This window comes from Ralstonia psammae, from assembly GCF_958405935.1.
Taxonomy (GTDB): Bacteria; Pseudomonadota; Gammaproteobacteria; order Burkholderiales; family Burkholderiaceae; genus Ralstonia; species Ralstonia psammae.
Window position 1 is genome coordinate 1 of the sequence record NZ_CATZBU010000002.1, and the last position, 56334, is coordinate 56334.

Genomic DNA, 56334 nt, shown 5'->3' on the forward strand with positions numbered 1-56334 from the left:
TGTCGGCGGCCCGCCAGAGGCTGCCGCCCGGCGAGGTCGCGGTGGGGGCGACATTGTTCTGGTAGTCGATGCCGCTGGCGACGCGGCCGTATAGCGTGACGTTGGTTTGTGCATGCGCGGCGCCAGCGGCCGCGCAAAGGATGGCCGCACACAGCGGCCAGGTTGCTCGTTTCTTCATTGTCATCTCCTCTCTGGTGTCATGCCGGCCACAGCCGGAATTGCTTCTACTGCGGTTGCTGTTGCAAATCGAAGATCCGAGTCATCGGTGTCCACTTCTGCCCCGCGAGCGTCCAGGGGGTGGGCGCCTGAAACTGCCACATCAGCGCTTCCCATTCGCGGATCTTCGGGTCGGTGTCGGTAGCAAGCGCCATGCGCTCGGCGTCGTAGATGGCGTCGTCGGTGTCCATGAGCATCACCATGCGGGTGCCCAGACGATAGATCTCCATACCGATCACGCCGTGCTCGCGCAGGTGCCGCGCGACTTCCGGCCAGATGCGCCGATGGTGGTCTTCGTACGTGGCGATGAGCGCCGCGTCGTCCTTCAAATCCAGAGCGAGGCAATAGCGCATGGCAACCTCAGGTCAGGGCACGGTCGAGGTGCGTGTAGCCACCGTCGACAAACACCCACTGCCCCGTCGTGTGCGAGGCCTGTGCAGAGAGCAGGAAGACAGTGGTGCTGGCAATCTCGTCGGCGGTGGTCATGCGTTGGCCGAGCGGAATCTTCGATGTAATCGCCGCGAGCTTGGCATCGGGGTTCTCGAACGTGGCGATCCAGCGTTCATACAGCGGCGTCAGCACCTCCGCCGGAATGACCGCATTGACACGCACGCCGTCCGGCGCCAGCGATGCCGCCCATTCCCGTGTGAGCGACAGCTGTGCACCCTTCGCGGCGGTGTACCCGCTCGTATTGCCTTGCCCCGTCAGCGCCGTCTTCGACGAGATATTGACGATGGCCCCTCGGCTCGCTTTCAGGTGCGGCAGGCACAGATGTGCCATGACGTAGTAGTGGATCAGGTTCTTTTCCAGGGAGCGCACGAAGGCGTCCCGGCCCGCGTCCAGCCCCACGCTGTCGTTGATGCCCGCATTGTTGACAAGGCCATCGATACGCCCGAACTCGCGCACGGTTTCCTCCACCATGCCGCGGCAATCGACCTCCTGTTCCAGGTCGAACTCGAAGAAGCGCGCTCTCGGCTGCCGACGCATCAGCTCGGCTTCAAACGCTGGCGCAATCGGGCTCTTGCCGCAGATAACAGGAATGGCCCCTTCGGCCGCCAGTTGCAGCGAGATAGCCGCACCAATGCCGGCCGCGCCGCCCGTGACGATGACGACTTTGTCTTGCAGATGCAAATCCATGGTTCAAGCCTTGAGTTGCAGGTTGTAGCAGCGGGCGGCGGTGCCACCCCAGAGGTTGGCGCGTTCGAGGGTGCTCAGCCGCTCTTCGGCCCAGACGTGCAGCACGTCATACACCGTGCCGTACGACGCGGCCAACTGGCACACAGGCCAATCCGACCCGAACATCACCCGGTTGGGGCCGAAGACGTCGAGCGCCACGTCCAGGCATTGGCGTGCGTGCTGAACGTCGCGCACGGTCAGGCCCTTTCGCCAATCGGCTTCGGTCAACAAGCCGGAAAGCTTGCAGGCGACATGCGGCATGTCCTTGAGCGGTGCCAGCGCGGCCCGCCAGCGCGCCAGCGCCTGCGCATCACGCTCGAACGCTGCAAGCGGTGGCTTGCCGAGGTGATCCAACACCAGCCAGTGATGATCGTGCCGGCCGCAGAAATCCACGGCGGGCGCCAGTTGATGACCGAACACCAGCACGTCGTACGTGTAGCCCCAGAGCTGCAGTAGCGCGACGCCGTGCTCGAATGCCGGGTCCGACAGAAATGCCGCGACATCCGGTTCGTCCTGCACGGTGTGCCGGAAGCCGACCAGCTTGTGCTCACCGCTCCTGGCTTCCAGGCGGGCTTCAAGATCGGCAGCATGCAGGTCTTCCCAACCCACTACGCCGACAATCCAGTCGTGTGCGGCAGCAAGGTCGAGCAGGAAATCCGTCTCTTCACGCACGCCGCGCGCCTGCACGGCAATCGCAGCGTCCAGGCGTTGCGCGCGCAGCTCGGGCAGCAGGTCGGCGGGCAGGCGGTCTTCGGCCAGGGCTTCCATGCCGGGGCCGATCCATGAATAGGCCTCGGGGCGATAGCGCCAGAAATGCTGGTGCGCGTCTATTCGTTGCACGGGCAGCACAGGTGCCGTCATCGCATCAGCCCCGGAAGCGGTACTGCTCGAGCGATGCGGGCTTCATCGTGATCGAGAACCCCGGTGCCTGCGGCGGCAGATAGGCGGCGTTGCGCACCACGCAGGGGTCGACAAAGTGCTCGTGCAGATGGTCGACGTACTCGACCACGCGCCCTTCGCGCGTGCCCGACACGCAGATGTAGTCGATCATCGACAGGTGCTGGACGTACTCGCACAGGCCCACGCCGCCCGCATGCGGGCACACCGGCAAACCGTACTTGGCAGCCATCAGCAGCACAGCCAGGATTTCATTCACGCCGCCCAGGCGGCACGCGTCGATCTGCACCACGTCAATCGCACCGCGCATGATGAACTGCTTGAAGAGGATGCGGTTCTGGCACATCTCGCCGGTGGCCACCTTGACGGGGGCGATCGCTTCGCGCACCGCGCGGTGCCCTTCCACATCGTCCGGACTGGTCGGCTCTTCAATGAACCACGGCTTGGCGAAACCGAGTTCGCGGACCCAGTCGATCGCCTCCTTCACCTCCCAGACTTGGTTGGCGTCGATCATCAGCTCGCGGTCCGGCCCGAGCACTTCGCGCGCGATGGAGACGCGGCGAATGTCGTCCTTCAAATCGCGTCCGACTTTGAGCTTGATGTGGCGGAAGCCGCTGTCGACAGCCTCGCGGCAGAGGCGGCGCAGTTTGTCATCGTCATAGCCGAGCCAGCCGGCGGACGTGGTGTAGCACGGGTAGCCTTCCTGCTCCAGCGTGCGGATACGCTCGGCCTTGCCGGGCGCCTGCTTGCGCAGCAGGTCCAGCGCTTCGTCGGCGGTGATGCCGTCGGTGATGTAGCGGAAGTCGATGCAGCGCACGAACGCTTCCGGCGTGAGATCGGCCACCAGGCGCCACAGCGGCTTGCCTTCGGCCTTGGCCCACAAATCCCATGCAGCATTGACGACCGCGCCGGTGGCGAGGTGGATGGCGCCCTTGTCCGGGCCGATCCAGCGCAACTGGCTGTCGGATGTGACATGGCGCCAGAAGCGGCCCATGTCTTCACGAATCCAGTCAAGATCCAGCCCCTCCACCAGATGACGCATCGCCTCGATGGCGGCGCAGCACACCTCGTTGCCGCGCCCGATGGTGAAGGTCAGGCCGTGGCCTTCCAGGCCCGGCTGGTCAGTCTCCAGGATCACGTAGGCCGCGGAGTAGTCCGGGTCCGGATTCATCGCGTCGGAGCCGTCGAGATGCTGGGAAGTCGGAAAGCGCACGTCCAGCACGCGCAAGGATCGGATGATGGTCATGAGTATCGTGTTTGGGATTGCGGAATGCGTGCCCTTCAGCCTTGCGCGTTCACCGTGCGCTGGCGCTGCTCGCCCAGGCCTTGGATGCCCAGGCGCATGGTCTGGCCGGCACGCAGATAGACCGGCGGCTTCTGCCCCAGCCCCACGCCGGGCGGCGTGCCGGTGGAGATCACATCGCCCGGCTGCAGGCTCATGAAGCGGCTCAGATAGCTCACGAGATGCGCCACGCCAAACACCATGGTCGACGTCGATCCGTTCTGATAGCGATGCCCATCCACCTCCAGCCACAGATGCAGCGCCTGCGGGTTGGGCACCTCGTCGGCGGTGACGAGCCATGGGCCGATGGGGCCGAAGGTGTCGCAGCCCTTGCCCTTGTCCCATGTGCCGCCGCGCTCGAGCTGGTATTCACGCTCCGACACATCGTTGATGACACAGTAGCCCGCGACGTGCGCGAGCGCGTCGGCCTCGCTGATGTACCGGCCGCCCTTGCCGATCACCACGCCAAGCTCGACTTCCCAATCGGTCTTCACCGAGCCGCGCGGAATTTCAACGTCATCGTCCGGGCCGCAGATGGCGCTGGTCCATTTGCCGAAGACGACCGGCTCGGCCGGCACTTCGGCACCGGTTTCGGCGGCGTGGTCGGAGTAGTTCAAGCCGATGCAGATGAACTTGCCGACCTTGCCCACGCAGGCGCCCAGGCGCAGGCCGGCTTGCGGCGTGCCCTCGACGATGGGCAGGCGGCCGATGTCCAGCGTGCGCAGGTGAGCGAGGCTCTCGGGCAGCAGTGCTGTACCGCCAATGTCATCAATCACGGCCGACAGGTCGCGTACCTGCCCTTGCGCATCGAGCAGGCCGGGCTTTTCCTGGCCCTTGGGGCCGTAACGGAGGAGTTTCATCGTGTTGTCGTTGTGGACTGCAATCAATCAAACCAATCAGTTGGACCAGCCGCCGTCGATCACGCAGCAGGTGCCGGTCGTGAAGCGGGACTCATCCGAAGCGAGGTAGGTGGCCAGCGCGGCAATCTCGTCTGGCGTGCCGACGCGGCCCATCGGCTGGCGCGCAACGAAGGCCGCGCGGACGCTGTCGATGGACACGTTCTGTTCCTGCGCCTGCGTGGCAATGCGCTGCTCGAGCGAAGGAGACTCCACCGTGCCCGGGCAGATGGCGTTGCAGCGGATGCCGCGCGCCACAAAGTCGGCGGCAATCGCCTTGGTCATACCAATGACCGCGGCCTTGGTAGCGCCATACACGAAGCGGTTCGGCACGCCTTTCACGCTGGAAGCGGCGGAGGCCATGTTGATGATCGATGCACCGCCGTGGTCCAGCATCTTCGGCAACAGCGCACGCGTGAGCCTGTACATCGACGTCACGTTGAGCTGCCATGAGAACGCCCAGTCGTCTTCCGAGCATTCGAGGATGCTGCCGTGGTGCACGAAGCCCGCGCAGTTGAACAGCGCATCGAAGGCGGCTTCTTCGCGTGCCAGGACGGCAACAGCGTTGGCGTCGGTCACATCCAGGCGCAGGGTGCGAATGCCGGCCGTCTCTGCCAGTGTGGCCAGCGCCTGTGCATTGATATCGGTGGCGAGCACCTGCGCGCCCTCTTTTGCAAACATCACCGCACTTGCCCGGCCAATACCTTGCCCGGCCGCCGTCACGAGGATGCGTTTTCCTTGAAGTCTCATTGCGTCTGCGTACCGGGGTGGCCACGTTTGGCGATGGCCCATTCCGGCAATGGAGTTAAAACACTGCGCCGCTCAGGAAAGGGATCCAGCCGGCATGGCGGCGAACGACGCTCCGCCACGCCCCTCATTGCGATGATTCGTCAGTACAGAACGTTCTTGGCCTCAGGCGAATCCAGGTTCTGCTTGTTAACCACCATCACGCCCGTGTCGACCTGCTTCTGTACGGGCTTCTTCTCGATCACGCTGACGACCGTCTCGATGCCCTTGTAGCCCATCTGGTACGAGCTTTGGACTGCGATTGCACGGATCGTGCCGTCCCGCACGAAGCCCTGCAGATCCTGGTTGCCATCAAAGCCGATGGCCGCCACCTTGCCGCTCTTGCCCGACTGCTGCAGGGCGCGCCCCATCCCGACTGCCGTCGGCTCGTTCGCCCCGAAGATGCCCTTGAGATCGGGATTGGCGGCCAGCACGTCCGTCGTCTGGTTCAGCGCCGTTGCCATTTGCGATTGCGAATAGAACGGCCCCACGATCTGCAGCTTCGAATGCGCCTCGATGTATTTTTTGAAGCCGCCCACACGGCCGATTTCAGACCCGGCGCCTGGCACATAAGACATGATTGCGATCTTGCCGGTCTGGCCGACGGCCTCGATCATCGCCTTCGCACACAACTCACCTGCCTTCGCGTTGTCCGTCGACAGGAACGACTGGTAATACTGCTTGCCGGAATCGGAGACCATCGAGTCGATCAGCACCACGGGGATGTGCGCTTCCCACGCTTTCTTCATCGCCGGCACCAGCGCATCCGGGTCGGACGGAGCGAGGACAATGCCCGCGACATGCCGGTTGACCGCGTTCTCGACCATATTCACTTCGTCGGCAATGGCGGATTCAGCAGCCGGCCCCTGAAAGGTCATCGTGTAGCCCTTCGCGTTGCCCATGGCGGCCGTCGCGCCCTTCTGAACGTTCTGCCAGTAGTTGGAATTTGCCGATTTCACGATCACGGCAATTTCACCGCCCGCAGCCTGCGCATAGGCAGAAAACAATGCACACGTTGCAGCAACCACCGCCAGCACGGAACACTTCTTCATGTCTCACTCCTTGGTTTTGGTTTGAACTTCTCGACTCACAACTTGCGATTTCTGAGCTGATCGATCCAGACGGTGCCAAGGATGACCACGCCGATGATGATCTGCTGAATGAAACTCGATACGCCGTTCATGTTGAGCCCGTTGCGCAACACGCCGATCACGAACGCGCCGATGGCTGTGCCCGAAACCGTTCCGACACCGCCCATCAGCGACGTCCCACCGATGACGGCACTGGCAATCGCATCGAGTTCGTACATCACGCCCTCGTTCGGTTGTGCTGTCACCAGGCGAGACATCAGCACGCACCCGGTCATGCCTGCCAGCAAGCCCGACAGCACATACGTGAACAGCTTCACGCCCTGCACGTTCACGCCGGACAAGCGCGCGGCCTCGGCATTCGAGCCGACCGCGTAGATGTGGCGACCGAGTGACGTGCGTGAGAGCAGCACGGAGACAGCGATGAACAGCGCAAGCATGATCACCACCGGGTAAGGAATGCCGGGGAAGACCGTGTCCGGAAAGCCGTCTGCCCCGATGTGCGAGATGCGGAACAGTGCGCCATTGCCGAGTTCGCCAAAGGCGTCACCCAGGCCCGAGACCGGACGGGCGCCCGTGATCTGCAGGGCCAGGCCGCGCGCGACCAGCATCATGCCCAGCGTGGCAATGAATGGCGGCAGGCCCATCCGGGTGATGCAGATGCCGTTGACCCATCCGCACATGGCACCGACCACCACGCCGGCCAGCATGGCAATCGGAACCGGTACGCCCATCTTCACGAGCAACGCGGCCACGACGCCTGAGAGCGCCAGCACCGAGCCCACCGACAAGTCGATGCCGCCGGTGATGATGACGCACGTGGCCGCCACCCCCAGGTAGGCAATCGACGTGACCTGCAGTGCGACGGTCATGAAGTTGCCGACCGAAAAGAACGCTGCGCTGGTTGCGGAAAACGCAATCACGAGCGCCACCAGGCTACCGAGCGCTGCAAACTTTTGGATCAAGTCCCGATGGTGTTGCTTGCGCTGCGTTTTCACGGCCTGCGGCTGATCTGATGTCATTTCAAGCATGTGTTCGTCCTGATGCGTAATGCAGAATTTCTTCCTGGTTTGTCTTCCGTGTTTCCAGGACTGCCGTAATCCGGCCCTCATGAAAGACGGCAATTCGATCTGTCATGCCCAGCAGTTCCGGCAGTTCCGAACTGATCAGCACGACACCGACACCGTCCGCAGCAAGTTCGTCCATCAGCCCGTAAATCGCATACTTGGCGCCAACGTCGATGCCCCGCGTCGGCTCATCAAAAAACAGGATGCGCGAACCGCGATACAGCCACTTGCCGATCACGATCTTCTGTTGATTGCCACCCGAGAGGTTGCGCACCGTCTGCCCAACCGTGGGCGTGCGGATGTTCAGCTCGCGCACGTAGCGTTGCGCCACAGCAGTCTCTTCGGAAAAGCGCAGGAAGCCACGCGATGAAATCGCCCGCACATTGGCCAGGGTGATGTTGACGGCCACCGGCATCGACAACGCCAGGCCGTCCTTCTTTCTGTCTTCCGACAAGTAGGCAATGCCTTGCCGGATGGCCTCGCGCGGCGAACGGATCGTGACCGGCGTGTCGCCCAGCATGATCGAACCGGAGTCGATCCGTTCCGCACCGAAAATGGCCCGCGCCACCTCTGTACGGCCGGCGCCCATCAAGCCGGAAAAACCGAGAATCTCGCCCTTGCGCAGCTCGAACGACACCGGGCCGAAGACCCCTGCCCGGCTCAGCGCGTTGACGCGCAACAGCACCTCGTTGGTGGGCACCGATCGGCGCGCGGGGAACACATCGTCCAGGGAGCGGCCGACCATCCGCGCGACGATCTCGTTGACACTGGTTGAAGCAAAATCGCTCGTGGCGATGTGGCGGCCGTCGCGCAGCACCGTCACGCGATCAACGATCTCGGCCATCTCGTCAAGCCGATGCGAGATGTACAGAATCGCCACGCCATCGGCGCGCAGCTCCTTGATGATGCGAAATAACTGAACGGTTTCGGATTCCGTGAGCGAAGACGTGGGCTCGTCCATGATCAGCACACGCGCGTTGAGCGACAGCGCCTTGGCGATCTCCACCATCTGTTGCTGTGCGATCGACAGCGCGCTGACCAGCGTGGTCGGTTCGACAGCCAGGCCGATCCGCTGTAGATAGCTCCGTGCGTTGGTGTTGAGCTTGCGGTAATCAATGAACGGGCCGCGCTTGGGCTCGCGCGCCAGGAAGATGTTCTCCGCCACAGACAAATGCGGCACGAGATTCAGCTCCTGATGGATGATCGCGATGCCGGCGGCCTGCGCTTCGGATGTCGACGCAAACCGCACCACTTCGCCGCGGTAGGAGATGGCGCCGTCGTCCGCCGTGTACTGGCCGCTGATGATCTTCATCAGGGTGGATTTGCCGGCACCGTTTTCGCCGCAGACGGCATGGACTTCGCCCACGCGCAGATCCAGATCCACGCCATCCAGCGCAACCACGCCGGGGAAGCGTTTGCCGATGCGCCGCAGGCAAAGGATCTCTTGCGGCGTCGACGATCTGGAGCTGCTTACGTGCGTAGGCACGGCATCAGCACTGCTCATCGTGGTCTCCGTTGTGTTGCGAGGCTCTGATCTTCCGCTCGACGCACTGGTAAGTCCAGTTCGGAGCGATTCGACCGAGCCCAAGCATTTTTTGGTCAAACCAATATCACTTACAACACACCTGCCTGACCACTAGTGCAAACCCTGAAGTGTCGCAAACGCCAGTGTCGACAACGGCTAGCGGTGCCCATGCTAGACTCGAAACACACCCGTACGCGGCAACACCCGCGCAAAAATGCACACCACAATGAAGCAGACAGAGCCAAAGCGGCTTTACCAATCTGTAGCTGCGCAGATTCTCGCCCTGATCCGGCAGGAAAAACTCGCACCCGGCACACGCTTGCCACCCGAGCGCGAACTGGCGCAGACACTAGGGGTATCGCGCCCGTCGTTGCGCGAGGCACTGATCGCCCTGGAGATTGGCGGCCAGGTCGAGATCCGCATGGGTTCCGGCGTGTATGTGCAAGACGCCAGTGCGGCGAGCGAGAGCGCGGCCATTCCGTCGCTGGGCGAGAGCCCCTCCGAACTGATGCAGGCCCGAGCCGTTCTTGAAGGCGACGTGATCACGCTCGCCACGGGGCGCCTGACGGCGGCCACGCTGGATAAACTCCAGCGCACCATCGAGCGCATGAAGAAACTCGCATCGGGGGGAAAGTCGCCCACCGATGCCGACCGCCAGTTCCACATGCTGATCGCGGAGACCGCCGGCAATTCAGTCCTGAGCCGCTTCGTGGCCGAGCTGTTCGATAGCCGCCACGACCCACTCGCCGTGGCCATCCGCGACCACGCGGAGGGCGAATCAAGCTGGCATGCGGCCGTGCATGAACACGAAGAGATTCTCAAGGCGCTGCAAGCGGGCGACCCCATCGCGGCGCAAACCGCCATGCGGGCGCACTTGAAAGCATCCGAAGAGCGCTGGATTGCGGGCGCCATTCAGCAAGACAGCGCACAGTAGCCGCCCTCGCCTGATGCGCGGCCCGCCCGCGGCCGCGCAACCCCTCCTCCGGCACACCCCGCCCCAGCCACCGCCAAGGTGGTCTGACCAAATTTTAGGTCGCCACGACTTTATTGCTTGAAAACAAGGGATTTTCTGCATCAGGGTTTCCCCCATCAAGAAATTTCTCCCAAGATGTTAAATTGGCCTGACCAATAGGTGAGGCCTGTGTGGCATGACCAATTGCCCGAGATGCGGAGAGTGACTCCCTCAACTTGGCGCAATGCAAGCGCGCAACCAGACCCCACCTCATCACGCAAGGAGACCGGAAGGTGACCCACCGTTTGCAATTACCACGCGCGCATATTCAGCCTCTTCAACGGCTCCGTCGAACGGAGCCGGGCGGCGCATCTTCGGCCGGAGCCACATCATGCTGACGGTCGTTTGCGAGACACCAGGCACCCTGCTTGCGCTGGACCGCCCTGTCCCCAGTCCTGCCGAGGGCGAGGTCCTGTTGAGCGTCAAACGCGTGGGCGTGTGCGGTACCGACATGCACATCTTCACGGGCAATCAGCCCTATCTCAACTATCCGCGCGTGATGGGGCATGAACTGTCGGGCATCGTCGAACAGGCACCGCCCGGCAGCGCGCTGGCCAAGGGCGACGTGGTGTACGTGATGCCCTACCTGTCCTGCGGGCACTGCGTAGCGTGCCGCCAGGGTCGGACAAACTGCTGCGTCAACATCCAGGTGCTGGGGGTGCATCGCGATGGGGCGTTCACGGAATACCTGAGCGTGCCGCAAGCCTTCGTGCACAAGGCGGACGGTGTGAGCCTGGATCAAGCCGCAATGGTCGAATTTCTGGCCATTGGCGCGCACGCGGTGCGTCGTGCGCAGGTGCGTGCCGGGCAGCGCGTGCTGGTGGTAGGCGCTGGCCCGATCGGCATGGCGGCCATGATCTTTGCCAAACTGCGCGGCGCGGTGGTCACGGCGCTGGACTCACGTGGGGATCGCCTCGCCTTTGCGAAGGAGCAACTTGGCGTGGATGCCTGCGTTGTGCTGGGCGATACCGATGAAGCGCAACTCGGCACCCTCACGGGCAATGAGTTTTATGACGTCGTGTTCGATGCCACGGGCAATCCGAAAGCCATGGAGCGTGGCTTGCGCTTCGTGGCGCATGCCGGCACGTACGTGCTGATCTCCCTGGTAGCGGCCAACATCTCGTTCTCGGACCCCGAGTTCCACAAACGCGAGACCACACTGCTCGCCAGTCGCAACGCCACCACGGAAGATTTTGAGACCGTGCTCGAAGCCATGCGCGCGGGTCAGATTCCAGCCGCGCTGAACACGCACCGCATGGCGCTGGCGGACGTGCCCGCGCACTTCAAGACGCTGCTCGACCCCGCCGCTGGCGTAGTGAAAGCCATCGTGGAGTGCTGAGCGCATGACCCAGCCGATCCTCCAGTTCGGCACGAGCCGCTTCCTGCAGGCGCACGTCGACTTGTTTGTGTCGGAGGCGCTCGATGCAGGACAGGCGCTGGGCGGCATCACGGTCGTGCAGACCACCGCCAACCCGGCGAGCGCCTCACGCGTGGCGGCGCTGGCCGGCGGCGCGGGTTATCCGGTACGCATTCGCGGCTTGCAAGACGGTGTACCGATTGACCACACCGTTACCTGCCACGCTGTCCGGCGCGCCTTTCAGGCAGAGGCCGACTGGGTACAACTATGCGAACTCACGGCAACACACGTGCAGGTCGTGGTTTCCAACACGGCCGATCAGGGCTACCAACTCGACCCGCGCGATGACGCCCGCTTGCTGCAAGAGCCATCGCGCGTGCCACGCAGCTTCCCAGCCAAGCTGATGGTGTTGCTGCACGGCCGCTGGCTGCGGCAGCCTCAGGCGCCGTTGTCGCTGTTTCCGTGCGAGCTGATCGAGCGCAATGGCGACACGCTTTGCGCGACGGTCTGCGCGCTAGCGCAGCAGTGGGCGCTGCCCCCCGCGTTCGTCGATTGGCTGCGCACGCATTGCGTGTGGGCCAACTCGCTCGTGGACCGCATCGTCTCCGAGGCACTGCACCCTGTGGGCGCCGTGGCAGAACCGTACGCGCTATGGGCCATCGAGCGGCGTCCCGGGCTGGTGCTGCCGTGCACGCACCCGGGCATCGTGCTGACAGATGAACTGGATCACCACGAGCGGCTCAAGCTCTTTCTGCTCAACGCGGGCCACACCTTTCTGGCCGAGCGTTGGCGCGAAGATGCGCACCCCGCCGATCTGACCGTCGCGCAAGCCATGGGCGACCCGCGCCTGCGGCCGGAGCTGGAAGCGCTGTGGCGCGACGAGATCGTTCCCGTATTCGCTGCCCTGCACAAGCGCGAGGCCGCCGAGGCCTATCTCGTGTTGCTGCGGGAACGGTTGTTGAACCCCTACCTTGCCCACCGCCTGGCAGACATCGCGCAGAACCACGCGCAGAAGAAGCTGCGGCGCTTGGCTCCCATCGTCGCGCTGACGCGGCAGTTGGGCTTGCATCTCGCCCAGCCGCGCCTGAACGCCGCGCTGGCCAATCTGAATTGAACCCGCAAAAGCACCATGTCCGACGCCTCCCTCATCCTTCTTGCCGCCGATGACGACGTGGCCGTCGCGCGTGTTGCGCTGCCGCCCGGCACGGCACTCGACACCGCGTTGACCACTCGCGATGCGATTCCCGCCGGCCACAAGGTCGCACTGCGCGACATCGCGGTGGGACAGCCGGTGCACAAGTATGGGCAGGTCATCGGCGTGGCCACGGCGCCCATGCGTGCGGGTGAGCACGTGCACGTGCACAACATCGGCATGGCTCACTCTGCCGCCGAGCACACTGTGGGCCACGCATACCGCGCCACGGTGCCCGTCGACACGCCTGCCACGTTCGAAGGGTACGTGCGGGAAGACGGCCGCGTCGGCACACGCAATTTCATCGGCGTCATCGCCAGCGTGAACTGCTCAGCCACCGTGTGCCGGCATATCGTGCAAGCAGCCCAGGCAGAGGCGGCCGCTTTCCCCAACGTGGATGGCGTTGTCGCCATCACGCACGGCAGCGGCTGCGGCATGGCCGGTAACGGCGAGGGGCTGGTACTGCTGCAGCGCACCCTGCGCGGCTATGCCGATCACCCCAACTTTGCTGGCGTGCTGGTCGTTGGCCTCGGTTGCGAAGTCAACCAGGTCGCACCGCTCGTGCAGATGTTGGGGGCGCGAACACCGGGCCTGTTTGCGTCGCTGACGATCCAGGAAGAAGGCGGAACACGTGAGGCCATTGCCGCCGGCTTGGCGATGCTGCGCGACATGCTGCCCATCGCGAACCAGGCACAACGCCGCACCGTCCCGGCCAGCCACCTGACGGTGGGCCTGCAATGCGGCGGGTCGGACGGGTACTCCGGCATCAGCGCCAACCCTGCGCTGGGCGCGGCGGTAGATTTGCTCGTGCGGCACGGGGGCACCGCAGTCCTGTCTGAAACGCCAGAGATCTATGGCGCGGAGCACCTGTTGACGGCACGCGCCGTCACGCCTGCCGTTGCCGATGCGTTGATGGACCGACTCGCCTGGTGGGAGCATTACACCCGCACGTTGGGCGCAGACATGAACAACAACCCATCGCCCGGCAACAAGGCCGGCGGTGTCACAACCATCCTGGAAAAATCCCTCGGCGCGGTCGCCAAGGGCGGCAGCAGCGGGCTGATGGCCGTGTATGAATACGCCCAACCGGTCCAGGCGCACGGTCTCGTCTTCATGGACACCCCCGGCTACGACCCCGTGTCTGCCACGGGCCAGGTCGCCGGCGGCGCCAACCTGATCTGCTTTACAACAGGCCGGGGGTCCACCTACGGCTGCAAGCCGGTGCCCTCCTTGAAGCTGGCCACCAACAGCGCGCTCTTCCAGCACATGGAACTGGACATGGACTACGACTGCGGCGGCATCGTCGACGGCCGCCTCAGCATTGCACAAGCCGGCCAGGCGCTGTTCCAGCTGATGCTGGCCACCGCCTCCGGCACCCGCACCAAGAGTGAACTCAACGGCCTGGGCGACAACGAGTTCGTACCGTGGCAGCTTGGCGCTGTCATGTAAGGCCGGTGTTTGATGCGCCTCACCCAGCATGCGCGATACGGCTGGGATACGGCCGGTCAGGGCAACGCGGCGCACAGCGTCAAGAACAACCCCGCGCCGATGGCAACGGTGCCAATGCAGCGGGCCACGCGCTCTCCGGCGGGCGCCAGGCGCTCCAGCGTGATCGCCGCTGACACGGTCGCCATCGCGCGCAGATCCATGACGCCGGTCACCAGCAGGATTGCCGTCAGGCCCGCGCACGACGCAGCGCAGCGCAGGCCGAGGCGCAAGCCAAATCGCCACGCTGCGCCGCCAAGCGCTGGCACTGCGCGGCAACGTGCCAGCTGCCGCGCCTTCCATGCGCTGAACTGCAGTGCGCCCGCCGCAAGAACGACGACACCGCTGGCAACCGGCACCACGCGCGCCAGCACGGGCCATGTCATCTCAAGCTGGGCCAACGCAGCACCCAGCGTAAAGACCATCGCGCCGATCAGCGCCCACACCGCGAAGTACCCAGCACCCGCCAACGCGGTCGGCGCACCAACGTCCGGCTTGCCCGCCAGGTGAAGCGCAACGCGGTACCGCCGCAGCACCGGCAGCAATGACGGCAGCATCATCGCCACCATCATCACCGTCCACATGCAGGCAAACGATGCGGCAAAGTTCCACCACGTCTGCCCGCACATCGGCATCCAGGCCATCGGCATCTCGGTCATGGCCGGCATGGCGTTGTGCCACGCCACCGTCGCTGCGGTGCTGGCAATGAACAGCAATGCCGAGACGGCCAGGAAGCCGCGCTCGGACACTGCGTGCTCGCGTGGCAGATCAACGCTGATGGGCGTACTCGTCATGGCGACGCCACCAGACACCGGTTTCGTTGCGGCCCAGCGGCGCGCGGTCGAGCCACTGGTATGCGCCCCACAAGCCATCAAGCCCGCGCGCGTAGGTGGAATACGTGTGGTACACGACGCCATCTTCGAGCACGAATGCGCTCATGCCAGGCCGGTCGCGCACGTAAGTGGGTGCATCGGTGCCGCACATGGTTGCGAACTGCTGCACGGGTTCTGGCAGGTCGGATGCATCCATCACGTGGCTGCCGCGCACGTAGTTGTAGTCGGCGCTGCCGGCGCGCTGCTGCTCCTCCGAGATCGAGACGTTGAAATCGTAGTTGAAGTCGCTACCCACCGACGACACCCACGGAAAAGTCCAGCCCATCCGCTCGCGATACTCGAGCAGCTTGGCCAGTGACCCGCGCGACACCGCAAGCAGCGTGACGTCGTGGTTCGCCAGATGCGTGACGAAGCCATCAAAGCCATCGGCAATCATCGAGCACGATGGGCAGCCCGCCTTGTAGTCCGGCCCGAACATGAAGTGATAGACCAGCAGTTGCGAACGGCCGCCGAACAGATCGGCCAGCGATGCGCTGCCGTCCTCCGTTTCAAAGCGGTAGCTTTTGTCGATGCGGACCCATGGCAGCGCCTGCCGGCGGCGCGCGAGTTCATCGCTGCGGCGGGTGAGTTCCTTCTCCGCCTTGAGCAGTTCAATGCGTTCTGCCAGCCAAGTTGCGCGGGTTGCAGTGGGGTGTGTTGCACTCATGCTTGCCTCCGTTTTGGGTGAGTGGTCGTGTGCTAGATTAGGCGCCGACCTCAAACGGCGGGAGTGACAAGTGTGGCGGGATTCGAATGGATTCATTGATCACAGCCGCAGCGCGCGCGCTCGCTGCCGGTGACCCGTTCGGAGCGCTGAACCGCGTCGCCTTGCGCGACGATGCAGCCGCACTCGCCCTGCGCGGCATCGCCATGGCACAGCTCGGTGATCTGGCGCGCGCCAAGCTCTTGCTGCGTCGCGCGGCCCGCGCATTCGGTTCTCGGGAGGCACTGGCACGCGCACGCTGCATCGTCGCGGAAGCCGAAGTCGCCCTCGCCTCGCGCGATCTTGGCTGGCCCGCCAAAACCCTCGACACGGCACGCGCCACGCTGGAAGCCCATGACGATCACATCAACGCTGCTCACGCGCGGTATCTCACCATCCGCCGCCTGCTGCTGATCGGCCGCCTGGACGACGCGGAGGCCGCACTTGCCGCGCTCAACCCCACGCGTCTTCCGCCGGTATTGCGCGCGGCTCACGCGCTTGTCGTTGCGGGCATTGCCATCCGACGCCTACGGACGACTGCCGCGCGGGCAGCCCTGGCCGACGCTGACCTCGCTGCGCGCCAGGCCGGTATTCCGACGCTCACTGCCGAAGTGGAACGTGCCGCCCTGGCCCTCAGCGCGCCGGCCGCGCGCCTGATCTCGCGCGGCGAGGAGCACGTCCTGCGCCTTGAAGCTGTCGAAGCCCTCTTCGCGTCGGACGCGCTCGTGGTGGACGCGTGCCGGCTTGCCATGCGGCAGACCGATACGGTCGTCCCCCTTGCCACGCGGCCCGTGCTCTTCACGCTGGCGCGTGCACTGGCCGAAGCGTGGCCCGAAGACGTGCCCAGAGACGCCCTCATCGCCCGCGCATTCCGCACCCGGCATCCCGACGAATCGCACCGCGTGCGCCTGCGCGTCGAGATCGGGCGCTTGCGCACTGCGCTTGGTGCACTGGGCACGATCAAGGCGACCCGACACGGATTCGCACTGCAACCGCACGCAGCGCCGAACGTCGTCGTACTCGCGCAGCCCGTCGATGAGCAATACGCCGCCGTGCTGGCCTGCCTGGCCGATGGGGAATCGTGGTCCAGCTCCGCATTGGCATTGGCGCTTGGGGCCAGCCAGCGCACCGTCCAGCGCGCGCTCGACGCATTGGCAGCGGCCGGCAAGGTGCAGTTTTTCGGACGCGGGCGCGCGCGCCGCTGGGTGACGCCGCCGGTACCCGGATTCGCGACCACGTTGTTACTCCCTGCCCCGCTGCCAAGTGAGTAGGATGAAGACTCCACAACCGAATCCAGCGAGCCCAACATGAAACGATCCACCGCCGAAGTCGTGCGCGAATACGGCCCCTTCCCCGGTGTCGAAAACGTGGGTGGCGTCACCTACAACGGCGAGCGCATCTGGTTTGCCGCCGGCGGCCAATTGAAAGAACTCGACCCCGACAGCGGCAAGACGCAGCGCTCCATCGACGTACCGGCCCACGCCGGGACTGCGTTCGACGGGCGGCATCTGTTCCAGATCGCCGAGGACCGCATCCAGAAGATCGACCCGCAAACGGGCAACGTACTCGCCACGATTCCGGCGCCGGGTGCAGGTGGAGACTCGGGCCTCGCCTGGGCCGAAGGCACGCTGTGGGTCGGTCACTACCGTGAGCGCAAGATCCGCCAGATCGATCCGGACACCGGCAAGGTGTTGCGCACCATTGAATCCAACCGCTTCGTGACCGGCGTCACGTGGGTCGACGGTGAACTCTGGCACGCCACGTGGGAAGGCGATACGAGCGAGCTACGGCATATCGATCCGCAAACCGGCGAAGTGCTGGAGCAGCTTGACATGCCGGCCGGCATGACGGTGTCGGGGCTGGAGTCTGATGGCGCCGATCAGTTCTTCTGCGGTGGCGGGACCACCGGGAAGATTCGTGCGGTACGGCGCCCGCGCAAGCAGGTGGCATAAGCCTAAACCGCTCTGCAGAAGGAACGAAGCCCGCTGAAATGCGGGCTTTCCTGCTTGGGCGGCGCCAGCACAACATTACAGCTTAACTGCACAGTTAAACTGTGATAATGCTATGCTTTCGGCATGGCTAAATCACGATCTCCCAACGATCCCGCGCCGCCTGCCGCGCTGGCCGGCGATTTGCGCATTGCGCTCGGCAAGCTGTCCCGGCGCCTGCGCGAGCAAGCCCACCCGAACGATCTCACCCACGCGCAAAAGTCGGTACTGCTGCGCCTGGACCGCGATGGCCCGGCCACGGTGTCCGCACTTGCGCGGGCCGGCAGCGTGAAACCGCAGTCGATGCGGGTCACCGTTGCGGCGTTGGAAGCGATGGGCGCGGTTGCAGGCAAGCCCGATCCGACGGATGGACGGCAAACGCTCATCGAGCTGACGCCGGGCTTCCGGAAAGCGCTCAAGGAAAGCCGCGCCGCGAAGGACGATTGGCTATTCCGCGCGCTGCAGGCGCAACTCTCCGCCGCCGAGCAAGCCGAACTAGCGAAGGCCGTGACGTTGCTGCAACGACTCGCAGAGTTTTGAGCCCCCTCTTACTGTTCCTGAGCAGGAGTGCCGACATGGCATGGCCGCATCTCATCTCTTGGTTTTTCGGCGGCGCATTCCTCGCCAACGCGGTGCCGCATTTCGTCTTCGGCATCGCGGGCAAGCCGTTTCAGAGCCCATTCGCAACGCCGCGCGGTGAAGGTCTTTCGTCTTCTACGTTGAATGTGCTGTGGGGTGTGTTCAACCTGACCGTCGGTTACGTGCTCGTCTTGCGGGTTGGCGATTTCAACCTTCGCAACACAACCGATGCTGTTGCACTCGGGCTGGGCATCCTGGCGCTCAGCGTGCCGCTCGCACGACGCTTTGGCCGCTTCAACGGTGGCAATCTCGGTAGCGATCTGCCGCAACGCCCATGAGCACATCGGCAAGTACGCCAGCAACGGGCGTCTTCCGCTCGCTGCGGGTTCTCAACTACCGCTTGTGGGCCGTGGGGTCGCTGGTGTCCAACGTGGGCACATGGATGCAGCGCACCGCGCAAGACTGGCTGGTGTTGACGCAACTTACGAACCACAACGCTTCTGCGGTGGGCACGCTGATGGCGCTGCAGTTCGGGCCACAGCTCCTGCTGTTGCCGTGGACGGGCGTTGCCGCAGACCGCTACAACCAGCGCAAGCTGCTGATGGCAACCCAGGCAACATCTGGCGTGCTGGCGCTGATTCTCGGGGTGCTGACCGTCACGGGCATCGTTCAGCTTTGGCACGTCTACCTGCTGGCGTTTCTGTCCGGTTGCGCATCGGCGTTCGATGCCCCGGTGCGCCAGACGTTCGTGGCAGAACTGGTGGGCGATGGCGATCTGCCCAACGCGGTTGCGCTCAACTCGACGTCGTTCAACGCGGGGCGCATGGTTGGACCGGCGGCGGCGGGCATTGCCATCGCCACCATCGGCACAGGCTGGGCATTTTTGGCCAACGGGCTTTCGTTCATCGCGGTGCTGGCTTCGCTCGCCTTCCTGCGCAAGTCCGAACTGCGCCCGAATGCGCGTGCACGGCGCTCGCAAGGCGGCTTTGCCGAGGCCATCCGTTACGTGTGGGCCCGCCCCGACCTCAAGGCCATGCTGGTCATGTTGTTCCTGATCGGCACGTTCGGGCTGAACTTCCCCATCTTCATCTCGACGATGGCCGCGAGCGTTTTCCACTCGGATGCGCGTGGCTACGGCGTGTTGTCGTCGATGATGGCGATCGGCACGATGTCTGGCGCGCTGTTCGCCGCCGGGCGCAAGCGGCCAGAATTCAAGTCGCTGCTGATTGGCGCTGCCATGTTCGGCCTGGGTTGCACGCTGGCAGCCATCGCACCGAACTATTGGCTGTTTGCGGCAACACTGGTCATCACCGGCATGGCGGCGCTCACGTTCACCAACACGAGCAACAGCCTGATGCAGCTCTCGACCGAGCCTGCCATGCGCGGGCGGGTGATGGCACTGCGCGTGGCCATCGCGTTGGGCGGCACACCCATCGGCGCGCCGATTGCGGGCTGGGTGGCGGACCACCTCGGGCCGCGGTGGTCACTGGGGGTGGGCGCACTGTCGGGCTTGCTTTCGGCAGCCGTTGCCGCCTATGTGATGCGGCGGCAGATTCATCTGCCGCGACAAGAGCCGCCGACACTGGGGCAAAGCGCGCCGTGAATGCATTGAAGACTCAAAAAAAAACCCCGCAGTGCGGGGTTTTTTTGGCAGATGAGAGCGATCAGATCGCTTCGATCTTGGTAGCAGCCGGGCCCTTTTGGCCAACGCCCGCGACGTAGCGCACTTTCTGACCCTCTTGGAGGGACTTGAACCCGCCACCCTGAATTTCAGAGAAGTGAGCGAAGAGATCGTTGCCGCCTGCGTCCGGGGTAATGAAGCCGAAGCCCTTGGAGTCGTTAAACCACTTTACTGTGCCGGTTTCCATGTTGGATATCCTAAAAAGTTCTGTATGAGCCCTGTGCTCAACAGGCACGACAATCAAGGAAGAAACATGGAGCAAAGGAAGTACCGCGTGGCGTGACAACCCAGAACATCGGAGTAACTGCTTGAAGATCCTGCGGAGATTGGTTCTACAGACATTCCGGGCGCATGTCAACACATAATTAGGTAACCTGTCACCCTTACCCCAACCCAGCACCCCACCGCTGAGCCGGCGCGCCACAGTGGGCCGGCGTCTTTGAGAGAACCCCTTGGCATGACACTCTGCTCGGCTTGCGCCGCAATCGAACTCCATAAACGCGGCGCGCCAGGCCATGCTTTGCTGAGAATCACCGACACGCAGCGCATCAAGTCGCCCTCGGCGCGTGCGATCACGGTCAGCACATTCTCGTGCCCCACATGCGGCGCGCGATGGGTCTACCGCGACGAAAAGAACGTGGACAACCAGGGCTGGTCGCTGGAGGCGTAGACGAAGATCGCCGCGACACCCTCGTCCGCACCTCGCGTGACGTCCAGCGCTTTCGGGCGAATCATGACAGCCGCCGGACCGAGAAAACGTGAGGATAAAAAAAGCCCGCATAGCGCGGGCTTCTTCGGACTCGGGAGGTTAGCCTCACTCCCACTCGATCGTCGCAGGCGGCTTGCCCGACACGTCATACACGACCCGGCTCAACCCACGCACTTCATTGATGATGCGGTTCGACGCGCGGCCCAGCAGGGTGTACGGCAGGTGCGCCCAATGTGCGGTCATGAAGTCGGTGGTCTGCACTGCCCGCAGTGCCGTCACGTAGTCGTACGTACGGCCATCGCCCATCACGCCGACGGACTTGATCGGCAGGAACACCGCAAACGCCTGGCTGGTCAGGTCGTACCAGCTCTTGCCGATATCGCCTTCGCCGCACAGGCCCGCAGCCGCGTCCTGCGCCGAGGCCTTGGTGCCGCGCAGCTCTTCGATGAAGATGGCGTCGGCACGGCGCAGCAGGTCTGCATATTCACGCTTGACCTCGCCCAGAATACGCACGCCCAGGCCCGGGCCCGGGAACGGGTGGCGATACACCATCTCGTGCGGCAGGCCCAGGGCCACGCCTAGCTCGCGCACCTCATCCTTGAACAGATCGCGCAGCGGTTCGAGCAACTTCAGACCCAGCGTTTCCGGCAGGCCGCCCACGTTGTGGTGGCTCTTGATCGTCGTCGCCTTCTTGGTCTTGGTGCCGCCCGACTCCACCACGTCCGGATAGATCGTGCCCTGCGCCAACCACTTGGCGTTGCCGAGCTTCTTGGCTTCGGCCTGGAACACTTCAACAAACTCGCGGCCAATGATCTTGCGCTTGGCTTCCGGGTCCGTCACTCCGGCCAGGTGGCCGAGGAATTGCTCGGACGCATCCACGTGCACGACCTTGGCGTGCAGGCGGCCTGCGAACATGTCCATCACCATCTTGCCTTCGTCCAGGCGCAGCAGGCCGTGATCGACAAACACGCAGGTGAGCTGGTCGCCAATGGCGCGGTGGATCAGCGCCGCCGCCACCGACGAATCGACACCGCCCGACAGGCCGAGGATCACCTCCTCATCGCCCACCTGTTCGCGGATCAGCTTGACGGCTTCCTCGATGTGGTCGCGCATGATCCAGTCGGGCTTGGCGCCGGCGATCTCCAGCACGAAGCGCTCAAGCAGCGCGCGCCCCTGCACGGTGTGCGTGACTTCCGGATGGAACTGCACGGCATAGTAGCCACGCGCCTCGTCGGCCATGCCCGCGACCGGGCAGCTCGGCGTCGAGGCCATCAGCTTGAAGCCCGGCGGCAGTTCGGTGACCTTGTCGCCATGGCTCATCCAGACCTTGAGCATGCCGTGGCCTTCCGGCGTGGCGAAGTCCTGGATGTCCTTGAGCAGGCGGGTGTGGCCATGCGCACGCACCTCGGCGTAGCCGAATTCGCGGTGGTCGCTCCACTCGACCTTGCCGCCCAGTTGCACGGCCATGGTCTGCATGCCGTAGCAGATGCCCAGTACCGGCACGCCGAGGTCCCAAACGGCCTGCGGCGCGCGCAGCTGATGGTCTTCGTAGGTGCTGGCGTGGCTGCCGGACAAAATGATCGCTTTGGGCGCGAACTCGCGCACAAAGGCGTCGGACACGTCGTTCGGGTGGATCTCGCAGTAGACGTGTGCTTCACGCACGCGCCGCGCAATCAGTTGCGTGACCTGCGAGCCGAAATCAAGGATGAGGACTTTGTCGTGCATGTTGTGGAGGAATGGAATCGGCAATCGTGTCGACTTCAGTGCCAGGGCCGTAGCCCGGGGGCGGCATGTAGCCAGGTTCTTTGCGCTGCGCCTTTTCTGCGCGTTCGCGTTCGCGAACAGCCGCGGCGTCTTCGCGGGCCTTCTGCGCGCGCGCGCGCTCGCTGGTGCGCACGCGGCGCGAGGCGGGAATCTGCACGGCAGAGAACGCCGCCAGCACCGCAGCAAACGTCGGCAGCCAGATGCGGCCTGCACCGTCCACCGGCAGGTGGAAGAACAGCAGCCAGGCGATCACCAGCACGGCGACCGCCAGGTTCACATGACCGACCACCTGCGCCACGGCGGTGGTCAGTTGTCCGTTGACAGTGGCGTGCCACAGCAGCCAGGCCACGCCAATCAGCGTGACGCCGAGCAGCTGGCCGTACATCGCCGGCTCCGGCTGCGGCAATTGCAGCGCCCCGAAGATCGACGCCATCGGTGAAGCCAGCAGGACGAGACCGACGCACAGCGCGACAGCCGCATCCAGAAACAGAACGAGTCGCAAAAGCGCTTTCATCATCGTCTCCAGTTGCGGGCGGCCGCCCGTGCCTCGGCCACCGGTTGAATCGGCCGGAGCGCCCGCGCGCCCCGGCGGCAGTACTGCTTGCCTTCTATCTTGTATGCGGTGATCGGCAACCGATCAGTCGCGGTGATAGTTCGGCGCTTCCTTCGTGATCTGCACGTCGTGCACATGCGATTCGTGCATGCCGGCGGCGGTGATCTCGACAAATTGGCTCTTCTCGTGCCATTCGGCAATCGAGGCGCAGCCGCAGTAGCCCATCGACGAGCGAACGCCGCCCGTGAGTTGATGCACGATCGGCAACGCGGAGCCCTTGTACGGCACGCGCCCTTCGATACCTTCGGGCACCAGCTTGTCGACGTTGGCGGTGTTGTCTTCCTGGAAGTAACGGTCGGCGGCGCCGTCCTTCATCGCGCCCACCGAGCCCATGCCACGGTAGCTCTTGTACGAGCGGCCCTGGAACAGGAACACCTCACCCGGCGATTCGTCCGTACCGGCAAACATGCCGCCCATCATCACGGTGTGCGCACCGGCCGCCAGTGCCTTGGCCACATCACCGGAGTAGCGGATACCGCCGTCGGCGACCAGCGGAACGCCGGTGCCCTTGAGCGCCTCGGCCACATTGGACACGGCAAAGATTTGCGGCACGCCTACGCCAGCGACAATCCGCGTCGTGCAGATCGAGCCGGGGCCAATGCCAACCTTGACGCCATCTGCGCCGTGGTCGACCAGCGCCTTGGCCGCGTCGCCCGTGGCGATGTTGCCGCCAATCACCTGCACTTGCGGGTAGTTGTCCTTGATCCAGCGCACGCGGTTCAGCACGCCCTGGCTGTGGCCGTGCGCGGTATCGACCACGATCACGTCGACGCCGGCCTTGACCAGCAGATCGATACGCAGATCGTTGTCCGGGCCCACGCCCACCGCAGCACCCACGCGCAGCGAACCGCGTTCGTCCTTCGACGCCAGCGGATATTCGGTGGCCTTCTGGATATCCTTGACCGTGATCAGGCCGCGCAGCTCAAAGGCCTCGCCCACCACCAGCACACGCTCCAGGCGGTGCTTGTTCATCAGGCGCTTGGCCTCTTCCAGCGAGGCGCCTTCCTTGACGGTGACGAGCTTTTCGCTCGGCGTCATCTTGGCGCGCACCGGGGCGTCCAGCTCTTCTTCGAAACGCAGGTCGCGGTTGGTGATGATGCCCACCACCTTCTTGCCTTCCAGCACCGGGAAACCCGAGATGCCGTGCTGCGCCGACAGCGCCATCACATCGCGGATCTTCATGTCCGGACCGATGGTGATCGGGTCGCGCAGGACGCCCGATTCAAAGCGCTTGACCTTGGCGACTTCGCGCGCCTGTTCTTCCGGCTTCAGGTTCTTGTGGACGATACCGATGCCACCTTGCTGCGCCATGGCGATGGCGAGCCGCGCTTCCGTAACCGTATCCATGGCAGCGGAGACGAGCGGAATGGCGAGTTCGATCGAACGAGTGAGCTTGGTGCGAAGGGACGTATCGCGGGGCAGGACGGCCGAGTAGGCCGGGACGAGCAGCACATCATCGAATGTGAGTGCTTTCTGGACAAGACGCATAGCAATTTCCTCTAGGCGCAAAATCGGATTATACGGGAATTCGCCACACGGTTGTAGAGACCCGTGCTATGCTCGATAAATTTTTCTTCGCGGACGTGCCTGTTGCGCCCCGCGCCGCCAGCGGCCGCGCAGAATCAGCCTCGCGAGTGTTCGAATGGGAATCGGCGTATTGTGCGCCCTGCTGGCCGGGGCCATGTGGGGCATGGTTTTTATTGCGCCCCGCGCGCTGCCCGCGTTTTCACCGTGGGAACTGACCCTCGGCCGCTACCTCGCCTACGGCGCCATCGCAGCCATTGCCGCTGCCCCGATCCTTCCCCGCATTGCCCGCAAGATCACCCGCGCCGACTGCCTGGCGCTGATCAAGCAATCCTGCAGTGGCAATCTTGTCTATTACGTACTCCTGGCTTTCGGCGTGCAACTGGCCGGGGTTGCGCCCACCTCGCTCATCATCGGCATCCTGCCTGTCACCGTCACGGTTCTGGGGCGGCGCGACCACGGCGCGGTGCCGCTCTCCCGGCTGATCTGGCCTCTATTGGTGGTGGCTGCTGGCATTGTCTGCATCAACGTCGACCTGTTTGCCCATCAGGGCACGGCCACAACGGTCAACGTCCGGCCGACCTGGCAGCGCATCGTCGGCATCGCATGCGCGGCGGGCGCGCTGTGCAGCTGGACGTGGTATGCGGTGGAGAACGCCCGCTACCTGCAGCACAATCCGCATTTCTCCAGCAACGAGTGGTCGGCACTGTATGGCATCTCGACGGGCGCTCTGTCGACCGTGCTCTCGATCATGGGGCTGCTGGTGATCGGCACCCGCTGGGCCGACAGCGGCGGACGCGTCTGGGGCACGTTCTGGGCGGTGAACGCTGCCGTGGCACTCGGCGCGTCGCTGATCGGCAACAACCTGTGGAACATCGCCTCCCGACGGCTGCCGCTCACGCTGTCCGGCCAGATGATCGTGTTCGAGACGCTGTTTGCGCTGACATATGGGTTTGTGTACGACGGCCGCTGGCCGCGCCCGCTTGAGATCACCTCGATCGCCTTGCTGATCGCGGGTGTCGGCTGGTCGGTCCGCTTGCACGCCAACGACAAGTCTGCATAAACTGGGCGCCTTGCCGGGGGGGCGAGTCGACAGGCCAAGCTAGGCCGTCGGCCAAGATTGGCGAGTGGCGATCACGCCACCGGGCTCCCGTGCGCGTCGAGGGGCCGTCGTCGGGTCGGCCAGCGCGCCGTCGGCAGTCCACCAACGAGAACTCCATGAAACGACTGCACGTCCTGTTGCCTGCCACCGCCGCCCTCATCGCCCTCGCCTGTCCGCTTGCCCAGGCGCAATGGGCTTGGCAATGGCGTGATGACAAGGGCCACATGGTCTACAGCGACGCCGCACCGCCGCCGTCGGTGCCGCCCGGCCGCATCATCCGCAACCCGAACAGCCGCACCGCCACGCCCTATGAAGCGCTTTCCGCGCCGGCTTCGGGCGTCAAAGCCGCGGACCCGAGTGCGGCGGCCAAACCCGGCCAACCAGCCTCGGGGGTCGCCGCGTCCAACCCCGATGAAGAACTGCGCAAGCGCCTGGCCGATCGCGCCAAGAAAGAACAGGGCGAAGCCAGGCAGGCAGACGCTGCCCAGCGCAAGCAAGCCGAATGCGCACGCCTGCGTAACGAAACCACGTATATGCAAGACGGCCGCCGCGTCGGCTCGGTGCAGCCCGACGGCTCGATCGCCTATATGGATGACAACCAGCGCGCCGCAGCCGTTCAGCGCAACCAGGCTGCCCTGAGCGCCAACTGCAGCTGATCGGGGTCGGTCGTTACTCGAGGACGTCGTCTTTGGGCGGCGCCTCGTTGCGGAGCCACTTGAGGCCTTCGCGCGTGCCGGTAGCCCGCACCTTCTGCACGCGCCGCCGGCGTGCAGTTTTCGGATCGGCGATCAGCGGACCCAGGATTTCCACCCGATCACGTGCATGCAACGGAGCATCGGGCGTCTTGCGCTTGCCGTAGACACCCAGCCGGCAGGTATCGACCGTCAGACCAGATCCGCTGAGGACTCCGGAAGCACGCACGGCATCGGCCACCGTCGCCTGCGCCGGCACTTGCACGTTAATGAGCCGCGGCGGCGTGACCGTCGCCAGGCAGACCATCACGTCAATCACGGCAGTGGGTTCAGGACTCGCCATACACCGTCTCAGCGCGCTTGACGAACGAATCGACGAAGGTATTGGCGATCATGCTGAACACCGGGCCGATCAGCTTTTCCAGAATCACGCTGGAAAACTCGTAATGCAGGTGGAAATTGATCTTGCAGGCATCCGCGCGCAGCGGCGTGAAGATCCAGAAACCGGTGAACGACTTGAAAGGCCCGTCGGCGAACGTCATATCGATGCGGGTGGGCCGCGTTTGCACGTTACGCGTGCGAAAGAACTGGTGGATGCCCTTGAAGGCGATATCCACGCGCGCGTCGAGTGACGTTTCCGTCTGCTCGTAGATTTCCACGCCGCCGCACCACGGCAGGAAGTTCGGATAGTCCTTGACATCGGTGACCAAGTCGAACATCTGTTCAGCCGAGTAGCCAATCAACACGGTTTTTTCAACGTCTGCCATGCGTCATCCGAAAGCTTTGCGCGCCGCGCCCCGGTTGGTTGCGGCGGATTTGTTAAACTCGCCATTTTATCGCAGCGCATGCAGGGATCATCACCCCACTGCGCACACCGCACATTCCAACGTATGACCATCGCCGACAACAAGAAAGCCTTTTTCGATTACTTCATCGAAGAGCGCTACGAAGCAGGCATGGCTCTCGAGGGCTGGGAGGTGAAAGCCATCCGGGCCAACCGTGCGCAGATCAAGGAAGGCTACGTCGTCATCCGTAATGCCGAACTGTTCCTGATCGGGGCCCATATCAGCCCGCTGCAATCGGCCTCCACGCATGTCAATCCGGACCCCGTGCGCACCCGCAAACTGCTGCTGCACGCCGAAGAGATCAAGAAGCTCATCGGCAAGGTGGAGCAGCGCGGTTATACGCTCGTACCGCTGAACCTGCATTACACGCGCGGCCGTGTGAAATGCGAAATCGGTCTCGCCAAGGGCAAGAAGCTCTTCGACAAGCGCGAGACCGAGAAGGACCGCGACTGGCAGCGCGAAAAAGCCCGCCTCATGCGCGAGAAGGCTTGAGCCCTCTCGCTCGCCAGCCTTTATGCGCTCGGCCGCTGTTGCTTCACAATCGTCAACGCTGACGCAATCATCGTGCTCAGGTCGCCCATGTTGCCCGGCACGATGAGCGTGTTGCCCTGCTTGGCCAGGTTGCCGAACGCGCTGACATACTCTTCCGCCACCTTCAGGTTGACCGCATCGACACCGCCCTCGGTGCGAATGGCCTGACCGATCTTCTGGATCGCCTGGGCGTTGGCTTCGGCCACTGCCAGAATCGCCGCCGCCTCCCCCTGTGCCTTGTTGATGGCGGCCTGCCTCTCCCCTTCTGATTTCTGGATGGCCGCCTCGCGCGCACCGGATGCCAGGTTGATCTGCTCCTGGCGCTTACCTTCGGATGCGGCGATCAGCGCACGCTTTTCGCGTTCGGCCGTGATCTGGGCCTGCATGGCATGCAGGATTTCCTTGGGCGGCGTCAGATCCTTGATCTCGTAGCGCAACACCTTCACGCCCCAGTTCGATGCCGCTTCATCGAGCGCATTGACCACGCTGTGGTTGATGAAATCACGCTCCTCAAACGTCTTGTCCAATTCCAGCTTGCCGACAACCGAGCGCAGCGTCGTCTGCGCCAGCTGCGTGATGGCAATCACGAAATTGCTCGAGCCATAGGATGCCCGCATCGGGTCAGTCACCTGGAAGTACAGGATGCCGTCCACCTGTAGCTGCGTGTTGTCCTTGGTGATACAGATCTGGCTCGGCACGTCGAGCGGGATTTCCTTGAGCACATGCTTGTAAGCCACGCGGTCGACAAAGGGCAGCACGATATTGAGCCCCGGTGAGAGCGTCGCGTGATACTTGCCCAGCCGCTCCAGAATCCAGGCGTGCTGTTGCGGCACGATCTTGATGCCTTGCGCGATGAGCACGATGGCGGCAAACAGGACGATGATCGCGAGAGTCCCCAGCTCGAACATAGAACCTCCGTGGTTGGGCTTATTGGTTGTGGTTGGTTGCTATCTGGGCGAGACGACAAGCACGTTGCCGCGCACTTCGACGATACGGAATTCGCCACCGGCGGCCGGTGCGTTCGGCGCCAATTCGACATCCCACGCGGCGCCGCGATATTGCACGCGCGCGCGGCGCTCTGGCGACCAGGCATCGACGCGCAGCGTCTCGCCGATGTCCAGATTGACGTTGCGATTGCGGGCGGCATTCTCGCGCGGGACACGCCCATAGCGCGTACGCCGCAGCCCGACGATGCCGAACACCGCCACGATGGCGGCCACGATGGCCTGAGCCGGAAACGCAAGGCTGATCAGCGCGGCAAGGCCGCCGGCGATCAAGCCGATTGCCACCATCAGCAGATAGAAGGTCCCCGTCATCAGCTCGCCGATGACGAGCAGCACGGCCAGCGAAAACCAGACGGTCTGAGCCGACATACTCCCTCTCCCTGAATCCCAGAAAAAAACCCCCGCGACGCGGCTCGTCTGCGGGGGGCATGTCGCTCGGCCCCGCCAGCGTTGGACGCCACCGGGCACTTTGCGTTCTTGTTAGCGCGTACCCGTCAGGATACGCGCCTTGTCTTACAACACTCCAGTTCGGGCTCAGGCCGAACCGAGCTTCTGCCACGTATCGACCACCGAATCGGGGTTCAGCGAGATCGACGAGATGCCTTCCTTGGCCAGCCACTCGGCAAAATCCGGGTGGTCGGACGGGCCCTGGCCGCAGATGCCGACGTACTTGTTCATCGACAGCGCCGTGGAAATGGCACGCTGCAGCATGAACTTGACCGCCGGGTCGCGCTCGTCGAAGTCCTTCGCCAGCAGCTCCATGCCGGAGTCGCGGTCCAGACCCAGCGTGAGCTGCGTCAGGTCGTTCGAACCGATCGAGAAGCCATCGAAATGCTGCAGGAACTGCTCAGCCAGGATCGCGTTGGACGGCACTTCGCACATCATGATCAGACGCAGGCCGTTCTCGCCGCGCTTCAGGCCGTACTTGGCCAGCAGCTCGACAACCTTCTCAGCCTGGCCGAGCGTACGCACAAACGGCACCATCACTTCGACGTTGGTCAGCCCCATCTCGTCGCGCACGCGCTTCATGGCACGGCACTCCATCTCGAAGGCTTCTGCGAAGTCTTCGGCGATGTAGCGCGAGGCGCCGCGGAAGCCCAGCATGGGGTTTTCTTCGTCCGGCTCGTAGCGCGAACCGCCGATCAGCTTCTTGTACTCATTGGACTTGAAGTCCGACAGGCGCACGATCACGGGCTTCGGATAAAACGCCGCTGCGATGGTGGCGATGCCCTCGGCCAGCTTGTCAACGTAGAAAGCACGCGGGCTGGCATGGCCACGGGCCACGCTTTCCACGGCCTTCTTCAGGTCGCTGTCGACCTGCGGGTAGTCGAGAATCGCCTTGGGGTGAACGCCGATGTTGTTGTTGATAATGAATTCCAGACGGGCCAGGCCCACGCCGCCGTTCGGGATCTGGCAGAAGTCGAACGCCAGTTGCGGGTTGCCGACGTTCATCATGATCTTGGTGCTGATCGTCGGCATTTCGCCGCGCTGGACTTCCGTGATTTCGGTTTCCAGCAGGCCGTCATAGATCTTGCCTTCGTCGCCTTCGGCGCACGAGACCGTTACCAGCGTGCCGTCCTTCAGCAGATCGGTGGCATCACCGCAGCCGACCACCGCCGGCACACCCAGCTCGCGCGCGATGATGGCTGCGTGGCAGGTACGGCCGCCGCGGTTGGTGACGATGGCCGAGGCGCGCTTCATCACCGGCTCCCAGTTCGGGTCGGTCATGTCGGCCACCAGCACGTCGCCCGGCTGCACCCGCTCCATTTCAGCCGGATCGTTGATCACGCGCACCGGGCCCGTGCCGATCTTCTGGCCGATGGCGCGGCCGGTGGTCAGCACCGGTGCCGAACCCTTCAGGCGGAAACGCTGCTCGACCTTGCCGTTCGCCTGGCTCTTCACCGTCTCGGGGCGAGCCTGCAGGATGTAGATCTTGCCGTCCTTGCCGTCACGGCCCCACTCGATATCCATCGGGCGGCCGTAGTGCTTCTCGATGATGACGGCGTATTTGGCCAGCTCCGTCACGTCCGCATCGCTGATGGAGTAGCGGTTGCGGAGTTCGCCCGGCACGTCGACGGTCTTCACGCGGCCTTCTTCGCCCGGCGCGGTGAACTCCATCTTGATCAGCTTGGAACCGATCGAGCGGCGGATGATCGGGTAGTTGCCGGCGGCCAGCGTCGGCTTGAAGACGTAGAACTCGTCCGGGTTCACGGCGCCCTGCACCACCGTTTCGCCCAGGCCGTAGCTGGAGGTGATGAAGACGACATCCTGGAACCCCGATTCGGTGTCGATCGTGAACATCACGCCCGAGGCGCCGCAGTCCGAGCGCACCATGCGCTGGATGCCGGCCGACAGGGCCACCACGTCATGGGCGAAACCCTTGTGCACGCGGTACGAAATCGCACGGTCGTTGTAGAGCGAGGCAAACACGTGCTTGATCTTGTCGAGCACGTCATCGATGCCGAGGACGTTGAGGTAGCTCTCTTGCTGGCCGGCGAACGAAGCGTCCGGCAAGTCTTCGGCCGTGGCCGACGAACGCACCGCGAACGATGCCTCAGCGCCTTCGCGGGCGGACACGCGAGCATACGACTCGCGAATCTCCTGCTCCAGACGCGGCTGGAACGGTGCGGTGGCGACCCACTCGCGGATTTCCTTGCCGGCGGCAGCCAGCGCCTTGACGTCGTCGACGTCGAGGCTCGCCAGGCGTTGCGAGATGCGCTCGGTCAGGTTGTTGTGTGCAAGGAAATCGCGGAACGCCAGTGCGGTGGTGGCAAAACCGCCCGGAACGCGCACGCCGGCGCCATCCAACTGGGAGATCATCTCGCCCAGCGAAGCGTTTTTACCGCCGACGACCTCGACATCGGTCATCCGCAATTGCTCGAACGGCAGCACATAGGCGCCGTCTTGCGACAGGTTAGTCATACAAGCCCCTAAACTAAGTGAAAAACCGGTCGGATGCGCACGGGGCTTTCTTCTTGTTGTCTGGCCGTACGAATCGCTTGGCTAAACCATCCGGAAGCCATGCCAGGCCCGCCGCTGTGGCATTGCCTGGCAGGCGATCGGCCCGAATTGCTTAGCTAAACGATCGCCGCTATTCTACCGTGCCGCAGCACGAATTCCTGCCGGCGTGCTGGAAAAACCCCTCGTTTTCGATGACCGACCTCGCCACCGCATCTCCCAACCGCACACCTTTCCGCACTGTTTTCATCGTGTCGGATGGCACCGGGATCACCGCAGAAACCTTCAGCCACTCGATCCTGGCGCAGTTTGAGATGAAATTCCGCCAAGTGCGGATTCCGTTTGTCGACACTATCGACAAGGCGCATGTTGCCGTCGCGAAGATCAACGAAGCGTTTCACGCCGAAGGGGTGAGGCCGATCGTCTTCACCACATTGGTGGATGCCGAGGCAAACGAGATCGTCCATCGGGCCAAAGCCACCATCCTGGACATGTTCCAGACGTTCATCGAGCCGCTCGAGAAGGAACTGAATCTCAAGTCCACCCACGCCATCGGCCGGTTTCACCAGAACGCCGACACCGAGGCGTACAAGAACCGCATCGAAGCGATCAACTTTTCACTTGCACACGATGACGGTCAGTCACACAAGAACCTGGCCGAGGCGGATGTGATCCTGGTGGGGGTATCGCGCAGTGGCAAAACGCCGACAAGCCTGTACCTGGCGATGCAATATGGCGTGAAATCGGCCAACTACCCGCTCATTCCCGACGATTTCGAGCGCGGCAAGTTGCCCACGGTGCTGTACGACTACAAGAGCAAGATTTTCGGGCTGTCGATCGACCCTCAGCGCTTGTCGGAAATCCGCAATGAACGTCGCCCAGGCAGCAAATATGCCGCGCTGGAAAATTGCCGCTACGAGATCAATGAAGCCGAATCGATGATGCGGCGCGAGGGCATCAAGTGGCTGTCGTCAACGCATAAGTCGATCGAGGAAATTGCCACGACGATCCTTCAGGACGTCAAGATGGAGCACGGCAACTACTGAGCGAGGTGCGCCTCACCGCAAACACAACGGCCGGCATTGCACCGGCCGTTTTGCTTTTCTGTTGCCCCGTCAAGCGCGATCACGCACCCAGTTGCCGCCGTGCGCCGCGGCTTGCGCTGCTGGCGATGTTTCCAGGTAGGCCAGCGCCTGCTCGGTCGACCCCTCATGATGCGGCGTATAACTGGGCCGGAAATAGCGCAGCGCGGCCCCCAGCATTTTCCAGAACGATGGCAGGCAGTGACGCCGCGAGCCATGCCACCAGCCGCGGATAAAACCAGGAAACCTGCCCGCGCCCGGATCGCGCTTGTACATGAAGCGGAAGCCTGTCACCAGGAAGTACAGCAGCAACAGGATCGTGGTCAGCATGTGGAAGCAGCGTTCGAGATACGTGCCGCCCATGTGTCGGAAAATGTCGAACGCTACGGTGCGGTGCTCGACCTCCTCCGCACCGTGCCAGCGCAGCAGGTCCAGCATGACGGGATCGGCGCGGGCGGCATCCAGCCCCTTTGCATTGAGCACCCAGTTGCCCAGATAGCCGAAAAAGTGCTCCAGCGCCGCGATGATGCCGAGTTGCTGCCGCAGCCAGAAGCGCGTGTGGCCGATCTTCAGACCCAGCGGCTGTTCGCCCAGCACCTTGGAGAACAGCCAGTCGAGCCGCTTGGTGAAGGGTGCGGTATCGATGCCGTGGTCCTTGTAGTAATGCGTGAGTACGCCGCCGTGCGAGCGCGAGTGGACGGCCTCCTGGCGCAGGAAGCCCTCGGCGTCGGCGCGCAGCTTCGTGTCGGTAACCAGCGGCAGCGCCTTGTTGTAGACGCGGCAGAACCACAGCTCGCCGGCAGGGAACAGCAGGTTCAGGATGTTGATGATGTGCGTGCTGGACGGGTCCCCGGGAATCCATTGGATGGGCGTGCCCTTCCAGTCGAAACGGACGTGTCTGGCCTTGATGAAGTAATCGGGCGCGGTCATGGTGGTCTCCTGATGTTCTTGTCAGCGTGGGCTCAATGCCCCGCCATGCTTATGCGCGCGATCAGCCGGCTGAGCCACTGTGCATAGCGCGAGATGAAGCGCGACGAGTGCGCCTCGATGCCGATCGTAACAACGGGCTTGTTGCGCTGAACCGCTCTGAACATGGCCTTTGCCACGGTCTCGGGCTTGAGGCCGCGCAGCTGGTAGAGCTTGGTCGCGCGGGCGCGCAGTTGAGCCTGCTGCGCCTCGGTCGTGCCGGCGTAGACGGTGGAGGCCATGATTCCGGTCTCTGCAAAGCCCGGGCAGATGGCCGACACGCCGATGCCTTGCCCGGCCAGTTCACCTCGCATGCATTCGGACAGCATCAGCACCGCAGCCTTCGTCGTCGCATAGGCAGCAAGATCGCGCGACGGCGCAAAGGCGGCCGCCGATGCGGTGTTCAAGATGTGCCCACCCTGCCCGCGCGCCACCATTTGCTTGGCGAACAACCGGGCGCCGTGGATCACACCCCACACGTTCACGTGCAGAATGCGTTGCCAATCGTGCTCGGACGTGTCGACAATGCCACCCGCCATGCCGATGCCCGCGTTGTTGACGACGATGTCAGCGCCGCCCAGCTCGTTGCCGACCCAATTGACCAGCGCTTCCATTTGCTCGGCGTTGCCGACATCGACGGTGCGCGCCCACGCTTTGCCGCCGGTGAGGCGGATGAGCGTGGCAGTGCGCTCTGCGTCTTCGGCGCGGATGTCGACGGCGACGATGGCCGCGCCCTGCTCCGCGAATTCCAGCGCCGCACAACGGCCAATGCCGCTGCCTGCCCCCGTGATGACGGCCAGTTTGCCGGACAGCGGCTTACGCTCGCCATGCTGACGGGCGCGTTGCAGCGCTTCGGATTCCGGCTTGCCGCCGACGTGCTCGATCAGCTCGCGCGCCATCTCGGCCATACGCCCGGCATGCGTGACTGGCAGCCAGTGCCGCGCCACCACCTCGCGACGCCAATACTGCGGCACCCAGCGCGAGAGATCTTCGGACAACGCGGGGCTGACGTACTTGTCCAGCGTCGGCACGATCACCTGCACCGGCACGTGTGCGACACGCTGGCGGGGCGTGAACAGGCTGCGGATGAAGTTGGCGCGATACAGCGAGACACCGCGCACGCCATCAGCAGTTTGCGTGGCGCGCGGCACGATGGTGGTCTTCTCGACACGGCGCAGCACACGCGGCCACGCGCGCCCGAGCCACAGGCGCCAACTCAGTTCCGGCACGATCGGCAAATGGAACAGCAGCACGTACCACGAGCGCACGAGCTGCCCCAGCATCTTGCCCAGCGACGACGGCGTCGGCCGCAGCAGCCGCGCGCGCATCCAGTAACCCACGTGGTCCAGGCAGGGCCCCGAGCACGACGTGTATGACGCAATGCGTCCGCGCAGGCGGTCCTCCGTGACGAATTCCCACGACTGGATCGAACCCCAATCATGCGCGATCAGGTGCACGGGCCTGCCTGGGCTCAGCGCATCGATCACGGCGATGAAGTCGTCGGTCAATCGCGCGAAGGTGTAATGGCGCATCCCCTTGGGCGAACTTGACTGCCCCGCCCCACGCACGTCGTAGGCGATGACGTAGTAATCGCGGGCAAGCAGCGGTGCCATCTCGTGCCAGACCTCGCTGTTGTCGGGATAGCCGTGCACGAGTACGACGGTCGGGTGCGCCGGGTCGCCCCACGTCTTGACGGCGAGCGAGACGCCGGCGGATTGCACCGTGCGCGCCGAATGTTCTTTAGCCGCGAAGGTACCGGCCGGCTCGAACAACGCCAGCGGGGCCTCTTCAAGAAGCGTTTTCATGTGAGCCTCCGTGCGCGTCAGGCAGCGCGCTGCTGCGCAAGCTGGCGTTGCTGCCAGCGCCGCACGTGCGGCAGATCGTCGTCGAGCCAGTACGCGTCATCCTCCGTGATGACGAGCAGCTCTTCGAACTTGGCACCGACGCCGTGGAAACCCAGGTGCGGCTCAACGGCCCATAGGCCCGGCACCGGCGCGTGCTCGGATCGACGATCAATCGACCACAGCGGCGACCACCCCTCCTGCTTGCCGCTGCGCACCTGGTCGAGAATCAGATTGCGCGTGGCATTCAACCCGAAGCGCGCAACGAAACGCGGCTTGGATGGACGGTCCAGCTTGGCCACGCGATGGGCCAGCACTTTGAACGGATACGCCTTGTGGCGCGGCTCCACCCCCTGCTTCATGCAGAGCTGGTCCACCGCGCGCGCCACATCGGCCATCGATCGACGCTCGCGGATCAGGCGCACGATCAGCTCGCGATGCGCCATCAGATCGTCCTGCAGTTGCTCGAGGATCGCGTTCTCGCCGAGGCACATGGCATAGCCAACATCGGCGATCACGCCATTGCGCACGGGCGCCACGTCGAGGATGACCGGCATGTTCTCCTCCAGCCGCCGCGACGACGGAAAGAACGCCAGGTTGAAACCGGCCATGTGCGTCAGGCCCGAAAAGCCCTGGAACGCCGTGCGATCGCCAAACCAGGCGAACGGCTTGTGCAGCCAGTCATGGACACCACGATCGCCCAGCCATTCAGTGAGCAGCCTGGCCGCGTCCTTCTCAGTCATGCCTGGACGCAGCATGCCGCCGACAGCCTCGACGCACGCGTAGGCGAGTTGCTGGATTTCGCGAAACTGGGCGAGTTCGTCGACATGGACGCGCGCCAGGGTGGGGTTCGGCATGCCGGCCTCCTTGAGTGTAGGTATCGGGGGTGCTCAACGGAACCGCGTCCAATGTTCCATTACTCAATGGCAAAGTCAATGCGGGACTTTTCTGGCGTTTGAAAACGCCGTGTGACCGGTAATCGACAGAAAAAAGAGAGGTTTAGCCTGCGCGGCGTTGTCGCACGGCTTCGAACAGGCAGATCGCTGCTGCGGCAGCGACATTGAGCGATTCCATACCGCCCGGTTGCGGAATCGTCACAGGTGTCGTCACGGCAGAGAGCCACGCGTCCGACACACCGGCCCCCTCGTTTCCGAATACCCAGCCAACGGGTGCCGTGAGCGACACATCGAACACAGCCTGCTTGGCGTGCGACGACGTTGCCAACAGGGGCACCTGCAAGCGCGAATGCACGCTCTCAAACGTGCAGTGCTCGACAATGTTCAGATGGAAATGCGCACCCATGGCCGCGCGCAATGTCTTGGCCGACCACGCGAACGCGCAGCCCGGCGTCATGAACACATCGCGCACTCCGGCAGCGGCCGCGCAGCGCAGGATGGAACCGACGTTGCCGGCATCCTGAATGCCATCGAGGATCACGCAGTCCGCATCGATGGTTTTCGGCAGCTTGCCTTCCGGCGTCTCGACCAGGGCCATCAGATCAACGCCGTTGACGACCGTGGTGAGTTGGGCAAACAGGTTGTCCGCCAGCACGACGACGGTTTCCGGATCGACGCGATCGAGCACCGCGGCCACTTCCGGATGCCGGATATGGCGCTCCGAAACCAGGCATTGCGCCGGCATGTGGCCCGCATCCAGATAGGCCACGACCAGATGCACGCCATCGAGCACGGATTGCCCCGCGCGCCGACGATGCTGCGTCGAGCCCGAGAGCGCCTTGAGATGCTTGAACACCGCGTTGTCGCGGGAGGTGATGTGCTTCACGAGTAGGCCCAGCGAAAAAAGGTCAGTCGTCCCAGGCGCTGCCTGCTGCGGTGGTTTCGATGCCGATCGCGCTCGCGCCCTCCAGCGCACGGCGCACGGGCGCGAACGAGCGACGATGATGCGGCGTCACGCCGTGCAGGTCGATCGCCGCCAGATGCTGCGGCGTGCCATAGCCGGCATGGACATCAAAACCGTAGAGCGGAAACTCGATATGCAGCGCGGCCAATTGGCGATCACGCGTCACCTTCGCGAGGATGGACGCGGCCGAAATGGCCGGCACCAGCGCATCGCCCTTGACGATGGCCTCCACTGCAAACGCCACCTGTGGGCACCGATTGCCGTCCACCTGCACGAGATCGGGCAGCGTGCCCAATGCAGCCACGCCCTGCACCGCACGCTGCATGGCGAGCATGGTGGCGTGCAGGATGTTGATGCGATCGATTTCCTCCACGGTGGCTTCCGCCACGTGCCAAGCCAGCGCCTTTTCGACGATCTCGTCGTACAGCGCCTCACGCTTCTTGGCGGTCAGGATCTTGGAGTCAGCCAAGCCCTTGATCGGCTTGCGCGGATTGAGAACGACCGCCGCAGCCGTCACCGGCCCGGCCAAAGGCCCGCGTCCAGCCTCATCCACGCCGCAGAGGATGCGACGCGCGCGCTTGGCCGCCGGCTCTTGCGAGAGCAGCAGGCCAAGCTGATCCGGATTGGGTTTGCGGGCAGCCATGGACTCAAAGCTTACCGCGACTGCGCAGCAGATCGACCACGACTTTCGCGCCGATCTCCGCCATGTTCTGCTTGAGCGTGAGGTGCATCTGCGTGAAGTGCTCGCGCAGGAACGTGGCGTTGCCATGATCGCTCAGTTGCAGCAGCGTTTCGCGCGCGAGCGCCTCAGGCGTCGCGTCGTCCTGCAGCAATTCCGGTACGACAAAGCGGCCGGACAGGATGTTCGGCAGCCCCACGTACGGCAGATAGCCTTTGCGCTTCATGATCTGCGCTGTCAGCCAGGGCACCTTGTAGGTGATGACCATCGGCTTCTTGTACAGCGCCGCTTCCAGCGTGGCCGTACCGCTGGCCAGCAGGATCACGTCAGCCGCTTCCATGGCTGCGTGCGACTGACCATCAACGACCCACAGATGCAGCCCCGGGTGCTCCGCGCGCATCGCATCGATGCGCTCGCGCAGCGTCGCATTGGCCGCCGGCAGCACGAACGCCAGATCCGGCTCGACCGCCTGCATGCGCGACATCGCCGCAAACAGCGTCGGCCCGAGATGCTTCACTTCGGAATTGCGGCTGCCCGGCAGCACCGCGACGACCTTGCGGCCCAACGGCAGCCCGAGGCGCGTGCGTGCGCCTTCCACATCTGGCACCAGCGGAATCTCGTCTGCGAGCGGATGCCCGACGTACGTGGCCGGAATGCCGGCCTTAGCGTAAATCTCGGGCTCGAACGGGAACAGGCAGAGGATGTGATCGACGGCGCGGGCTATCGTCTTGATACGGCCGGCACGCCACGCCCAGATCGACGGACTCACGAAATGCACCACCGGCACACCCGCCTGCCGCATGGCAATCTCGACGTTGAAATTGAAGTCCGGCGCATCGACACCGATGAAGGCCAGCGGCGGCTTGGCCAGCAGGTCCTCCTTGAGTTCCTTGCGGATAGCAAGGATCTCGCGCAACTGACCGAGCACTTCCACGTAGCCGTTGACCGAGAGCTTGTGCATCGGCCAGTTCGACTGGAAACCCTGCTCCGTCATGCGTGCACCACCGATGCCGTTGTAGGCAATGTCGGCAGGCAGTTGGGCGTGCAATCCCTTCAGGAGGAGCGAGGCCAGCAAATCCCCGGAGGCCTCGCCGGCCGCCATGCCGATGCGACGCACCGGCGTGACATTCTGAGGCTGCTCGCTCAACGCACGATGCCGCGCTTGGTGGCGGCAATGAAATCGGCAAACGCGGTCAACACCTCGCGGGTCGGGGCGTCATCCGTCTGAGCGATCTGCGCGGCGATTTCCGCCTTGGCCTGATCAAAGCTCAGATCGCTCTTGTAGAGCAGCTTGTAGGCCTGACGCAGCCCGGTGATCTGCTCGGCCGTAAAGCCACGGCGACGCAGGCCTTCCACATTGATGCCGTGCGGGGCGGCCTTGTTGCCGCCCTTGTCGCTTGCGGCGATCACGAACGGCGGCACATCCTGCACCAGCGCCGATGCGCCACCCAGCATGGCATGCGCGCCGATACGCACGAACTGGTGCACACCCGACATGCCGCCGAGGATCGCCCAGTCGCCAACTTCCACGTGACCCGCAATCTGGGCGTTGCTCGAGAACACCGTGTGGTTGCCCACGCGGCAATCGTGCGCGATATGCACGTAGGCCATGATCCAGTTGTCGTCGCCGATGGACGTGATACCGGCATCCTGTGCAGTACCGGTATGGATCGTGGTGAATTCGCGGATGGTATTGCGATCGCCGACAATCAGCTGCGTCGGCTCATCACGATACTTCATGTCCTGCGGGCGGCCGCCCACCGATGCGAAGTGGCCGATGCTGTTGTCACGGCCCAGCGTCGTGTAGCCCTCGATCACCGTGTGGTGGCCGACGCGTGTGCCGGCACCCATGCGCACGTTCGGGCCCACGACCGTAAACGCACCGATCTCGACGCTCGAATCCAGTTCGGCCTTCGGATCGATCTGCGCGGTCGGGTGGATCTTCTGTGCTTGCGTCATGCCTCGCCCTTGGACTTGTCTTCGCGCACGGCACACATGATTTCGGCTTCCACGGCGACTTCGCCATCCACCTTGCCGTACACCTTGAACTTCCACATACCGCTCTTCGAGCGCAGCAGTTCGGCCGTCATGACGAGTTGGTCGCCCGGCGTCACCTGGCGCTTGAAGCGTGCACCGTCAATGCTTACGAATAGGTAGAGCTGGTTTTCCTTGCGCTCGTGATCGGTCTCGCCGAAGGTCAGCAGCGCTGCGGTTTGCGCTAGCGCTTCGAGCATCAGCACGCCCGGCATCACCGGATGGCCAGGGAAATGCCCGTTGAAGAACGGCTCGTTGAATGTGACGTTCTTGATTGCCGTAATCGACTTGCGCGGCTCCAGCGAGATCACCCGATCAACCAGCAGCATCGGGTAGCGATGCGGCAGCAGGTCGAGAATCTTCTTGATGTTGAAATCGCTGACGAGGCTGGGGGTCGCGCTCGTCGCATTCGTTGCTTCGGTCATGATTGTTGCTGCAGGTCTTTGACCCGCTGTTCCAGTTGTTGCAACCGTTCGCGCATGCGCGTCAGGCCTCGGACGATGGCTGCGTTACGCTCCCAGTCGCCATGCGGCATGAATGGGAAAACGCTGGTGAAGTGGCCACCGGGCTTGGTGATGGATTTGGTAATGGACGTGCCGCCCGAGACGGTCACGCGGTCGGCAATGGTCAGGTGGCCGGCAAAATTGGCCGCGCCGCCGATGATGCAGTAGCGCCCGATCTTCGTGCTGCCGGAAATGGCCGCGCAGCCCGCGATAACGGTATAGGCGCCCACGTGCACGTTGTGCGCAATCTGCACCTGGTTGTCGATCTTGCAGCCCTGCTCGACCACCGTGTCGGCCATCGCGCCGCGGTCGATGGCGGTGTTCGCGCCGATCTCCACGTCATCGCCAATCACGGCCCGGCCAATCTGCGGAATTTTCACCCATTCGCCGCCCTGCGGACCAAAGTCGGGTGCAAAGCCAAAGCCGTCCGCGCCGATCACCACGCCGCTATGCAGAATGCAGCGCGCGCCGACCTCGCAACCGTGGTAGATCGAAACGTTCGCGTAGAGCAACGTGTCGTCGCCAATGCGGGCACCCGCGCCAATGAAGCTGTTGCCCGCGATTCGCACACGCTCGCCGAGCACGGCGCCAGCTTCGATGGTCACGTTCGGGCCGATGGAGCACGACGCCGGCACCGTGGCGCCCTCTTCCACGCTGGCAGTCCGGTGAATGCCCGGCACAACAGGACGCGCCGCCAGCGCAACAAAGCGCTGGGCGACACGCGCAAATGCAGCATACGGATTGGCCGCTATCAGCCAGTTCCGGCCAGCAGCGTGGCCTTGGCTTTCGAGCGTTTCCAGATCACGGGGCGACACGATGATCGCACCCGCACCGGAACTCACAGCCTGATTGAGGTACAGCGGATTGGAGAGAAAAGCGAGCTGATCGGCGCCCGCTTGATCCAGCGGCGCGATCGACTTGACGATCAGGCCTGCGTCACCCTGGACGGTCGCGCCGAGCGACGCAGCAAGTTCACCAAGCGAAAACGACATGCGAACAACCTCATTTGGCCGATTGCGAATTTAGCGCCTTGAGCACCTCGTCGGTGATGTCGATGCGCGGATTCACGTACACGGCTTCCTGCACGATCAGATCGTACTTGCGCTGCTCGGCAATCGAGCGGATCACGCGGTTGGCGCGCTCGAGCACCTGGGCCAGCTCTTCATTGCGGCGCTGGTTTAAGTCCTCACGGAACTCGCGCTGCTTGCGCTGGAAGTCACGATCTAGGTCCGACAGTTCACGCTGGCGGCGGGTGCGATCAGAATCGGCCAGCACGGCCGAATCCTTGTCCAGCTTGTCGGACATGCTCTTGAGCTTGGCGGCCATGTCCTGCAGCTCGCGGTCGCGCTTGGCGAACTCGGTTTCCAGCTTGGCCTGGGCGGCCTTGGCCGGCTGCGAGTCGCGCAGGATGCGCTCCGAATTGACGGCAGCGATGCGCGCTTCCTGCGCCGTGGCCGGCAGCGTGAAGCTGGCTGCGGCAAGTGCGGCGAAAGCAGCGGACACGCCCATGCGGGACAACGTGATGCGCGTGGATTTCATGATGAATGCAGTCATTAGAATGCAGTCCCAATCTGGAACTGGAAGCGTTGCGTTTGATCTTCGGTCTTGCGCTTGATCGGGAAGCCCATGCTGATCTTGAGCGGGCCGATCGGCGACAGCCACGACAGACCGAAACCAGTCGAGTAGCGCATGTCGCCCAGCTTGTACGGCTGACCTTCGGCGAACACGTTACCGTAGTCAAAGAACGTGAACAGGCGAACGGTGCGGTCCACGCCCGAACCCGGCAGCGGGAAGATGAATTCCACGTTGCCGACGAACTTGCTGGCACCGCCGATGGCCACGCCGTTGGCATCGCGCGGGCCCAGCGTGCTGGTTTCGTAACCGCGCACCGAGCCGATACCGCCGGCGTAGTAGTTCTTGAAGACCGGGAAGTCCTTGCCGCCGTAACCGTGGCCGTAACCGATTTCGTTGTTGAACGCCATCGTGAACGACTTCGACAGCGGGTAGAAATACTGGTGCTGGTAGTACGCACGGAAGTACTGCAGATCGCCGCCCGGAATGCCGAACTCGAGGTTGGCCTGCTGATAGCGGCCACGCGTCGGCACCAGAGCGCTGTCACGCTGATCCTTCGACCAGCCGATGGTGATCGGGAAGTTGTTGGTGATACGGCCGTTCTTCGCGACGTAGTTCTGGTAGGCCAGCGGCGTGTTGGTCGTCACGTCGATGGTCGTGCGCTCGTAGCCGATGCCGAAGAAGACGGTATCGGTTTCCGAGAACGGCACGCCAAACTTGACGTTGCCACCCTGTTGCACGACGCGGTAGTCCTGGTCGCCCGTGTAGTACAGCGGGCGATACGTGCGGTAATACAGCTCGGTCGAACGGCTAATGCCATCCACCGTGAAGTACGGATCGAACTGCGTCACCGCAATGGTGCGGTTCGACTTGGACGTGTTCACATCCAGGCCGAGGCTCGTGCCGGAGCCGAACACGTTGTCCTGACGGATACCGGCCGACAGCACCAGCTTGTCGGTCGACGAGAAGCCCACGCCCAGGTTGATCTGGCCGGTCGGCTTTTCGGTCACGTTGACGTTCACATCGACCTGGTCGGTCGTACCCGGCACGTCTTCCGTCGTGATGTTCGCATCGGTGAAGTAACCCGTGCGGTTCACGCGGTTCTGCGAAAGCTGCAGCTTCTCGCCATCGAACCACGAGGCTTCCATCTGGCGCATTTCGCGGCGCACGACTTCGTCGCGGGTCTTGCTGTTGCCGACAACGTTCACGCGACGCACGTACACACGGCGGCCCGGGTCGACGACCAGCGTGAGCGCAACTGTGCGGTCCGACTGGTTGATCTGCGGCTGCGGGTTGATGGTGGCGAAAGCGTAGCCGTACGTGCCGAGCAGGTCGGTAATCGACTTGGTCGTCGACGACAGCTTGGCCGACGAGAAGACATCGCCCTGCTTGAGCTTGATGAGCTTCTCCATCTCGGCCTGCTTGCCCAGCAGCTCGCCGGTCAGCTTGATGTCCGATACCTTGTACTGCTCACCCTCGTGGATGTTCAGCGTCAGGTAGATGTCCTTCTTGTCCGGCGTGATCGACACCTGGGTCGATTCGATGGCGAATTCCAGGTAGCCGCGATCCAGATAGAACGAGCGCAGCGCTTCCAGGTCGGCCGTCAGCTTCTGCTTGGAGTACAGATCGTTCTTGGTGTACCACGACAGCCAATTGGGCGTGGACAGCTGCATCTCGTCGCGCAGGTCGCCTTCCTTGAAAGCCTTGTTGCCGACGATATTGATCTGGCGAATCTTGGCGGTCGGGCCTTCGTCTACCGTGAAGGTAATCGACACACGGTTGGCATCGACCGGCGTAACGGTGGTCGTCACCTCGGCCGCGTAGTAGCCGCGCGAAACATACTGGCGCTTGATTTCCTGCTCGGCGCGGTCGATGAGCGACCTGTCGTAGTAGCGGGCCTCAGCCACACCCACGCCACGCAGGGTACGACGCAGCGCTTCCTTGTCGAACTCCTTGAAGCCAATGAACTCGAGCTGCGAGATCGCCGGACGCTCTTCCACGCGCACCACCAGCACGTTGCCTTCGGAGCGGATCTGCACGTCCTTGAAGAAGCCGGTGTTGTAGAGCGCGCGAATCGATTCGGCGCCCTTCTCGTCGGTGAAGGTCTCACCCACCTTCACGGGCAGATAGCCGAACACGGTGCCCGGCTCGACGCGCTGCACCCCCTCCACGCGAATGTCCTTGACGACGAACGGCTCCACTGCATGAGCCTGACCGGCAGTGACGGTCAGCACGGAAGCCGCCAGCACGCTGAGCGGGAAGCGATGTTGTCTGATCAATCTAATCCCCTAGTTGGATTCAATCGGAATCCACTTCTGAGTGTTTTCAAAACCCTGAGTTGCCCGCCCGCACCGGTGGCAACGATGAGGCTTACCGACCCAATCTGAATACGGTCTAGCCGTGAGTCAGAAACAACCGACTCAAATCGTTGTACAGGGCGAGCGAGGTGAGAAGCAGGATGCAGGCGACGCCGATCTTCTGAAGGACTGCTTGCCAGGATTCCGGCACGGGTCGGCCAGTCAAAAATTCCACGCAATAATACAGCAAATGCCCCCCATCCAATACCGGAACGGGCAATAAGTTCAGCACGCCGAGACTGACGCTGATCAACGCGAGAAAGCTCACAAACGTCTGCCAGCCAAGGCTCGCCGCCTTGCCCGCAAAGTCTGCCACCGTGATCGGCCCGCTCAGGTTCTGCAGCGATGCCTGACCGACGATCATCTTGCCCAGGACCTGCAGCGACAGCACCGACGTCCGCCAGACCTCGCCCACCGCGTGGCCGAAGGCGGCGACCGGCTCGTCCCGGATCATCGCCGTTTCCACCTTCTGGTTGAGCTGCGCGCCAAGCTTGCCGATCTTCGGCCCCGTGGGGTTCTTGGGATCGGTGTCGGCATCGGGCCGAACGGGCAAGGTCATGGGCTCGCCATTGCGCAGGATATCGATCGACGCATTCTGCTCGGGCATGGCGCGGATCTGGCGGATGAGGTCCATCGCCTGATCGGCGGGCTGACCCGCGAAGCGAACGATCTGGTCGCCAGCCTGCAACCCGGCGCGTGCCGCGGCGCTGGAGGGCAGCACGTCGACGATGGTGACGGGACCGCCGAGCAGGCGCAGACCAATCTGGTCGATCACGTCGGCCTGCGGCGTACGGGCGGCGCTCGGCAAGCCATGCAGACGGACGGTGCGCTCGACACCATCGGCGCCGCGCACTTGCATAAGTGCATCGCGCCCAGCGATACCGGCCGAATACAAGCGCATCCGTACATCGCTCCAGCTGCGCACGGGCGCGGACGCTTCGCCCTCCGTGCCGATAGCGATCACGCGATCCTTGGCACGCAGGTCGGCCTCGGCGGCAATGCTGCCAGGCGGGGGGGCACCGAGGATAGGCAACGGCTCGATCGCACCAACCCACGCCAGCACTGCATAGAGCGCAATCGCGAGCAGGAAATTGGCGATCGGGCCCGCAGCCACGATGGCAAATCGCTTGTAGACAGGCTGGTGGTCGAAGGTGCGCGGGAGATCTTCGGGGAGGATGGGCGGATCTTTCTCGGGGTCTCGCGAGCCCTCGCCCAGCATCTTGACGTAGCCGCCCAGCGGAATGGCGCAGATCGTCCATTCGGTGCGATCAGGGCCGCGACCCACACGGCGAAACAGCACCTTGCCAAAGCCAACGGAAAACCGGAGCACCTTCACGCCGCACAGGCGCGCGACGCTGTAGTGGCCCAGTTCGTGAATGACGATCAGTACCGCGATCGCAAAGACAAACGCTAAAACGGTCTGCAAAACCTTCTCCGGATGCACTCAAGGGCACGTGCGAGGCTGGCCCCGCGCGAAGCCGCTATGTTACCCGCTCGCTCTGACAGGGCGCTTTCACGCGGCCGGCAGTTGCGCGCATACGGTCGCGATATAGCGCTCAGCCTGCTGACGCGCTTGGGCGTCAGCCGCAAAAACGGTGTCGAGCGAGTCGGCCGGCACGATGGAAGCATGGGCGAGCGTGTCGCCCACCACGGCAGCAATCTCGGTGAACCGGATGCGGCGCTGTAAAAATGCTTCCACAGCCACCTCGTTGGCCGCGTTCAGTACAGCAGGTGCCGTACCACCGGCGCGCAGCGCGTCGAAGGCCAACGCCAGGCACGGGAAGCGGCGCAGGTCCGGCGCCTCGAATGTCAGCGCGCCCGTCGTGACGAGATCGAGCAGCGGAACGCCAGCTTCAATGCGCTCGGGATATGCCAATCCGTAGGCAATCGGCGTGCGCATGTCTGGATTGCCGAGTTGCGCCAGCACCGAGCCGTCGTCGTAGCCGACCATCGAATGGATGACACTCTGCGGGTGGATCAGCACTTCGAGGTGCTCGACCGGCACGCCGAACAGCCAGTGCGCCTCGATCACCTCCAGCCCCTTGTTCATCATGGTGGCGGAGTCGACAGAGATCTTGCGCCCCATCACCCAATTCGGATGCGCGCACGCCTGATCTGGCGTGACGTCCGCAAGGGAATCGACGGCGCGCGTGCGGAACGGACCACCCGATGCCGTCAGCACGATACGCGACACGCCACGCCCGAACTGTGGAACTTGCTGCGGCAAGCATTGGAAGATGGCGTTGTGCTCGCTGTCGATTGGAAGCACGGTGGCGCCATGCTGACGCACGGCGTCCATGAAGAGCGCGCCCGACATCACCAGCGCCTCCTTGTTGGCCAGCAGGACACGCTTGCCAGCACGCACCGCGGCAAGCGTCGGGCGCAAACCGGCCGCACCAACAATGGCGGCCATCACGGCATCGCAATCGGGATGGGCAGCGGCTTCTTCCAATGCCTCGGTGCCAGAACGGATTTCGATGCCAACGGCATCGGCGCCGAGCTGGTCACGCAAGGCATCCGCCGCAGCCGCCGAACCCAGCACGGCCATCTGCGGACGAAACTCGCGGCAAAGCACGGCGAGCTTGTCGGCCTGCGCGTTGGCGGTCAGCGCAAACACGCTGTATTTGTCCGGATGACGGCGCACCACGTCGAGCGTGCTATCGCCAATGGAGCCCGTGGCGCCAAGAACGGTCAAACGCATCATGTTCAGACGCCTCAGGAAATCAGCAACGCAGCCAGCGGAAACACCGGCAGCAACGCGTCGATACGATCGAGCACACCACCGTGGCCGGGCAACAGCCGGCTACTGTCCTTCATGCCGACCTGACGCTTGAGCAAGGATTCAAACAAATCACCGCCAACGCTTGCCGCCACCAGCAAGAGCGTCAGCGCCAAGGCCGCGACAGCGCCGCGCTGATCAAACTCATGCGAGAACCACGTCGGAGCAAACCAATGCGTAATGCCGGCCACGGTGGCGATCACCGCAACCAGCACGGCCCCGCCAATCGCACCTTCCCACGATTTGCCTGGACTGATGGACGGCGCGAGCTTGCGGCGACCAATGGCCTTGCCGACAAAATAGGCGCCCACATCGGCCGCCCACACGAGCACCGCCACCGAAAGCAGAAAGGCAACGCCGTGCGTACGCAATTCAATGGCACCATGCACGAACGCCGGCAGCATCACCAAGCCCAGCAGCGCGAACACCACCTTGCGCGTGCCATGCAACTCGCGCACGCCGCCTTCCAGCAGTGCCCAGGCGATCACCCACGCGATCACCGCGCCATGGAACAGCGGCCGCACATCACCGCGAACGGGAATGTCGTGCCAGACGATCGTCAGCATGACGACAACGATCGCATAGAGAATCGGCCCCCACCAACCCGGAAGGCGCACGAGACGCCCCCATTCCCACGCGGCGAAGGCTGCAAACACCGTCACCAACCCGGCTAGGCCGGCGGGCGGCGCGAAGAACAGAATGGGCAGGATGACAATCAGCAGGCAGACAGCGGTAATGACGCGAGTCAGCAGCATGTGTCAGGCTCCGGCAGATAGCGCGGGGGGAACATCGGGCTCAAGCTGCGCGCTGGTGCGGCCGAAGCGGCGCTCGCGGTTGCGATACCACGCAAAGGCGCGATCGAGTTCTGCAGCATCGAAGTCGGGCCAGTAGCGATCGGTGAAGTACAGCTCGGAATACGCAAGCTGCCACAGCAGAAAGTTGCTGATGCGCTGCTCGCCACCGGTACGGATGAACAGGTCCGGCTCCGGCGCGTAGGACAGCGCCATGTACGGCGCAAGCATCTCTTCGGTGATGGCGTCGGGTGCGATGCCCGGCTGCGCCACCAGCAAGGCACGCATGGCTTGCAGGATGTCCCAGCGCCCACCGTAGTTGGCGAGAATCGTGACGGTCAGACCGGGGTTGGCAGCCGTCTTGGCCTCAGCTTCGCGAATCAACAGCTGGATGCGCGGGCTGAACGCAGACAGATCGCCCACCACGCGCAGGCGGATGCCGTTGTCGTGCAGCTTGCTGACTTCGCGGCGCAGCGCCGTCATGAACAGCTTCATGAGGAAGGTGACTTCCTCGGCTGGACGACGCCAGTTTTCGGAGCTGAAGGCAAACAGCGTGAGGTAACCGACGCCACGGCGTGCCGCCGCTTCAACGGTTGCACGTACGGCGTCGAGGCCGCGGCTGTGCCCGGCCACGCGCGGCAGATGCCGTTGGGTGGCCCAGCGGCCGTTACCGTCCATGATGACGGCAACGTGGCGCGGCGTATCGGCGGTGTCGGGCACCGCCAGTGTGGAGCTGATATGCATGAATCGGGCTCCCCACCGCATGCGCCCAATGCGCCGGCGGTGGGAGACGGCCTTACACCGTCATGATTTCCTTATCTTTCTCGGCGACCAGCTTGTCGATCTCGGCGACGAACTTGTCGGTCAGCTTCTGAACGTCATCTCCGCCGCGACGCTCGTCGTCTTCCGAGATGGCCTTGTCTTTCACCAGCTTCTTGAGCTGCTCGTTGGCATCGCGACGCAGGTTGCGCACGGCGACCTTGGCATCTTCGCCCTCGCCCTTCACGACCTTGGTCAGCTCCTTGCGGCGCTCTTCGGTCAGCGCGGGGGTCGGCACGCGAATGATGTCGCCCATGGTGGCGGGGTTCAGACCGAGGTCCGCCTCACGGATGGCCTTCTCGACGGCCTGCACCATCTTCTTTTCCCACGGCTGCACGCCGATCGTACGTGCGTCCACCAGGGTCACGTTGGCAACTTGACTGATCGGCACCATCGAGCCGTAGTAGTCGACTTGCACGTGATCGAGCAGACCGGTATGGGCACGGCCAGTACGGATCTTGGCCAGATCCGTCTTGAGAGCCTCGATCGACTTCTGCATCTTCTGCTCGGTATTCTTTTTGACATCGGCGACGCTCATACTTCCTCCGAACGATAACGGCGGTCTGCCGAACATGCGCCCCGGAACACGACACAGGGCACCGGCAAGACCAAAAAGACAATAGGCAATTTTACATGGAAGCCGCTCGCCAACGCCATTTGCGCAAGGTCAGCGAACGGTAAAAAAAAGGCGTCTGAAACGAGGCTTGCCGCTGGCTTTAGACGTGCACCAGCGTGCCCTCGTCTTCACCCATGATCACGCGCTTGAGTGCGCCCGGCTTCTGGATCGAAAACACCTTGATCGGCAGCTTCTGGTCGCGGCACAGCGCGAAAGCGGTCGCATCCATCACCTGCAGGTTGCGCGAGATGGCTTCGTCGAATGTGATGGTGGTGTAGCGGGTGGCGCTCGGGTCCTTCTTCGGATCAGCGGTGTAGACGCCGTCCACCTTGGTGGCCTTGAGGACGATCTCGGCCCCGATTTCCGAGCCGCGCAGCGCAGCGGCCGTGTCGGTCGTGAAGAACGGATTGCCCGTGCCGGCCGCGAAAATCACGATCTTGCCCTCTTCCAACTGGCGGATCGCGCGGGGGCGGATATACGGCTCGACGACTTGGTCCAGGCGCAGTGCCGATTGCACGCGGCCTTCGAGATTGGCATGACGCATCGCGTCCTGCAAGGCCAGCGCGTTCATCATGGTGGCCAGCATGCCCATGTAGTCAGCCGTGGCGCGATCCATGCCGGCAGCTCCGCCCGCAACCCCGCGGAAGATGTTGCCGCCGCCGATCACCACTGCCACTTGCACGCCCATCTTCACGATTTCAGCGATGTCGTTGACCATCCCCTCGATGGTGCTGCGGTTGATGCCGAACGCATCGTCGCCCATCAGGGCTTCGCCGGAAAGTTTGAGTAGAACGCGCTTATAGGCAGGCATGGAGATCCTCGTGACGATTCCTGGTACGGGAGACAGGAAAGGGGGAAATGACGCTGCGGATATGACAACGACGAACGAAGCGGGGACTTCGCACATCCCGCAACCTTCTTGCGCGGAACCCGTCAGGAAATACCCCCAACGATGCCAGCGCAAGCAGGCTGCACCTGCAAACAGGGCACCTTTCGGTGCCCTGTTTGTTCGGCATTATACGGCTGCGCCAAGGGTGGAAACGACACCTGCCGGCCTGCGCCGGAGAGCGAATCGCCGCACCATTGGAGACGGTCGTCGCAGCATTACGCCTGTTGCTTGGCAGCAGCCACCTGGGCAGCCACTTCAGCGGCGAAGTCGTCTTGCTTCTTCTCGATGCCCTCGCCCACCACGTACAGCGTGAAAGCCTTCACGGTCGTGTTGGCGGCCTTGAGCATCTGCTCAACGGTTTGCTTGTCGTTCTTCACGAACGGCTGGTTCAGCAGCGAGACTTCCTTCAGGTACTTCTGCACGCTGCCTTCCACCATCTTGGCAACGATTTCAGCCGGCTTGCCCGATTCCGCAGCCTTCTGCTCAGCAACGCTGCGCTCCTTGGCGACCAGCTCGGCCGGCACGTCGTCAGCCGACAGCGACACCGGCTTCATGGCGGCAGCCTGCATTGCAGCGTCCTTAGCCGCGACTTCGTTGCCCTCGAACGCCACCATCACGCCAATGCGAGTGCCGTGCAGGTACGCAGTCAGCTGGGTGCCTTCGAAACGCTGGAAGCGGCGAATCGTCATGTTCTCGCCGATCTTGCCGATCAGGCGGGTACGCACGGCTTCAACCGTTTCGTCACCGATCGACAGGGCCGACAGGGCAGCCACGTCAGCCGGGTTCTTCTGAGCGATCAGCTTGGCAACATCGTTGGTGAAGGCCAGGAAATCGTCGTTCTTCGAAACGAAGTCGGTTTCGCAGTTCACTTCGACCAGGGCGCCCGTGGTGCCCTCGACGAACGCAGCGACCACGCCTTCAGCGGTGACGCGGCTGGAAGCCTTGCCAGCCTTGTTGCCCAGCTTCACGCGCAGGATTTCTTCGGCCTTTTCCAGGTTGCCTTCGGCTTCGGTCAGGGCCTTCTTGCATTCCATCATCGGCGCGTCGGTCTTCGCGCGCAGCTCTGCAACCATGCTTGCGGTAATTGCCGCCATTCTCATGCTCCTTGTTTCAGATCGTCGTCCGGTCGCGCGCGGATTCTTCGCCTCGCGCCGGCCTGTCGTCCGGTTTCCATCCGGCCGCCCCACGAAATACGACGCGCGTGGGGCATCCGCATGACAAATTTCAAAAAAAAGGGGCGTTTGTTACGCGCCCCTGTCTGGCCATCGGCCCTGATGCGTTCCATCAGGTGCGGCCTGGCACGCGTCCCGCGCACTCAAGGCGCGGGCGCGCACCTTCTTGTGTTTAGCCTTCTTGGACTTCGACGAAGTCGTCGCCGCCGCGAGCGGCTTCAACCACTTCCTGGACCGCGTTGGCGCGGCCTTCCAGGATCGCGTCGGCCACGCCGCGCACGTACAGTGCAACAGCCTTGCTCGAGTCGTCGTTACCCGGGATAACGTAGTCGATGCCTTCCGGCGAGTGGTTCGTGTCAACCACACCGATCACCGGAATACCCAGCTTGGCAGCCTCGGTCACGGCAATCTTGTGGTAACCGACGTCCACCACGAAGATGGCGTCCGGAATGCCACCCATGTCCTTGATGCCGCCGATGGACTTCACCAGCTTGTCCATTTCGCGCTCGAACATCAGCGCTTCCTTCTTGCTCATGGTTTCGGTCGCACCGGCTTCCTTGGCGACTTCCATGTCCTTCAGGCGCTTGATCGAGGTCTTGACCGTCTTGAAGTTGGTCAGCATGCCGCCGAGCCAGCGGCTGTCGACGAACGGCATACCTGCGCGAGCCGCTTCTTCAGCCAGGATCTCACGCGATTGGCGCTTCGTACCGACGAACAGAATGGTGCCCCGGTTGGCTGCCAGTTGGCGCACGTACTTCAGTGCGTCCTGGTACATCGGCAGCGTCTTTTCCAGGTTGATGATGTGAATCTTGTTGCGATGGCCGAAAATGAAGGGGGCCATCTTGGGGTTCCAGAAGCGGGTTTGGTGGCCAAAGTGGACACCGGCTTCCAGCATTTCGCGCATGGTCACGGACATGAAATTCTCCAGTCGGGTTAGGTCTAAAGCCGCCCCAGACATTTTTCGCATGCAATGCGAAAAACACCCGCGGTGAAGCGGCTCGCGATTTCAAGCGCCACCGACCACATGACCGGCAACTGCTTAGCCAGCGATTATAGCGGCAAAAACCCAATCGACTCAAGACCTTCCGAGCATTCGCGACAAACAGGCCGGGGCTGGCGCAGAACGCCCGAAAACCCCGGCCGGGGCGCTTTGGTGCGATAATTCACGCTTTAGCCACGACGCGGCGCTTCGCGCGCTCGCGTGCAGAAAGAGTCACAGCATGGCCGTTACCATTCACTCCGCCGAAGATATTGCGCAGATGCGCGTAGCCTGTCGGCTTGCGTCCGAAGTCCTGGATTACATCACCCCGTTCGTAACGCCCGGCGTGACCACGGGCAAGCTGAACGAGCTGTGCCACGCCTACATGCGTGACGTGCAGGGCACTGTGCCGGCGCCGCTGAACTACGCGCCGCCGGGCTATCCGCCCTTCCCGGCTTCAATCTGCACGTCGGTCAACGATGTGATCTGCCACGGCATTCCGGGCGACAAGGTGCTCAAGAGCGGTGACATCGTCAACCTCGACATCACCGTCATCACCAAGGAAGGCTATTACGGCGACACCAGCCGCACCTTCGTCGTCGGCGAAGGGTCGATCCTGGCCAAGCGGCTGACGCAGGTGACGTTCGAATGCATGTGGAAGGGCATCGCGGCAGTGCGTCCGGGCGCACGCCTGGGCGACATCGGCCACGTGATCCAGCAACACGCCGAAGCCGCCGGCTACAGCGTGGTGCGCGAATATTGCGGCCACGGCATCGGCAAGAAATTCCACGAAGATCCGCAGATCCTGCACTACGGCCGCCCCGGCACTGGGATGGAACTGAAGGCCGGCATGATCTTCACGATTGAACCGATGATCAACGCGGGCAAGCGCGACATCCGCACGATGCCCGACCAATGGACCGTCAAGACGCGTGATCGCAGCTTGTCGGCGCAGTGGGAACACACGCTTCTGGTGACGGAAACCGGCCACGAAGTGCTGACCGTGTCGGCATTGACGCCGCCGGCACCGGAATTCGTACACGAAGGCGCGCCGGCCACGGCCTGATCCTCGCGGGCGAGCCGCACAGTCAGCGGCAGCAACGTCACGCTGATCTCGCCCCGCACCGGCTCAACTCTTGCAGCGACCGGCTCGTTCCGGTCGCTGTTTCATTCACGCTCCGCTCATGCACTCCGCTGCCGCTGCCCCTGCCGAAGAAGTCCTTCCGCGCGACGCCCTGAAGGCGGAGCGTGCGCACCTGTTCGCGCAGTTCGACCAGCACGCCAACGTTCAGCAGCTCGTGACCAGGCTAGCGCGCGCGGTGGACCGAGCGCTGGTGCAACTCTGGCAGGAAGAGGAGATGCCGGCCGACTGCGCGCTCATTGCCGTAGGCGGCTACGGGCGCGGCGAGCTGTTCCCGCATTCCGATGTCGACATCCTCCTGTTGCTCCCGGGCACCGCAGACAAGGCACTGGAGGCCCGACTGGAGGCCTTCATCGGCCGCTGCTGGGACATGGGGCTGGACATCGGCTCGTCGGTGCGCACGGTGGACGAGTGCATCAATGAGGCCGCGCAAGACGTCACGGTACGCACGTCGCTGCTGGAAGCGCGCCTGCTGACCGGCGACGAAGGCCTGTACCGCACTTTCGAGACGCACTATCAGGGTCACCTGGACGCGGCCGATTTCTTCCAGTCGAAACTGCTGGAAATGCGCCAACGGCATGCCAAGTACCAGGACACGCCCTACTCGCTCGAACCCAACTGCAAGGAAAGCCCCGGTGGTCTGCGCGATCTGCAGGTGATTCTGTGGATGACGCGGGCGGCCGGCTTCGGTTCCAGCTGGAACGAGCTGCTTGCCAATGGCCTGCTCACGCGCCGTGAAGCGCAGGAGCTGACGAGCAATGAGCGCCTGCTCAAAACGGTACGTGCGCGCCTGCACCTGCTGGCCGGGCGTCGTCAGGACGTGTTGGTGTTCGACCTGCAGACGCAACTGGCCGAATCGTTCGGCTACCGTCCGACCACTGCCAAGCGCGCGAGCGAACAGCTCATGCGCCGCTATTACTGGGTGGCCAAGGCAGTCACGCAGCTCAATACCGTGGTGCTGCAAAACATCGAGGCGCGGCTGTTCCCGAGCGAGCTGGGTATCACGCGCAAGATCAACGATCGCTTTGTCGAACGGCAAGGCATGCTCGAAATTGCGGACGCCGATCTCTACCAGCGCGAGCCGACGGCCATTCTCGAAACATTCCTGTTGTACGAGCAGACGCGTGGCATCAAGGGACTGGCGGCCAGCACGATGCGCGCGCTCTACAACGCACGGACGTTGATGGACGCCAAATGGCGCAAGGACCCCGCCAATCGCGCGCTGTTCCTGTCGATCCTGCAACAGCCGCAGGGCATCACACACGCGTTGCGCCTGATGAACCAGACCAGCGTGCTAGGCCGCTACCTGGTCAACTTCCGCCGCATCGTCGGCCAGATGCAGCACGACCTGTTCCACGTCTACACGGTCGATCAGCACATCCTGATGGTGGTGCGCAATATCCGGCGCTTCGCCATCGTCGAGCACACGCACGAGTTCCCCTTCTGCAGCCAGCTGATGGCGAACTTCGACAAGCCGTGGGTGCTGACCGTGGCCGCGCTGTTCCATGACATTGCGAAGGGACGCGGCGGTGACCACTCCGTGCTCGGCATGTCCGACGCGCGGCGCTTCTGCAAGGAACACGGCATCGCCAAGGAAGACGCCGACCTGATCGTCTGGCTTGTCGAACACCACCTGACCATGAGCCAGGTCGCGCAGAAGCAGGACCTGGGCGACCCGGAAGTCATCCGTCATTTTGCCGATCTGGTCGGCACCGAACGTCGGCTGACCGCGCTGTACCTGCTGACCGTTGCCGACATCCGCGGCACGAGCCCGAAAGTGTGGAACGCCTGGAAGGGCAAACTGTTGGAAGACCTGTATCGCATGACGCTGCGTGTGCTGGGAGGGGCCACCACAGACCCGCACGCCGTGCTAGAAGGCCGCAAGGAAGAAGCGCGCGCCCTGCTGCGCCTGGCCGCGCTGGACGACAGCGCGCACGAGGCACTGTGGAAACAGCTCGACGTGGGCGTTTTCTTGCGACACGATGCGCGCGACATTGCTTGGTTCACAAGGCACTTCTACAACCGCGTCGACACCACGATCCCCATCGTGCGCGCGCGCATTTCACCGGCGGGCGTGGGCCTGCAGGTGGCGGTGTACTCGCCGGATCGGCCCGATCTTTTTGCGCGCATCTGCGGCTACTTCGAGCGCAAGAGCCTGTCGATTCTGGACGCCAAGATTCACACCACCAAACACGGCTACGCGCTCGACACCTTCCAGGTGGCCGACCCCAGCAGCGGCTTGGTGGAGCCCGGCCATTACCGCGACATCATCACGCTGGTCGAGCACGAACTGGCTGAGCAGATCTCGCGCGAAACCGCCCTGCCCGAGCCGCCGCGTGGGCGCATCTCGCGCCAGTCGCGCAGCTTCCCGATCAAGCCCCGCGTCGATCTGCGTGCGGACGAGCGCGGCCAGTACTACCTGCTCTCCATTTCGGCGACAGACCGCACCGGTCTGCTCTACGCCATTGCCCGCGTGCTCGCCCACCGTCGCGTGTCGGTACACACCGCGCGCATCAACACGCTCGGCGAGCGCGTGGAAGACATCTTCCTGGTCGACGGCACCCGCCTGACCCAGGACAACAAACTGCAGCTCGAACTCGAAAGCGAACTGCTTGATGCGCTCGCCATCTGAGCGCCAGCCTTACCGGTCTAGATTCATGACTACCGATTCCGATGATTTTCCCGGCGACGACGACAAGCGCGGCGCCAG

The 56334-nt window shown here is 63.6% G+C and carries 57 protein-coding genes (1 of these 57 only partly in view); 17 read left to right on the forward strand and 40 right to left on the reverse strand.

Annotated elements, in window-relative coordinates:
• From R2N16_RS03630 to R2N16_RS03675, 10 genes are all read right to left on the reverse strand, one after another.
• Window positions 1-178 (reverse strand): porin (locus tag R2N16_RS03630; protein ID WP_316664829.1); only part of this gene is annotated, 178 nt, incomplete at its 3' end.
• 46 nt (window positions 179-224) lie between these two features.
• Window positions 225-569 carry an L-rhamnose mutarotase gene (locus R2N16_RS03635; RefSeq protein WP_316664221.1) on the reverse strand — a complete coding sequence of 115 codons (345 nt, stop codon included), beginning with the start codon at window positions 567-569 and terminating at the stop codon, window positions 225-227.
• A 7-nt stretch (window positions 570-576) separates the two neighbouring features.
• Complete coding sequence (locus R2N16_RS03640; RefSeq protein WP_316664222.1) at window positions 577-1353, reverse strand: SDR family oxidoreductase; 777 nt, start codon at window positions 1351-1353, stop codon at window positions 577-579.
• Window positions 1354-1356: 3 nt separating this feature from the next.
• On the reverse strand, window positions 1357-2238 hold the full coding sequence (locus R2N16_RS03645; protein ID WP_316664830.1) for an L-fucono-1,5-lactonase: 882 nt from the start codon (window positions 2236-2238) through the stop codon (window positions 1357-1359).
• Between the two features lie 19 nt (window positions 2239-2257).
• The gene (locus tag R2N16_RS03650) at window positions 2258-3535 is read right to left on the reverse strand and encodes an L-fuconate dehydratase (protein ID WP_316664223.1); all 1278 of its coding nucleotides are present in this window, start codon (window positions 3533-3535) and stop codon (window positions 2258-2260) included.
• A 35-nt stretch (window positions 3536-3570) separates the two neighbouring features.
• Window positions 3571-4431, reverse strand: coding sequence for a fumarylacetoacetate hydrolase family protein (locus R2N16_RS03655; RefSeq protein ID WP_316664224.1), 861 nt, complete (start codon window positions 4429-4431; stop codon window positions 3571-3573).
• Between the two features lie 36 nt (window positions 4432-4467).
• A complete protein-coding gene (locus R2N16_RS03660) occupies window positions 4468-5217 on the reverse strand; it encodes an SDR family oxidoreductase (RefSeq protein WP_316664225.1) in 750 nt (249 codons plus the stop codon).
• Between the two features lie 140 nt (window positions 5218-5357).
• A complete protein-coding gene (locus R2N16_RS03665) occupies window positions 5358-6305 on the reverse strand; it encodes an ABC transporter substrate-binding protein (RefSeq protein WP_316664226.1) in 948 nt (315 codons plus the stop codon).
• A gap of 35 nt (window positions 6306-6340) precedes the next feature.
• Window positions 6341-7372, reverse strand: coding sequence for an ABC transporter permease (locus R2N16_RS03670; protein ID WP_316664227.1), 1032 nt, complete (start codon window positions 7370-7372; stop codon window positions 6341-6343).
• Window positions 7365-8912 (reverse strand): sugar ABC transporter ATP-binding protein, encoded by a 1548-nt coding sequence (locus R2N16_RS03675; protein WP_316664228.1) that lies wholly within the window; start codon window positions 8910-8912, stop codon window positions 7365-7367. Before R2N16_RS03675 ends, R2N16_RS03670 begins: the two co-directional genes overlap by 8 nt.
• Window positions 8913-9159: 247 nt before the next feature.
• Here R2N16_RS03675 and R2N16_RS03680 point away from each other — a divergent pair, with 247 nt between their 5' ends.
• The 4 genes from R2N16_RS03680 to R2N16_RS03695 all read left to right on the forward strand — a co-directional run bounded on the left by R2N16_RS03680 (window position 9160) and on the right by R2N16_RS03695 (window position 13943).
• Window positions 9160-9867 carry a FadR/GntR family transcriptional regulator gene (locus R2N16_RS03680; protein WP_316664229.1) on the forward strand — a complete coding sequence of 236 codons (708 nt, stop codon included), beginning with the start codon at window positions 9160-9162 and terminating at the stop codon, window positions 9865-9867.
• A 409-nt stretch (window positions 9868-10276) separates the two neighbouring features.
• Entirely contained in the window at window positions 10277-11284 is a 1008-nt protein-coding gene (locus R2N16_RS03685) for a zinc-binding alcohol dehydrogenase family protein (protein ID WP_316664230.1), read from the forward strand.
• Window positions 11285-11288: 4 nt separating this feature from the next.
• Window positions 11289-12416 (forward strand): mannitol dehydrogenase family protein, encoded by a 1128-nt coding sequence (locus R2N16_RS03690; protein ID WP_316664231.1) that lies wholly within the window; start codon window positions 11289-11291, stop codon window positions 12414-12416.
• A gap of 15 nt (window positions 12417-12431) precedes the next feature.
• Entirely contained in the window at window positions 12432-13943 is a 1512-nt protein-coding gene (locus tag R2N16_RS03695; RefSeq protein ID WP_316664232.1) for a UxaA family hydrolase, read from the forward strand.
• 56 nt (window positions 13944-13999) lie between these two features.
• On the opposite strand, the gene R2N16_RS03700 is transcribed toward R2N16_RS03695, so the two are convergent.
• Together R2N16_RS03700 and R2N16_RS03705 are read right to left on the reverse strand one after the other, a co-directional pair.
• Window positions 14000-14773, reverse strand: coding sequence for a DUF2182 domain-containing protein (locus tag R2N16_RS03700; protein ID WP_316664233.1), 774 nt, complete (start codon window positions 14771-14773; stop codon window positions 14000-14002).
• Window positions 14748-15518 carry a DUF899 domain-containing protein gene (locus R2N16_RS03705; RefSeq protein ID WP_316664234.1) on the reverse strand — a complete coding sequence of 257 codons (771 nt, stop codon included), beginning with the start codon at window positions 15516-15518 and terminating at the stop codon, window positions 14748-14750. The genes R2N16_RS03700 and R2N16_RS03705 overlap by 26 nt, the downstream gene beginning before the upstream one ends.
• An 86-nt stretch (window positions 15519-15604) precedes the next feature.
• On the opposite strand from R2N16_RS03705, the gene R2N16_RS03710 reads away from it, so the two are divergent.
• The 5 genes from R2N16_RS03710 (at window position 15605) to R2N16_RS03730 (ending at window position 19724) form a co-directional block, all read left to right on the forward strand.
• A complete protein-coding gene (locus R2N16_RS03710) occupies window positions 15605-16825 on the forward strand; it encodes a helix-turn-helix domain-containing protein (RefSeq protein ID WP_316664235.1) in 1221 nt (406 codons plus the stop codon).
• Window positions 16826-16861: 36 nt separating this feature from the next.
• Entirely contained in the window at window positions 16862-17506 is a 645-nt protein-coding gene (locus R2N16_RS03715; RefSeq protein WP_316664236.1) for a Vgb family protein, read from the forward strand.
• A gap of 123 nt (window positions 17507-17629) precedes the next feature.
• A complete protein-coding gene (locus R2N16_RS03720) occupies window positions 17630-18082 on the forward strand; it encodes a MarR family winged helix-turn-helix transcriptional regulator (protein WP_316664237.1) in 453 nt (150 codons plus the stop codon).
• A 35-nt stretch (window positions 18083-18117) separates the two neighbouring features.
• Entirely contained in the window at window positions 18118-18459 is a 342-nt protein-coding gene (locus R2N16_RS03725; protein ID WP_316664238.1) for a hypothetical protein, read from the forward strand.
• Window positions 18456-19724, forward strand: a complete 1269-nt coding sequence (locus tag R2N16_RS03730) for an MFS transporter (RefSeq protein WP_316664239.1) — start codon at window positions 18456-18458, stop codon at window positions 19722-19724. The genes R2N16_RS03725 and R2N16_RS03730 overlap by 4 nt, the downstream gene beginning before the upstream one ends.
• A 61-nt stretch (window positions 19725-19785) precedes the next feature.
• Here the strand turns inward: R2N16_RS03730 and R2N16_RS03735 are convergent, their stop codons facing one another.
• Window positions 19786-19989, reverse strand: a complete 204-nt coding sequence (locus R2N16_RS03735) for a cold-shock protein (protein ID WP_316664240.1) — start codon at window positions 19987-19989, stop codon at window positions 19786-19788.
• 270 nt (window positions 19990-20259) lie between these two features.
• Here R2N16_RS03735 and R2N16_RS03740 point away from each other — a divergent pair, with 270 nt between their 5' ends.
• A complete protein-coding gene (locus R2N16_RS03740; RefSeq protein WP_004626724.1) occupies window positions 20260-20472 on the forward strand; it encodes a hypothetical protein in 213 nt (70 codons plus the stop codon).
• 144 nt (window positions 20473-20616) lie between these two features.
• Here R2N16_RS03740 and guaA read toward each other — a convergent pair whose 3' ends face one another.
• The 3 genes from guaA to guaB form a co-directional block, all read right to left on the reverse strand.
• A complete protein-coding gene (guaA, locus tag R2N16_RS03745; protein WP_316664241.1) occupies window positions 20617-22236 on the reverse strand; it encodes a glutamine-hydrolyzing GMP synthase in 1620 nt (539 codons plus the stop codon).
• Window positions 22211-22789, reverse strand: coding sequence for a hypothetical protein (locus R2N16_RS03750; protein WP_316664831.1), 579 nt, complete (start codon window positions 22787-22789; stop codon window positions 22211-22213). Before R2N16_RS03750 ends, guaA begins: the two co-directional genes overlap by 26 nt.
• Before the next feature lie 123 nt (window positions 22790-22912).
• The gene (gene guaB / locus R2N16_RS03755) at window positions 22913-24376 is read right to left on the reverse strand and encodes an IMP dehydrogenase (protein ID WP_316664242.1); all 1464 of its coding nucleotides are present in this window, start codon (window positions 24374-24376) and stop codon (window positions 22913-22915) included.
• Window positions 24377-24530: 154 nt separating this feature from the next.
• Between guaB and R2N16_RS03760 the strand changes: the two genes are divergently transcribed.
• Together R2N16_RS03760 and R2N16_RS03765 are read left to right on the forward strand one after the other, a co-directional pair.
• Window positions 24531-25475, forward strand: coding sequence for a DMT family transporter (locus R2N16_RS03760; RefSeq protein ID WP_316664243.1), 945 nt, complete (start codon window positions 24531-24533; stop codon window positions 25473-25475).
• Window positions 25476-25630: 155 nt separating this feature from the next.
• Complete coding sequence (locus R2N16_RS03765; protein ID WP_316664244.1) at window positions 25631-26170, forward strand: DUF4124 domain-containing protein; 540 nt, start codon at window positions 25631-25633, stop codon at window positions 26168-26170.
• 13 nt (window positions 26171-26183) lie between these two features.
• Here R2N16_RS03765 and R2N16_RS03770 read toward each other — a convergent pair whose 3' ends face one another.
• Window positions 26184-26549 (reverse strand): RnfH family protein, encoded by a 366-nt coding sequence (locus tag R2N16_RS03770; protein ID WP_316664245.1) that lies wholly within the window; start codon window positions 26547-26549, stop codon window positions 26184-26186.
• Window positions 26536-26973, reverse strand: coding sequence for a type II toxin-antitoxin system RatA family toxin (locus tag R2N16_RS03775; protein ID WP_316656157.1), 438 nt, complete (start codon window positions 26971-26973; stop codon window positions 26536-26538). Before R2N16_RS03775 ends, R2N16_RS03770 begins: the two co-directional genes overlap by 14 nt.
• A 123-nt stretch (window positions 26974-27096) precedes the next feature.
• On the opposite strand from R2N16_RS03775, the gene smpB reads away from it, so the two are divergent.
• Entirely contained in the window at window positions 27097-27543 is a 447-nt protein-coding gene (gene smpB / locus R2N16_RS03780; protein ID WP_027677453.1) for an SsrA-binding protein SmpB, read from the forward strand.
• A gap of 20 nt (window positions 27544-27563) precedes the next feature.
• Here smpB and R2N16_RS03785 read toward each other — a convergent pair whose 3' ends face one another.
• From R2N16_RS03785 to ppsA, 3 genes are all read right to left on the reverse strand, one after another.
• Window positions 27564-28490 (reverse strand): SPFH domain-containing protein, encoded by a 927-nt coding sequence (locus R2N16_RS03785; protein ID WP_004626708.1) that lies wholly within the window; start codon window positions 28488-28490, stop codon window positions 27564-27566.
• A gap of 39 nt (window positions 28491-28529) precedes the next feature.
• Window positions 28530-28955: an NfeD family protein gene (locus R2N16_RS03790; protein ID WP_316664246.1), complete on the reverse strand. Its 426-nt coding sequence runs from the start codon at window positions 28953-28955 to the stop codon at window positions 28530-28532.
• A 165-nt stretch (window positions 28956-29120) separates the two neighbouring features.
• Window positions 29121-31508 carry a phosphoenolpyruvate synthase gene (gene ppsA / locus R2N16_RS03795; protein ID WP_316664247.1) on the reverse strand — a complete coding sequence of 796 codons (2388 nt, stop codon included), beginning with the start codon at window positions 31506-31508 and terminating at the stop codon, window positions 29121-29123.
• A 230-nt stretch (window positions 31509-31738) separates the two neighbouring features.
• On the opposite strand from ppsA, the gene ppsR reads away from it, so the two are divergent.
• Window positions 31739-32590, forward strand: coding sequence for a posphoenolpyruvate synthetase regulatory kinase/phosphorylase PpsR (gene ppsR, locus R2N16_RS03800; protein WP_316664832.1), 852 nt, complete (start codon window positions 31739-31741; stop codon window positions 32588-32590).
• A 69-nt stretch (window positions 32591-32659) separates the two neighbouring features.
• Here ppsR and R2N16_RS03805 read toward each other — a convergent pair whose 3' ends face one another.
• The 19 genes from R2N16_RS03805 to rpsB form a co-directional block, all read right to left on the reverse strand.
• A complete protein-coding gene (locus R2N16_RS03805) occupies window positions 32660-33556 on the reverse strand; it encodes a metal-dependent hydrolase (RefSeq protein WP_316664248.1) in 897 nt (298 codons plus the stop codon).
• Between the two features lie 32 nt (window positions 33557-33588).
• Window positions 33589-35397 carry an SDR family oxidoreductase gene (locus R2N16_RS03810; RefSeq protein ID WP_316664249.1) on the reverse strand — a complete coding sequence of 603 codons (1809 nt, stop codon included), beginning with the start codon at window positions 35395-35397 and terminating at the stop codon, window positions 33589-33591.
• A 17-nt stretch (window positions 35398-35414) separates the two neighbouring features.
• Complete coding sequence (locus R2N16_RS03815) at window positions 35415-36290, reverse strand: M24 family metallopeptidase (RefSeq protein ID WP_316664250.1); 876 nt, start codon at window positions 36288-36290, stop codon at window positions 35415-35417.
• 142 nt (window positions 36291-36432) lie between these two features.
• Window positions 36433-37215 (reverse strand): TrmH family RNA methyltransferase, encoded by a 783-nt coding sequence (locus R2N16_RS03820; protein WP_316664251.1) that lies wholly within the window; start codon window positions 37213-37215, stop codon window positions 36433-36435.
• 22 nt (window positions 37216-37237) lie between these two features.
• Window positions 37238-37936: a ribonuclease HII gene (gene rnhB / locus R2N16_RS03825; RefSeq protein ID WP_316664252.1), complete on the reverse strand. Its 699-nt coding sequence runs from the start codon at window positions 37934-37936 to the stop codon at window positions 37238-37240.
• A gap of 4 nt (window positions 37937-37940) precedes the next feature.
• Window positions 37941-39074, reverse strand: coding sequence for a lipid-A-disaccharide synthase (gene lpxB, locus R2N16_RS03830; RefSeq protein ID WP_316664833.1), 1134 nt, complete (start codon window positions 39072-39074; stop codon window positions 37941-37943).
• A 41-nt stretch (window positions 39075-39115) separates the two neighbouring features.
• Entirely contained in the window at window positions 39116-39931 is an 816-nt protein-coding gene (lpxA, locus tag R2N16_RS03835) for an acyl-ACP--UDP-N-acetylglucosamine O-acyltransferase (protein WP_024975785.1), read from the reverse strand.
• Window positions 39928-40431, reverse strand: coding sequence for a 3-hydroxyacyl-ACP dehydratase FabZ (gene fabZ / locus R2N16_RS03840; protein WP_316664253.1), 504 nt, complete (start codon window positions 40429-40431; stop codon window positions 39928-39930). The genes lpxA and fabZ overlap by 4 nt, the downstream gene beginning before the upstream one ends.
• Complete coding sequence (gene lpxD, locus R2N16_RS03845) at window positions 40428-41501, reverse strand: UDP-3-O-(3-hydroxymyristoyl)glucosamine N-acyltransferase (RefSeq protein ID WP_316664254.1); 1074 nt, start codon at window positions 41499-41501, stop codon at window positions 40428-40430. The genes fabZ and lpxD overlap by 4 nt, the downstream gene beginning before the upstream one ends.
• Window positions 41502-41511: 10 nt before the next feature.
• On the reverse strand, window positions 41512-42063 hold the full coding sequence (locus tag R2N16_RS03850; protein WP_316664255.1) for an OmpH/Skp family outer membrane protein: 552 nt from the start codon (window positions 42061-42063) through the stop codon (window positions 41512-41514).
• The gene (bamA, locus tag R2N16_RS03855) at window positions 42063-44360 is read right to left on the reverse strand and encodes an outer membrane protein assembly factor BamA (protein WP_316664256.1); all 2298 of its coding nucleotides are present in this window, start codon (window positions 44358-44360) and stop codon (window positions 42063-42065) included. Before bamA ends, R2N16_RS03850 begins: the two co-directional genes overlap by 1 nt.
• Window positions 44361-44475: 115 nt before the next feature.
• A complete protein-coding gene (gene rseP / locus R2N16_RS03860; protein ID WP_316664834.1) occupies window positions 44476-45864 on the reverse strand; it encodes an RIP metalloprotease RseP in 1389 nt (462 codons plus the stop codon).
• Between the two features lie 87 nt (window positions 45865-45951).
• A complete protein-coding gene (gene ispC / locus R2N16_RS03865; protein WP_316664257.1) occupies window positions 45952-47142 on the reverse strand; it encodes a 1-deoxy-D-xylulose-5-phosphate reductoisomerase in 1191 nt (396 codons plus the stop codon).
• An 11-nt stretch (window positions 47143-47153) separates the two neighbouring features.
• Window positions 47154-47972 carry a phosphatidate cytidylyltransferase gene (locus tag R2N16_RS03870; RefSeq protein WP_316664258.1) on the reverse strand — a complete coding sequence of 273 codons (819 nt, stop codon included), beginning with the start codon at window positions 47970-47972 and terminating at the stop codon, window positions 47154-47156.
• A gap of 3 nt (window positions 47973-47975) precedes the next feature.
• Window positions 47976-48752 (reverse strand): polyprenyl diphosphate synthase, encoded by a 777-nt coding sequence (uppS, locus tag R2N16_RS03875; protein WP_316664259.1) that lies wholly within the window; start codon window positions 48750-48752, stop codon window positions 47976-47978.
• 52 nt (window positions 48753-48804) lie between these two features.
• Window positions 48805-49365 (reverse strand): ribosome recycling factor, encoded by a 561-nt coding sequence (gene frr / locus R2N16_RS03880; protein WP_311530345.1) that lies wholly within the window; start codon window positions 49363-49365, stop codon window positions 48805-48807.
• Between the two features lie 178 nt (window positions 49366-49543).
• Entirely contained in the window at window positions 49544-50254 is a 711-nt protein-coding gene (gene pyrH, locus R2N16_RS03885) for a UMP kinase (RefSeq protein WP_316664260.1), read from the reverse strand.
• A gap of 293 nt (window positions 50255-50547) precedes the next feature.
• Window positions 50548-51426: a translation elongation factor Ts gene (gene tsf / locus R2N16_RS03890; protein ID WP_316664261.1), complete on the reverse strand. Its 879-nt coding sequence runs from the start codon at window positions 51424-51426 to the stop codon at window positions 50548-50550.
• A gap of 250 nt (window positions 51427-51676) precedes the next feature.
• Window positions 51677-52420 carry a 30S ribosomal protein S2 gene (gene rpsB / locus R2N16_RS03895; protein ID WP_004626667.1) on the reverse strand — a complete coding sequence of 248 codons (744 nt, stop codon included), beginning with the start codon at window positions 52418-52420 and terminating at the stop codon, window positions 51677-51679.
• A gap of 304 nt (window positions 52421-52724) precedes the next feature.
• Here rpsB and map point away from each other — a divergent pair, with 304 nt between their 5' ends.
• The 3 genes from map to R2N16_RS03910 all read left to right on the forward strand — a co-directional run.
• On the forward strand, window positions 52725-53549 hold the full coding sequence (map, locus tag R2N16_RS03900; protein WP_316664262.1) for a type I methionyl aminopeptidase: 825 nt from the start codon (window positions 52725-52727) through the stop codon (window positions 53547-53549).
• A 118-nt stretch (window positions 53550-53667) separates the two neighbouring features.
• Window positions 53668-56256 carry a [protein-PII] uridylyltransferase gene (locus R2N16_RS03905; protein WP_316664263.1) on the forward strand — a complete coding sequence of 863 codons (2589 nt, stop codon included), beginning with the start codon at window positions 53668-53670 and terminating at the stop codon, window positions 56254-56256.
• A protein-coding gene (locus tag R2N16_RS03910) for a pseudouridine synthase (protein WP_316664264.1) crosses the window boundary here: on the forward strand, window positions 56240-56334 show its 5' portion. Its footprint extends 1957 nt past the window's final position; only the first 95 of its 2052 coding nucleotides appear in the window; the start codon lies at window positions 56240-56242; the stop codon falls past the right edge of the window. The genes R2N16_RS03905 and R2N16_RS03910 overlap by 17 nt, the downstream gene beginning before the upstream one ends.

Bases quoted from the DNA above. Each gene is read 5' to 3' on its own strand.
- R2N16_RS03635 (WP_316664221.1), bottom strand. From the start codon at position 569: ATGCGCTATTGCCTCGCTCTGGATTTGAAGGACGACGCGGCGCTCATC.
- R2N16_RS03640 (WP_316664222.1), bottom strand. From the start codon at position 1,353: ATGGATTTGCATCTGCAAGACAAAGTCGTCATCGTCACGGGCGGCGCG.
- R2N16_RS03650 (WP_316664223.1), bottom strand. From the start codon at position 3,535: ATGACCATCATCCGATCCTTGCGCGTGCTGGACGTGCGCTTTCCGACT.
- R2N16_RS03655 (WP_316664224.1), bottom strand. From the start codon at position 4,431: ATGAAACTCCTCCGTTACGGCCCCAAGGGCCAGGAAAAGCCCGGCCTG.
- R2N16_RS03660 (WP_316664225.1), bottom strand. From the start codon at position 5,217: ATGAGACTTCAAGGAAAACGCATCCTCGTGACGGCGGCCGGGCAAGGT.
- R2N16_RS03665 (WP_316664226.1), bottom strand. From the start codon at position 6,305: ATGAAGAAGTGTTCCGTGCTGGCGGTGGTTGCTGCAACGTGTGCATTG.
- R2N16_RS03670 (WP_316664227.1), bottom strand. From the start codon at position 7,372: ATGCTTGAAATGACATCAGATCAGCCGCAGGCCGTGAAAACGCAGCGC.
- R2N16_RS03675 (WP_316664228.1), bottom strand. From the start codon at position 8,912: ATGAGCAGTGCTGATGCCGTGCCTACGCACGTAAGCAGCTCCAGATCG.
- R2N16_RS03680 (WP_316664229.1), top strand. From the start codon at position 9,160: ATGAAGCAGACAGAGCCAAAGCGGCTTTACCAATCTGTAGCTGCGCAG.
- R2N16_RS03685 (WP_316664230.1), top strand. From the start codon at position 10,277: ATGCTGACGGTCGTTTGCGAGACACCAGGCACCCTGCTTGCGCTGGAC.
- R2N16_RS03690 (WP_316664231.1), top strand. From the start codon at position 11,289: ATGACCCAGCCGATCCTCCAGTTCGGCACGAGCCGCTTCCTGCAGGCG.
- R2N16_RS03695 (WP_316664232.1), top strand. From the start codon at position 12,432: ATGTCCGACGCCTCCCTCATCCTTCTTGCCGCCGATGACGACGTGGCC.
- R2N16_RS03700 (WP_316664233.1), bottom strand. From the start codon at position 14,773: ATGACGAGTACGCCCATCAGCGTTGATCTGCCACGCGAGCACGCAGTG.
- R2N16_RS03705 (WP_316664234.1), bottom strand. From the start codon at position 15,518: ATGAGTGCAACACACCCCACTGCAACCCGCGCAACTTGGCTGGCAGAA.
- R2N16_RS03710 (WP_316664235.1), top strand. From the start codon at position 15,605: ATGGATTCATTGATCACAGCCGCAGCGCGCGCGCTCGCTGCCGGTGAC.
- R2N16_RS03715 (WP_316664236.1), top strand. From the start codon at position 16,862: ATGAAACGATCCACCGCCGAAGTCGTGCGCGAATACGGCCCCTTCCCC.
- R2N16_RS03720 (WP_316664237.1), top strand. From the start codon at position 17,630: ATGGCTAAATCACGATCTCCCAACGATCCCGCGCCGCCTGCCGCGCTG.
- R2N16_RS03725 (WP_316664238.1), top strand. From the start codon at position 18,118: ATGGCATGGCCGCATCTCATCTCTTGGTTTTTCGGCGGCGCATTCCTC.
- R2N16_RS03730 (WP_316664239.1), top strand. From the start codon at position 18,456: ATGAGCACATCGGCAAGTACGCCAGCAACGGGCGTCTTCCGCTCGCTG.
- R2N16_RS03735 (WP_316664240.1), bottom strand. From the start codon at position 19,989: ATGGAAACCGGCACAGTAAAGTGGTTTAACGACTCCAAGGGCTTCGGC.
- R2N16_RS03740 (WP_004626724.1), top strand. From the start codon at position 20,260: ATGACACTCTGCTCGGCTTGCGCCGCAATCGAACTCCATAAACGCGGC.
- guaA (WP_316664241.1), bottom strand. From the start codon at position 22,236: ATGCACGACAAAGTCCTCATCCTTGATTTCGGCTCGCAGGTCACGCAA.
- R2N16_RS03750 (WP_316664831.1), bottom strand. From the start codon at position 22,789: ATGAAAGCGCTTTTGCGACTCGTTCTGTTTCTGGATGCGGCTGTCGCG.
- guaB (WP_316664242.1), bottom strand. From the start codon at position 24,376: ATGCGTCTTGTCCAGAAAGCACTCACATTCGATGATGTGCTGCTCGTC.
- R2N16_RS03760 (WP_316664243.1), top strand. From the start codon at position 24,531: ATGGGAATCGGCGTATTGTGCGCCCTGCTGGCCGGGGCCATGTGGGGC.
- R2N16_RS03765 (WP_316664244.1), top strand. From the start codon at position 25,631: ATGAAACGACTGCACGTCCTGTTGCCTGCCACCGCCGCCCTCATCGCC.
- R2N16_RS03770 (WP_316664245.1), bottom strand. From the start codon at position 26,549: ATGGCGAGTCCTGAACCCACTGCCGTGATTGACGTGATGGTCTGCCTG.
- R2N16_RS03775 (WP_316656157.1), bottom strand. From the start codon at position 26,973: ATGGCAGACGTTGAAAAAACCGTGTTGATTGGCTACTCGGCTGAACAG.
- smpB (WP_027677453.1), top strand. From the start codon at position 27,097: ATGACCATCGCCGACAACAAGAAAGCCTTTTTCGATTACTTCATCGAA.
- R2N16_RS03785 (WP_004626708.1), bottom strand. From the start codon at position 28,490: ATGTTCGAGCTGGGGACTCTCGCGATCATCGTCCTGTTTGCCGCCATC.
- R2N16_RS03790 (WP_316664246.1), bottom strand. From the start codon at position 28,955: ATGTCGGCTCAGACCGTCTGGTTTTCGCTGGCCGTGCTGCTCGTCATC.
- ppsA (WP_316664247.1), bottom strand. From the start codon at position 31,508: ATGACTAACCTGTCGCAAGACGGCGCCTATGTGCTGCCGTTCGAGCAA.
- ppsR (WP_316664832.1), top strand. From the start codon at position 31,739: ATGACCGACCTCGCCACCGCATCTCCCAACCGCACACCTTTCCGCACT.
- R2N16_RS03805 (WP_316664248.1), bottom strand. From the start codon at position 33,556: ATGACCGCGCCCGATTACTTCATCAAGGCCAGACACGTCCGTTTCGAC.
- R2N16_RS03810 (WP_316664249.1), bottom strand. From the start codon at position 35,397: ATGAAAACGCTTCTTGAAGAGGCCCCGCTGGCGTTGTTCGAGCCGGCC.
- R2N16_RS03815 (WP_316664250.1), bottom strand. From the start codon at position 36,290: ATGCCGAACCCCACCCTGGCGCGCGTCCATGTCGACGAACTCGCCCAG.
- rnhB (WP_316664252.1), bottom strand. From the start codon at position 37,936: ATGGCTGCCCGCAAACCCAATCCGGATCAGCTTGGCCTGCTGCTCTCG.
- lpxB (WP_316664833.1), bottom strand. From the start codon at position 39,074: ATGGCGGCCGGCGAGGCCTCCGGGGATTTGCTGGCCTCGCTCCTCCTG.
- lpxA (WP_024975785.1), bottom strand. From the start codon at position 39,931: ATGACGCAAGCACAGAAGATCCACCCGACCGCGCAGATCGATCCGAAG.
- fabZ (WP_316664253.1), bottom strand. From the start codon at position 40,431: ATGACCGAAGCAACGAATGCGACGAGCGCGACCCCCAGCCTCGTCAGC.
- lpxD (WP_316664254.1), bottom strand. From the start codon at position 41,501: ATGTCGTTTTCGCTTGGTGAACTTGCTGCGTCGCTCGGCGCGACCGTC.
- R2N16_RS03850 (WP_316664255.1), bottom strand. From the start codon at position 42,063: ATGACTGCATTCATCATGAAATCCACGCGCATCACGTTGTCCCGCATG.
- ispC (WP_316664257.1), bottom strand. From the start codon at position 47,142: ATGATGCGTTTGACCGTTCTTGGCGCCACGGGCTCCATTGGCGATAGC.
- R2N16_RS03870 (WP_316664258.1), bottom strand. From the start codon at position 47,972: ATGCTGCTGACTCGCGTCATTACCGCTGTCTGCCTGCTGATTGTCATC.
- uppS (WP_316664259.1), bottom strand. From the start codon at position 48,752: ATGCATATCAGCTCCACACTGGCGGTGCCCGACACCGCCGATACGCCG.
- frr (WP_311530345.1), bottom strand. From the start codon at position 49,365: ATGAGCGTCGCCGATGTCAAAAAGAATACCGAGCAGAAGATGCAGAAG.
- pyrH (WP_316664260.1), bottom strand. From the start codon at position 50,254: ATGCCTGCCTATAAGCGCGTTCTACTCAAACTTTCCGGCGAAGCCCTG.
- tsf (WP_316664261.1), bottom strand. From the start codon at position 51,426: ATGGCGGCAATTACCGCAAGCATGGTTGCAGAGCTGCGCGCGAAGACC.
- rpsB (WP_004626667.1), bottom strand. From the start codon at position 52,420: ATGTCCGTGACCATGCGCGAAATGCTGGAAGCCGGTGTCCACTTTGGC.
- map (WP_316664262.1), top strand. From the start codon at position 52,725: ATGGCCGTTACCATTCACTCCGCCGAAGATATTGCGCAGATGCGCGTA.
- R2N16_RS03905 (WP_316664263.1), top strand. From the start codon at position 53,668: ATGCACTCCGCTGCCGCTGCCCCTGCCGAAGAAGTCCTTCCGCGCGAC.